General features: G+C 59.2%; 44 protein-coding genes and 1 tRNA gene (1 of these 45 running past the window's edge). 9 read left to right on the top strand and 36 right to left on the bottom strand.

The features are described from left to right. The 4 genes from Q0K02_RS06690 to Q0K02_RS06675 all read left to right on the top strand — a co-directional run. Positions 1–348: the 3' portion of a peptidylprolyl isomerase gene (locus Q0K02_RS06690; protein ID WP_294486439.1), read on the top strand. 159 nt of this gene lie to the left of the window's left edge; only the last 348 of its 507 coding nucleotides appear in the window; its start codon lies off the left edge, out of view; its stop codon occupies positions 346–348. A 107-nt stretch (positions 349–455) separates the two neighbouring features. Beyond that, positions 456–899: a glutaredoxin family protein gene (locus Q0K02_RS06685; protein ID WP_294486437.1), complete on the top strand. Its 444-nt coding sequence runs from the start codon at positions 456–458 to the stop codon at positions 897–899. 50 nt (positions 900–949) lie between these two features. Further along, on the top strand, positions 950–2,587 hold the full coding sequence (locus Q0K02_RS06680) for a hypothetical protein (RefSeq protein WP_294486434.1): 1,638 nt from the start codon (positions 950–952) through the stop codon (positions 2,585–2,587). Then, entirely contained in the window at positions 2,580–4,262 is a 1,683-nt protein-coding gene (locus Q0K02_RS06675) for a hypothetical protein (protein WP_294486431.1), read from the top strand. The genes Q0K02_RS06680 and Q0K02_RS06675 overlap by 8 nt, the downstream gene beginning before the upstream one ends. 612 nt (positions 4,263–4,874) lie before the next feature. Here the strand turns inward: Q0K02_RS06675 and Q0K02_RS06670 are convergent. The 3 genes from Q0K02_RS06670 to Q0K02_RS06660 form a co-directional block, all read right to left on the bottom strand. Then, complete coding sequence (locus Q0K02_RS06670) at positions 4,875–5,366, bottom strand: translation initiation factor IF-2 (RefSeq protein WP_294486428.1); 492 nt, start codon at positions 5,364–5,366, stop codon at positions 4,875–4,877. Further along, positions 5,363–7,456 (bottom strand): TRAP transporter permease, encoded by a 2,094-nt coding sequence (locus Q0K02_RS06665; RefSeq protein WP_294486425.1) that lies wholly within the window; start codon positions 7,454–7,456, stop codon positions 5,363–5,365. Before Q0K02_RS06665 ends, Q0K02_RS06670 begins: the two co-directional genes overlap by 4 nt. Before the next feature lie 116 nt (positions 7,457–7,572). Next, entirely contained in the window at positions 7,573–8,550 is a 978-nt protein-coding gene (locus Q0K02_RS06660; RefSeq protein WP_294486422.1) for a TAXI family TRAP transporter solute-binding subunit, read from the bottom strand. A 256-nt stretch (positions 8,551–8,806) separates the two neighbouring features. Between Q0K02_RS06660 and Q0K02_RS06655 the strand changes: the two genes are divergently transcribed. Beyond that, complete coding sequence (locus Q0K02_RS06655; protein ID WP_294486420.1) at positions 8,807–9,160, top strand: metalloregulator ArsR/SmtB family transcription factor; 354 nt, start codon at positions 8,807–8,809, stop codon at positions 9,158–9,160. Between the two features lie 304 nt (positions 9,161–9,464). On the opposite strand, the gene Q0K02_RS06650 is transcribed toward Q0K02_RS06655, so the two are convergent. Continuing rightward, positions 9,465–10,187, bottom strand: a complete 723-nt coding sequence (locus tag Q0K02_RS06650; RefSeq protein ID WP_294486417.1) for an NAD-dependent protein deacylase — start codon at positions 10,185–10,187, stop codon at positions 9,465–9,467. 412 nt (positions 10,188–10,599) lie between these two features. After that, positions 10,600–13,854, bottom strand: coding sequence for a DEAD/DEAH box helicase (locus Q0K02_RS06645; RefSeq protein WP_294486413.1), 3,255 nt, complete (start codon positions 13,852–13,854; stop codon positions 10,600–10,602). Between the two features lie 308 nt (positions 13,855–14,162). Between Q0K02_RS06645 and Q0K02_RS06640 the strand changes: the two genes are divergently transcribed. Both Q0K02_RS06640 and Q0K02_RS06635 read left to right on the top strand, forming a co-directional pair. Next, a complete protein-coding gene (locus Q0K02_RS06640) occupies positions 14,163–15,731 on the top strand; it encodes a peptide-binding protein (protein ID WP_294486408.1) in 1,569 nt (522 codons plus the stop codon). 9 nt (positions 15,732–15,740) lie between these two features. Then, positions 15,741–18,029, top strand: coding sequence for a bifunctional (p)ppGpp synthetase/guanosine-3',5'-bis(diphosphate) 3'-pyrophosphohydrolase (locus Q0K02_RS06635; RefSeq protein ID WP_294486404.1), 2,289 nt, complete (start codon positions 15,741–15,743; stop codon positions 18,027–18,029). Between the two features lie 633 nt (positions 18,030–18,662). On the opposite strand, the gene Q0K02_RS06630 is transcribed toward Q0K02_RS06635, so the two are convergent. The 13 genes from Q0K02_RS06630 to Q0K02_RS06570 form a co-directional block, all read right to left on the bottom strand. Further along, the gene (locus Q0K02_RS06630) at positions 18,663–19,793 is read right to left on the bottom strand and encodes a metallophosphoesterase (protein ID WP_294486402.1); all 1,131 of its coding nucleotides are present in this window, start codon (positions 19,791–19,793) and stop codon (positions 18,663–18,665) included. 877 nt (positions 19,794–20,670) lie between these two features. Further along, positions 20,671–21,204, bottom strand: coding sequence for a flavodoxin family protein (locus Q0K02_RS06625; protein WP_294486400.1), 534 nt, complete (start codon positions 21,202–21,204; stop codon positions 20,671–20,673). Between the two features lie 370 nt (positions 21,205–21,574). Continuing rightward, positions 21,575–22,771, bottom strand: coding sequence for a hypothetical protein (locus Q0K02_RS06620; RefSeq protein WP_294486398.1), 1,197 nt, complete (start codon positions 22,769–22,771; stop codon positions 21,575–21,577). Positions 22,772–22,854: 83 nt separating this feature from the next. Next, positions 22,855–23,619: an alpha/beta hydrolase-fold protein gene (locus Q0K02_RS06615; RefSeq protein WP_294486396.1), complete on the bottom strand. Its 765-nt coding sequence runs from the start codon at positions 23,617–23,619 to the stop codon at positions 22,855–22,857. A gap of 19 nt (positions 23,620–23,638) precedes the next feature. Next, a complete protein-coding gene (locus Q0K02_RS06610; RefSeq protein ID WP_294486394.1) occupies positions 23,639–24,409 on the bottom strand; it encodes an alpha/beta hydrolase-fold protein in 771 nt (256 codons plus the stop codon). A gap of 393 nt (positions 24,410–24,802) precedes the next feature. Continuing rightward, positions 24,803–24,889: transfer RNA gene (locus tag Q0K02_RS06605), tRNA-Leu, on the bottom strand. Between the two features lie 68 nt (positions 24,890–24,957). Beyond that, the gene (gene nifJ, locus Q0K02_RS06600; protein WP_294486392.1) at positions 24,958–28,476 is read right to left on the bottom strand and encodes a pyruvate:ferredoxin (flavodoxin) oxidoreductase; all 3,519 of its coding nucleotides are present in this window, start codon (positions 28,474–28,476) and stop codon (positions 24,958–24,960) included. Positions 28,477–28,663: 187 nt separating this feature from the next. Then, positions 28,664–29,161 (bottom strand): xanthine phosphoribosyltransferase, encoded by a 498-nt coding sequence (gene gpt / locus Q0K02_RS06595; RefSeq protein WP_294486390.1) that lies wholly within the window; start codon positions 29,159–29,161, stop codon positions 28,664–28,666. A 14-nt stretch (positions 29,162–29,175) separates the two neighbouring features. Continuing rightward, the gene (locus Q0K02_RS06590) at positions 29,176–30,003 is read right to left on the bottom strand and encodes a VacJ family lipoprotein (protein WP_294486388.1); all 828 of its coding nucleotides are present in this window, start codon (positions 30,001–30,003) and stop codon (positions 29,176–29,178) included. Next, positions 30,003–30,632: an ABC transporter substrate-binding protein gene (locus Q0K02_RS06585; protein WP_294486385.1), complete on the bottom strand. Its 630-nt coding sequence runs from the start codon at positions 30,630–30,632 to the stop codon at positions 30,003–30,005. The genes Q0K02_RS06590 and Q0K02_RS06585 overlap by 1 nt, the downstream gene beginning before the upstream one ends. Then, positions 30,632–31,075, bottom strand: coding sequence for an outer membrane lipid asymmetry maintenance protein MlaD (mlaD, locus tag Q0K02_RS06580; RefSeq protein WP_294486382.1), 444 nt, complete (start codon positions 31,073–31,075; stop codon positions 30,632–30,634). The genes Q0K02_RS06585 and mlaD overlap by 1 nt, the downstream gene beginning before the upstream one ends. A 10-nt stretch (positions 31,076–31,085) precedes the next feature. Then, the gene (locus Q0K02_RS06575; RefSeq protein WP_294486377.1) at positions 31,086–31,907 is read right to left on the bottom strand and encodes an ATP-binding cassette domain-containing protein; all 822 of its coding nucleotides are present in this window, start codon (positions 31,905–31,907) and stop codon (positions 31,086–31,088) included. 7 nt (positions 31,908–31,914) lie between these two features. Continuing rightward, entirely contained in the window at positions 31,915–32,688 is a 774-nt protein-coding gene (locus Q0K02_RS06570; protein WP_294486375.1) for an ABC transporter permease, read from the bottom strand. Between the two features lie 164 nt (positions 32,689–32,852). Here Q0K02_RS06570 and Q0K02_RS06565 point away from each other — a divergent pair, with 164 nt between their 5' ends. Further along, a complete protein-coding gene (locus Q0K02_RS06565) occupies positions 32,853–33,113 on the top strand; it encodes a HypC/HybG/HupF family hydrogenase formation chaperone (protein ID WP_294486374.1) in 261 nt (86 codons plus the stop codon). Positions 33,114–33,426: 313 nt separating this feature from the next. On the opposite strand, the gene Q0K02_RS06560 is transcribed toward Q0K02_RS06565, so the two are convergent. After that, a complete protein-coding gene (locus Q0K02_RS06560; RefSeq protein ID WP_294486370.1) occupies positions 33,427–36,687 on the bottom strand; it encodes an AsmA family protein in 3,261 nt (1,086 codons plus the stop codon). A gap of 141 nt (positions 36,688–36,828) precedes the next feature. On the opposite strand from Q0K02_RS06560, the gene Q0K02_RS06555 reads away from it, so the two are divergent. Continuing rightward, complete coding sequence (locus tag Q0K02_RS06555) at positions 36,829–37,740, top strand: hypothetical protein (RefSeq protein ID WP_294486367.1); 912 nt, start codon at positions 36,829–36,831, stop codon at positions 37,738–37,740. 340 nt (positions 37,741–38,080) lie between these two features. Here Q0K02_RS06555 and galE read toward each other — a convergent pair whose 3' ends face one another. From galE to Q0K02_RS06470, 17 genes are all read right to left on the bottom strand, one after another. Then, complete coding sequence (gene galE / locus Q0K02_RS06550; RefSeq protein WP_294486365.1) at positions 38,081–39,097, bottom strand: UDP-glucose 4-epimerase GalE; 1,017 nt, start codon at positions 39,095–39,097, stop codon at positions 38,081–38,083. Positions 39,098–39,148: 51 nt separating this feature from the next. Beyond that, positions 39,149–39,844, bottom strand: coding sequence for a polysaccharide pyruvyl transferase family protein (locus Q0K02_RS06545; protein ID WP_294486479.1), 696 nt, complete (start codon positions 39,842–39,844; stop codon positions 39,149–39,151). Beyond that, on the bottom strand, positions 39,831–41,621 hold the full coding sequence (locus Q0K02_RS06540) for a Coenzyme F420 hydrogenase/dehydrogenase, beta subunit C-terminal domain (RefSeq protein ID WP_294486362.1): 1,791 nt from the start codon (positions 41,619–41,621) through the stop codon (positions 39,831–39,833). The genes Q0K02_RS06545 and Q0K02_RS06540 overlap by 14 nt, the downstream gene beginning before the upstream one ends. 49 nt (positions 41,622–41,670) lie before the next feature. Continuing rightward, positions 41,671–42,732, bottom strand: a complete 1,062-nt coding sequence (locus Q0K02_RS06535; RefSeq protein WP_294486360.1) for a glycosyltransferase — start codon at positions 42,730–42,732, stop codon at positions 41,671–41,673. A 20-nt stretch (positions 42,733–42,752) separates the two neighbouring features. Then, the gene (locus tag Q0K02_RS06530) at positions 42,753–43,742 is read right to left on the bottom strand and encodes a glycosyltransferase (protein WP_294486357.1); all 990 of its coding nucleotides are present in this window, start codon (positions 43,740–43,742) and stop codon (positions 42,753–42,755) included. 120 nt (positions 43,743–43,862) lie between these two features. After that, a complete protein-coding gene (glf, locus tag Q0K02_RS06525; RefSeq protein ID WP_294486354.1) occupies positions 43,863–44,966 on the bottom strand; it encodes a UDP-galactopyranose mutase in 1,104 nt (367 codons plus the stop codon). 454 nt (positions 44,967–45,420) lie between these two features. Beyond that, the gene (locus Q0K02_RS06520) at positions 45,421–46,494 is read right to left on the bottom strand and encodes a glycosyltransferase (RefSeq protein WP_294486352.1); all 1,074 of its coding nucleotides are present in this window, start codon (positions 46,492–46,494) and stop codon (positions 45,421–45,423) included. Between the two features lie 15 nt (positions 46,495–46,509). After that, on the bottom strand, positions 46,510–47,373 hold the full coding sequence (locus Q0K02_RS06515) for a tyrosine-type recombinase/integrase (RefSeq protein ID WP_294486350.1): 864 nt from the start codon (positions 47,371–47,373) through the stop codon (positions 46,510–46,512). A 1,093-nt stretch (positions 47,374–48,466) separates the two neighbouring features. Next, positions 48,467–49,609 (bottom strand): DVU_1551 family NTP transferase, encoded by a 1,143-nt coding sequence (locus tag Q0K02_RS06510; RefSeq protein WP_294486348.1) that lies wholly within the window; start codon positions 49,607–49,609, stop codon positions 48,467–48,469. A gap of 112 nt (positions 49,610–49,721) precedes the next feature. After that, complete coding sequence (locus Q0K02_RS06505; protein WP_294486347.1) at positions 49,722–50,765, bottom strand: XdhC/CoxI family protein; 1,044 nt, start codon at positions 50,763–50,765, stop codon at positions 49,722–49,724. Beyond that, positions 50,734–51,834 (bottom strand): DVU_1553 family AMP-dependent CoA ligase, encoded by a 1,101-nt coding sequence (locus Q0K02_RS06500; protein ID WP_294486345.1) that lies wholly within the window; start codon positions 51,832–51,834, stop codon positions 50,734–50,736. Before Q0K02_RS06500 ends, Q0K02_RS06505 begins: the two co-directional genes overlap by 32 nt. Continuing rightward, positions 51,831–53,207, bottom strand: a complete 1,377-nt coding sequence (gene trsS / locus Q0K02_RS06495) for a radical SAM (seleno)protein TrsS (RefSeq protein ID WP_294486342.1) — start codon at positions 53,205–53,207, stop codon at positions 51,831–51,833. Before trsS ends, Q0K02_RS06500 begins: the two co-directional genes overlap by 4 nt. A gap of 1 nt (position 53,208) precedes the next feature. Beyond that, positions 53,209–53,673, bottom strand: a complete 465-nt coding sequence (locus tag Q0K02_RS06490) for a DVU_1555 family C-GCAxxG-C-C protein (RefSeq protein WP_294486339.1) — start codon at positions 53,671–53,673, stop codon at positions 53,209–53,211. A 121-nt stretch (positions 53,674–53,794) separates the two neighbouring features. Continuing rightward, complete coding sequence (gene trsM / locus Q0K02_RS06485; protein WP_294486336.1) at positions 53,795–54,538, bottom strand: DVU_1556 family methyltransferase; 744 nt, start codon at positions 54,536–54,538, stop codon at positions 53,795–53,797. Next, positions 54,538–54,753, bottom strand: a complete 216-nt coding sequence (locus Q0K02_RS06480) for a DVU_1557 family redox protein (protein WP_294486334.1) — start codon at positions 54,751–54,753, stop codon at positions 54,538–54,540. Before Q0K02_RS06480 ends, trsM begins: the two co-directional genes overlap by 1 nt. Before the next feature lie 29 nt (positions 54,754–54,782). Next, positions 54,783–57,116, bottom strand: a complete 2,334-nt coding sequence (locus Q0K02_RS06475; protein ID WP_294486332.1) for a pyridine nucleotide-disulfide oxidoreductase/dicluster-binding protein — start codon at positions 57,114–57,116, stop codon at positions 54,783–54,785. A gap of 102 nt (positions 57,117–57,218) precedes the next feature. Further along, positions 57,219–57,671: molybdopterin cofactor-binding domain-containing protein (locus tag Q0K02_RS06470; protein ID WP_294486323.1), on the bottom strand; the 453-nt coding region annotated here is incomplete at its 5' end.

Raw genomic sequence — 57,671 nt, 5'->3', positions numbered from 1 at the left:
ATTCAGGGCGGCGGACTCGGCGTGCGCATGGACGAAAAGCCCACCCACGAACCCGTGGTCAACGAAGCGGGCAACGGCCTTTCCAACAAGCGCGGCACGCTGGCCATGGCCCGCACGTCGGAACCGCATTCCGCCGCGGCGCAGTTCTTCATCAACGTGGTGGACAACGAAGAGCTCGATCACAGGGACGACACCCCCGAAGGATTCGGCTACTGCGTGTTCGGCCGCGTGGAAGACGGCATGGACGTGGTGGACAAGATTGCCAAGCTCAAGGTGAAGCCGCAGGGCGAGCACGAGGCCGTGCCTCTGGACATGGTCGTCATCACCCGCGTCAGTCGTTTTGAATAGCCGCCCATTGCGGAGAGCCGGTTTCGCGCCGGCTTTTTTTGTATGTTGCCGCCCCGGAAGGTGCGGTCAGCCGGTCCGCGGCCGCGGATCGAGTTCAGGAGCGTTACGTGGAAGCTGTTTCGGGTTCAGGCGCGTTGCCTCTCATCGTGGCGTGTGTTCTCATAGGCATCTGTCTGCTGGTCTTCTTCGGCAAGGAGAAGAAGAAATCGACGGAAAAGGTACGCCCCTTGTCGGCCACGGGAGTTCCCCGCGGCAAGGAGGAGGATTACCGCTGCGGCGTGGATCCGTGCAGCTGCGGCATGCCGGTGATGTACACCCTGCATACCTGCCGTCACTGCGTTCGCCTCAAGGATTTTCTCGATCAGCGGGGCATTGAGCACAAGCTCATCTACGTGGACGATTTTGAAGACCCGGCCAGAAAGGAAATCATGACCACGCTCCGTTCGCACAATCCCCGCGGCTCGTTCCCCACGCTGGTGGTGCCGGACGGCCGCAGCGTGGTGGGCTTCCGCGAGGAGGCCGTCAAGAAGCTGCTGGGCCTTGCGGACTGACAGGCGGCGACTCATCCCGAGCGCATTTCCAGCAACGTCAGAGGAGCGTTATGAATAAAAAGTACATCGTGGGAGGCCTCATCTTCTGGGCCGGCGTTTCCGGCTACATGGGCCTGCGCATTCTCGAAAGCTACACCGAAGACGCCGTGTTCGCGGCGCTTTCCGCCGTGCCCGCGCAGGCTGCCGAGATCAGGTATTCCTTTCTCAGCAACACCCTTTCGCTGAAGGGCGTGGAATATGAGCTCCCCGACGACAGGATCATGCACAAGGGCACCATCGAAAGCGTGGAAGTGAAGGGCTTCAACCGCAAGTGCGTGTACGTCAGGCCCGACATGCCCGCCTATCATGCCGATGAGCTTCCCGTTGTGGCGGAATCCGTCACCGCCAAAGGCATTGTCGACAGCATTCACGTGGCGCAGACGCGCGTGGAACAGAACATCGACGAAGTGCAGATACGCGGCTGGCGTCAGCGCCTCGGCATGCTGCTCGATCAGCACAGTCAGCATCGCGGCGAGGAATCGTACTTCGAGGAACTGTTCCGTTGCAGCCTGGAAGGCTTCGACGTCGGCAGAATTTCGACCACCATTCTTGCGCCCGACGCCGCACCCGTGAACGTGACCGTGGATTCCGTATCCCTTCCCGACGGCCTGCGCGCCCCGCGCGGCGAGGAGAAGGTGGCGCCCGCGAGCGTGAAAATTTCCGGCATCCGCTTTGCCGGGCATCAGTTCTTCGGCGGCCTTCAGAGTCTGGAACTGAGGGACGTGCGGCTTCCCGAACCCGCGGCGCTGGCTGCATGTCTCCGCCTGAACCGGGACGCCGCTTCCGGGGACGCCCCGTCCGGTGCGCTCGATGCCGGGCGCATCGACGAGATGTTCGCCGTGCTGCAGAAGAACTACGAGAACAAGATTCCGGTGGGACGCGTCGCCCTGCAGGGTGCGTCCTTTACCCGGAACGAATATCCGCCGAATTCTGGCGGCAGAGTCGCCGCGCTTTCCGTCGGCCTGAAAAGCCTGGACTATGCTCTGTCCTGGGCAGACAAGGGCGCGCTCAGGAACACGACGAGGCTTTCCGGCCTGAAGATCAATCTTCCGTACACGCTGCCGGGAGCCAACGTGATTTCCCGCTACGCGCCCGACGGGCTGGTGCTGAACGCGGACGGCGAGAGCCTGACGAGCGACACGGAGCTTTCGGCCCGGTCGCACTACGAGGTGGAAGGCCTCGGAACGCTGGACGGCGACATTTCCCTGACCGGCGACGTGCGCGCTCTGGAACAGGCGCTGCTCAGCGATGAAGAGTCGCCGGAAGAGCTGGACGCGCTCATGCAGAATCTGCGCATGCGGAGCATGCATCTTGTCTATAAGGATTCCGGCCTGGTTCCCCTGGGCGTGGAATTTGTGGCCGCGTGGAAGTTCAGCACGCCGGAAAAGCTGCTGGCGACCTCCGTCGGCATGCTGAAGATGTTCGGGGAATCTCCCGAAAGACCCATGAGGGAACTGTGCCGCGCGCTGGCGGAGCAGCTTTCCCGACCCGGCGAATTTTCCATGACCATTGCTCCCGAAAATCCCATGAACGCCGTGGATTTCATTGAGGTTATGTCAAGGAATCCCGACGCTCTTCCCGTCTCCTTCCGCTCGAAGCCGGGCGACAGGGCGCTGACGGATTATCTGCGAGGGAAAGACCATGAATAAGAAATATGTGATCGGCGGCGTCATCGTGGTGTGTGCCGGCATTGCCGGATGGTTCGGCGTGCGCGCCGTGGAAACGCAGACGGAAAAGGCCGTGGCCGAGGCGCTCGCCGTGGTGCCCGCCGAGGCGCGAGAGATCAAATATTCGCTGCTCGGCAACACGCTTACGCTCAAGGGCGTCACCTACAAGCTCTCCGACGAGGGATTTACGCGCAAAGGATCCATCGACAGCGTGGAAGTGAAGGGATTCAACCGCAAGTACGTCTTTACGAAGTCCGACGCGGCCTACAATCCCGATGCGCTTCCCGTGGTGGCCGAGTCCATCGCCGCCTCCGGCATCGACGACACGGTGACTCTGGGAGAGACCACCGTGGAGCAGAAGGCGGGCAGCGTGCGTCTTACGGGCTGGTATCAGCGGCTCGGCACGCTGCTGAGCCTGCACAGGGAGCACAGGGGAGAGGCGGCGTTCTTTGAGGAACTGTACCGCTGCCGCATCGACGGCATGGAAGCTTCCAACGTTTCCATAAAACTTTCCGAGAAAACGATGTCGCCCGTCAGCCTCAGCGTGGAGAGAATCGCCCTTGTGGAAGGCCTGCGCGCGCCCGAAGCCGGGGAAAAGGTTTCTCCCGTCAGCCTGGGATTTTTCGGACTGCGCGGCTTTGGCAAGGATGTTTCCGGCACGCTGGACACGCTGGAAATCCGGGACATCCGCATGCCCGAGCCGGAGCTGGTGGCGGAATTTCTCAAGGTGAGCAAAAGCATTGACGCCGTCAGCGAGGAAGATCTGTTCGGCGACGTCGGCGAGCAGATCTTTACGGAGATGGATCGCATCATAGGAGCGGCCTACCGGGATCACATGCCCGTCGGACGCATTTTCATGGAAGGCGGCTCCCTGAACTTCCAGGATACGCCGGAAGAAGCGCCTGCGGTCTTTGAAGGCGGCTCCCCGAGCGTTCAGGATGCGCCCGAAGAGAAAGGCGCAGCGCCTGAGGTCTTTGCCGTGACCATGAAGAGCTTCGACTATCGACTGTCCATGACGGATCAGGGCGCGAGCCGTTATGTCACGGATCTTTCCGGCCTGAAGATGACGTTCCCGAAAACGATGGAGGAGGCCGACATCATTTCCCGCTACGCTCCGGACGGCCTCACGCTGAACGCGTCGAGCGACAGCCTGGTGAGCCGGGAAGCGTGTTCCGGCAAGGTTCGGTACGAGGTGGAAGGCCTCGGCTCCCTGGAAGGCGACATGGCGCTGCAGGGCGATCTTCGCGGGCTGGTGAACGCGATTACGTCCGATGACAGGGCCGGGCTCAACGAGTTCATGACCAGCATGAGGCTGAAGAACGTGAACGTGACGTATCGGGATTCCGGCCTGTTGCCCATGAGCGTGGAAATTGGGGCCCGGTGGAGCGATTCGACGGCGGAGCGCGAACTTGCCGAGCTTTCGATGCTGCTCGGAAAGATGGCGAAGGAAAAGGAACGGCCCGTGCGCGAGCTCGGCGAGGCGCTGCTTGTCATGTTTGAAAAGCCCGGCGTGATGCGCATGGTCATTGCTCCGGCGCAGCCCATGAACTTCATGGAGGCGCTGACGCTGGCTTCCCTGAACCCCGATGAGCTGCCGCTGAGCTTCAGCGCGGAGCCGGGGAACAAGGCGCTGAGGGAGTATCTGCCGAAACAGTAAGGTCGACGCAGGCGGGACTGCCGCGCGGCGCAGAAGGGCGACGGAGTCATCCGTCGCCCTTCGTCGTTCATGAGAGGGCGAGCGTTCATGAGGGGGAGCGCAGGACAGGCGCGTTCCCGGGTTTTCACGCTTGTGCGGGGGAAAAAAGGCGTCCGGCGGGGAAATCCTGCGTGGGGAGACTTTCGCCGCTCCGTCTGTTTGCCGAGCCGTCCGTCTGCCTTGTTGCCGGGCCTGCGGAAGGTCGGCGCGAAAGAGAGGACGCCTCGCCCCTGTTTTTCCGTGAGCTCGGAACACGGCGCGGGGGCATCGGCGTCCCCCTCCGGCGGCGATTTTCCGTGCCGGGCGGAAAGACATCCGACGGCGTTCAAGGCGCTTTTCGGGTGGTATTTTGGGAACGCGGCACGGGGAGAGGGGGCTGGGTCTTCCGGTCTGCGCGGAGGCCTGCGTGAGTCCCGGAGGGAGTCCGTGGGGGCAGCCTGCGGTCCTGCGGCCCCTCGGCGACATGAGCAGCCTGCGCGGCAGGCGCGGTCTGTGCCGCCTGGGCGGGCCTGCGGAGCGCATGAAAAAAACTCCCGCCCCGGAGCTTGGCCGCGGGACGGGAGTCGGGGAGTGTCAACTGTTGATGTGTGTTTTCCAGATGTGCTTGACGGGGTGGGTTTCGTTGTAGTGTTCGTGGAAGACCTTGAGGCGTCGCTGGATGCGCAGCGTTCGGCGCATGAGCTCGCTCAGGCTGAAGAACGCGGCGGAAACGAGTATGCACACCACCAGCGTGGCCACGCCGCCGTACAGGTACAGCAGACACACGTCCGGATCGGGGTCGTCCATCTGCCACACGAAGACGAAGAAGCCCAGAATGCCGAGCATCCAGAGCAGATGCGCGCAGCCTTTGATGATGCTTTCCATGGGCACGCGGGCGTAGGGATTCACTTCCACGAGGGCGGTCCATTCGTCGCTGCCGCATTCGGGGCAGCGGCCGAGGTAGTCGGGGAATATGGTCTTGCAGTGCGCGCACTGCAGTTCCTGCTGCACGTTGCCGTCAACGATCTTTTTCATCGCCCTGGGGCGCAGGGAGCGCTTGGCGATGATGCCGGTTCTTCTTTTCATGCCGCTGCCTCCCCGGACGCCGTGCGTGCGCCCGCCTTCTGCCGCAGATACGCGAGAGCCATGAGGGCAAGGCCCGCCAGATAGCCGAAATGCCGCTGTTCCTGAGGCAGGAAGAAGCCCGTGAGCAGGGCGGGATACATGAGAACCACCGAAGAAGCGAGAAGAAGCAGCCGGTCGAGCAGGCTGGTCTTCGTGATGAACCATCCCTGAATCATGGAAGAGAAGCAGACCATGCCGAGCGAGGTCATGCAGAAGATCATGACGGCTTCGGGCAGGCTGTTGATGTTCCAGAGAATGATGTCGTGGTTGAAGATGAACACCAGCGGCAGCAGGGCGGTGCGGATGTCGTAGAAGAAGCCCTGAATGCCCACGGCGATGGGGGAGGCGTTCGCAATGGCGGCTCCGGCGTAGGCGGCAAGGCCGACGGGGGGCGTGTCGTCGGCGAGAATGCCGAAATAGAAGCAGTACAGGTGCGCGGCCATGAGGGGCACGGCGAGCTGCACGCCGTGAATGCTGAAGCCGGAAGCCAGTTCCACGAGCACGGGCGCGGTAAGCGAGGCCATGATGATGTAGTTTGCGGTGGTGGGCAGGCCCATGCCGAGCAGCAGGCTTGCGGCGGCGGTGATGATGAGCAGCAGGAAGATGTTGCCCATGGAAAGCACTTCCACAAACGAGGTGATCTGCTGGCCGAGGCCGAGAGAGACGCATCCCACGATGATGCCTGCCGAAGCCGTGGCCAGGGCCACGCCGGCCATGTTGTTGGCGCCGGCGGCCATGGAGGAGACGGTCAGCTTGAGGCCTTCCTTGAAGGCCTGCCACTTGGAGGTCTTGCGCACCACGGCGATGCACACGGGCTGAAAGATCATGATGACCGCGAGCACGAGAATGGCGCGGAACACGGAAAGCTCGGCGGAGTGCTGCAGGGCGATGAGCTCATAGAGCAGCATGGCCAGAGGAAAGAGAAAATGCAGTCCGCCGCGCAGCACCTCCCAGGTGCGGGGCAGTTCGTCTTTGGAGAGCCCGCGCAGACCGAGCTTGCAGGCTTCCACATGGGTGATCCAGAGCAGGGCGGCGTAGGAGGCGAAGGCCGGAATGGCGGCCGCCTTGGCCACTTCGATGTAGGGTACGTTCACGTATTCGGCAATGATGAAGGCGGCCGCGCCCATGACGGGCGGCGCAAGCTGACCGTTGACCGACGACGCCACTTCGATGGCGGCGGCCTTCACGGCGGGATAGCCCACGCGCTTCATGAGCGGAATGGTGAAGGTGCCGGTGGTGACCACGTTGGCGATGCTGGAGCCGGACACCATGCCGGAGAGGGCGGAGCTGAACACGGCGGCCTTGGCCGCGCCGCCGCGGTATCTGCCGAGACCGCTGATGGCGAGCTGCGTGAAGAAGGTGCCGCCGCCTGCGCGGTCGAGCATGGTGCCGAAGAGCACGAACAGGAAGACCACGGTGGCGGAAACCTGAAGCGGAATGCCGTACACGCCCTGCGTGTCCATGGTTATCTGTGAGATGAATCGGGAGAGCGACGCGCCCTTGAAGGCCAGAAAATCGGGCAGATAGGGCCCGGTGAACACGTACAGAATGAAGACCGTGCAGATGATGGGCAGCGCCGGACCGAGCACGCGGCGGGTGGCTTCGAGCAGCAGAACCACGAGCAGAATGCCCATGAGAATGTCGCGGGCGTTGGGCGCGCCGGGACGGGCGGAGAGTCCGGCGTAATCCAGAAAGATGTAGAGCGCGGCCACGGCAGCCATGATGCCGAGAATGTAGTCCATGACGGTCACTCTGTTCATGGCCAGCAGAATGCGCAGGTCCCATCGCGAGGAGGACGAGGGCTTGAGCAGGGGAATGTTGAAGTAAACGAGGGTGATGGCAAAGGCCAGGTGAATGGCCTTCACAAAGATGGAGTCGATGAGCAGAAAGCTCGCGCTGGCCATCTGGAAGAGCGACCAGCACAGGGCGATGACGAAGGTGATCTTCGCCGTGATGCCCATGGTGTCGCCGCGCATGCCGTGCTCGGCGTGGGCCAGATCTTCCTTGTATTTGTCTCCGGCCGGAGTGGTCTGAATGTGTTTCTGAGGCATGAGAGAGTGTCCCGCAGGTTAGGAAAAACAAAAGACGGCGCGCGGGGGCGAGCCTGGGCAGGCCCCCGCAAAGGCATCCGTCATAACGGTGCAAAGAGCGTGCATGCGCAGCTTTGCTACTTGATCAGGCCGACTTCCTTGAAGTACTTTTCAGCGCCGGGATGGAAGGGAGCGGTGCGGCCTTCCAGCAGGCTTTCCTTGGTGATGGATTCGAGCGCCGGATGCAGCTTCTTGAATTCGTCGAGGTTTTCCACCACTTCCTTGGTGATCGCGTACACGATGTCGTCGGGGGTGTCGGCGGAGGTCACGAAGGTGGCGAGCATGCCGATGGTTTCCACCTTGCCGTCGGAAGCGTTGGAGGCGTCGGGATACTGACTCATGTCGATGAAGGTCCTGGAGTAGTAGGGGCATTCCTTGAGCAGGTTGTCCATGCCGGTGATGGGCACGATGCGGCACTTGCGCTTGCCGGCTGTGGCTTCCTTGATGTTGCCGTTGGGATGTCCCAGCGTGTAGAAGAAGCCGTCGATGCGGCCGTCCTGAAGGGTGTGGGGCGCGTCGGCGGGCTTGAGGCCTTCGCCGCGGAAGTCCTTGCCGGGTTCGAGGCCCACTTCCTTGAAGACCTGGAGGGCGTTGATGCGGTTGCCCGAACCGGGATCGCCGAGATTGATGATTTTGCCCTTGACGTCGGCGAGGCTCTTGATGCCGGAATCCTCGGCGGCCACGAAGGTCACGGCTTCGGGCGCGAGGGCGAACACGAAGCGCAGTTTGGTCACGGGCTTGCCTTCCCAGTCGCCGACGCCCTTGTAGGCCTGATACTGGGTGTCGGCCTGGGCGATGCCGAATTCGAGATCGCCGTTGTTGATGGCGTTGATGTTGAACTTGGAAGCTCCGGTGGATTCCACGCTGGCGCGGATGTTGTACACGTCCTTCTTGGCGTTGATGATCTTGGCGATGGCTCCGCCCGTGGGATAGTACACGCCGGTGATGCCGCCGGTGCCGATGGTGACGAATTTGGCGGCCAGGGCCTCGCCCGCCATCGCGCCGGAAAGAAGCATGGCCGCGCCGAGGGCGACGGCAAAGAATTTTCTGAACATGGGTGCCTCCTGCAACGTTCAATATTGTCAAAAATGGCGAGAAAAAGGTCGCTGTCGACGCTGTTTTCTGTTCCTTGTGCCTGATTGTTGCATGATGTCATCGTTTTTTGCGCAGCGCAATAGGTGAAAAATTCACGAAAATGTGAATATCGCGTCGATATCGCAGAGAAGCAGCAGAGAATTGCAGCGTTGACACTGGGGATTCTTGTTGTGTATTTTGTCAATTACGCAACTAACAGGCATGGGGAGGGGAACTATGGACATGCTGCTGTCGAGGCGTCTGCCGGACAGATCATATATTGAGGCGCAGGCCAGGATATTCAAGGCGCTCGGGCATCCGAGCCGGCTCATGATGGCCGAGGCGCTGACGCGCGGCCCGATGTGCGTGGCGGAACTGCAGCGTCTTGTAGGCGCGGATATGTCCACGATTTCCCGCCACTTGGCCGTATTGAAGGCCGCCGAGATCGTGACGGACGAGAAGCGGGGGCTGCATGTGTACTATGCGCTCAAGCTGTCCTGCCTGGGGCAGTTTCTGACGGCCACGTCGGCCACGCTCGACAAGAAGGCGCAGGCCCGGCAGGCGCGACTGACCGCCATGATGGCTCCCTGAGCCCGGCCGTCGAAAGACGGCGTTTCGGGAACTGTTTTGCTGAAAGGCCAAACAGCAAAAAAGAGGCGCTGCCGTTTTTTGCGTCGGCGTTTGTGCCGAAATGCGGCGAAAAATGTGCAGAGGGGCGCAAAAAAAATTTTTGCAGAGTCGTCTTGCCTGCGGAACTGCGCCGTATTTTTCGATGAGCGCTTTCCAGGCAGGAACGTTCTTCCGCCGAAGCGGCGAAGATAGGGAGGCGGAATTGAGGGGGTTCGGGGGAAATCATTTCCCCCGGCGGGGAGCGGGGCAGAGCCCCGCATCTCTTTTAAATCTCCAGCTCTTCCATTTCCTTTTTCAGGTCGCGGCCTATCCAGGTGGCGTAGCGGTCGAGGTGGGTGGGGTCGCGGTTGATGATGGCGATTTTGCCGCCGGACTGGAGGGTGATTTCGGGCACGGCCGCGGCCGGGTACACGGTGAGGCTGGTGCCGAGCACGAGCATGAGGTCGGCGGCGCGGGCTTCGCGTTCCGCCTCGGTGAGGGCGTATTCGGGCAGTCCTTCGCCGAAGAACACGATGTCCGGCTTCACGATGCCGCCGCATTTGTCGCACACGGGCACTTCGCCGACGCGCACGAGGGGGGCGATTTCTTCAAATGTCCAGCTCTTGCCGCAGCGCAGGCAGTGGTGCAGCAGCGGCGAACCGTGCAGTTCCAGCACCTTTTTCGATCCGGCCTTCTGGTGGAGCAGGTCGATGTTCTGCGTGATGACGGAGTGGATGACGCCTTCCTTTTCCAGACGGGCGAGCGTCTTGTGAACGATGTTGGGCTCCTTTTCCTCCAGATTGTAGAGAAAATCCTTCGAGTGCTCGTAGTAGTAGGTAGGTTCCTTCATGAAGTAGTCGAGGTCGAAGAGCTTGTTGGCGTCGATGTCGGTGCGGGTGTAGAGACCGCCTGCGCCGCGGAAGTCGGGAATGCCGGAAAGGGTGGAAATGCCTGCGCCGGTAAGAACGACGGCGTGTTTGGCGTTGGAAAGCAGTTCGGTAAGCGTCATGTGCGGCTCCCGGATGGTTGCAGGTGAATGAGAACCGGGAACATCCCGGCAAGGTTCCGCAGGCGGAGCGCAGCACGGATGCACGCAGCGCCCAGGAGGCCCGGAGGCGGTGCGTCCGGCGCGACGTCCGGCGAAGAAGCGCGGGGCGCAGAGGCATGCGTCGGATTCGCGGGCGCATGAGTCGAATGCACAGGCGCGGGCGTCGGATGCGCGGACGGACTGCGGGGGGGCATCGGAAGGGCGTTTTCGCTGCTTCGACCGCGAAGCTTGGGGTAGCTCGGCGTTCCGAGGGCGGAATCTTTTCGCTTCTGCGAGGACGATACGTCAGGAGCGGGAAAATTCAAGGGGCGCGGACGCAAAAAAAGCGGCCCGGCGCAAACGCGCGGGGCCGCTTGAGGTCGGCGGGAATCCGCTACACTTCAAAGAGCATTTCGAGGTCTTCTCTCGTGAGTGACTTCCAGGATTCCTGTCCGGGAATGACGGCTTCGGCCACGCCGCGCTTCATTTCCTGGAGTTTCAGAATCTTTTCTTCCACGGTGTTCTGACAGATGAGCTTGTAGGAGAACACCTGACGCGACTGGCCTATTCTGTGGGCGCGGTCGGTGGCCTGGCTTTCCACGGCGGGGTTCCACCACGGATCGTAGTGGATGACGTAGTCGGCGCTCGTGAGGTTGAGGCCCGTGCCGCCCGCCTTCAGGGAAATGAGGAAGATCCTGATGGAAGGCGTGTTGTTGAAGCGGTCCACCTGTTCCAGACGGTCCTTGCTGGAGCCGTCGAGGTAGCAGAAGGGAATGTCCGTCATCTGGAGCCAGGCGCGTATCTGCTGCAGCATCTGCACGAACTGCGAGAATACGAGCACCTTGTGACCTTCTTCCACGATGTCGAGGATCATGTCCTTGAAGGCCTCGAACTTGCCGGACGGCATGTTGGCGTTGAAGCCGGGCATGTCCAGCTTGAGCAGCTTGGGATGGCAGCAGATCTGACGCAGCTTGAGCAGGGCGTCGAGAATGGACATCTGACTCTTGGCCATGCCCTTCTTGTCCACGTCGGCGAGCACCTGTTCACGCAGCTTGCGCGCGAGGGAGGCGTAGAGTTCGGCCTGTTCCTCTTCGAGGGCGCAGTACATGACGTTTTCCACCTTGGGCGGCAGATCCTTGACCACTTCGGCCTTGGTGCGGCGCAGAATGAACGGCTTCACCCGCGAACGCAGATATTCGAGGGTTTCCGCGTCGCCTTCCTTGATGGGCTTGATGACCCCGCGCTGGAAGGCGTGCTGGCTGCCGAGGAAGCCCGGCATGAGGAATTCAAACAGGCTCCACAGTTCAAAGAGGTTGTTTTCAATGGGCGTGCCCGAGAGGCAGAGGCGCATCTTGGCGTTGATCTGCCGCACGGAGCGGGCGGTAATGGTGTTGGGGTTCTTGATGTTCTGGGCTTCGTCGAGAATGATGGAGTTGAACTCGTGCTGTTCGAGTTCCTCCATGTCGCGGCGCAGCAGTGCGTAGGTGGTGATGACGAGATCGGACGTGGCGATCTTGCGGAACAGTCCTTCGCGGCGCGTGCCGTACACGATGACGCGCGAGAGTCCGGGCACGAACTTGGAAGCTTCGCGGTCCCAGTTGGGCAGCACGGAGGTGGGCACCACGATGAGGTTGGGGCCCTGCGAACCGTGGTTGACCATGTGCTGCACGAAGGCGAGCGTCTGAATGGTCTTGCCGAGGCCCATTTCGTCGGCGAGAATGCCGCCGAAGCCGTACTCGTTGAGGAAGTTGAGGTACGAGATGCCCTGAAGCTGATAGGGACGCAGCGAGGCCTGCAGGCCCTTGGGCGTTTCTATCTGCTTGACTTCGTGGAAGTTGCGGATGTTGTCGCGCAGCTTGCTCCAGAAGGAATCCTCCAGCGCGCCGGGCAGGTCTTCGAGCAGGTTGTCGAGCACCGGGGCCTCGTACTGCTTGAACTTCTGCTTGGGCGGCTTGGCCGGATCAAGGCCGAGCACCTTGAGCTTGTGGGCCAGCTTTTCGAGCCAGGATTCGGGCAGGGAGGCGTAGGAGCCGTCCTTGAGCTGCACGTAGCGCTTGCCCTTGAGCCAGGCCTTCCAGATGCGGTCGAGCGGCAGGTTCTGGCCGTCGTAATCCACCGAAATGTCGAGGGAGAACCACTTTTCCTTTTCGTTGCTTTCCACGCTCGCGTTGATGACCGGCGTGGAGGCGCGCACCTTGTAGCGCGAGAGCGTGGCTTCGCCGTACACGCGCCAGTTTTCCAGCAGGGTGGGGTAGGAGTCGAGCAGAAAGGAAATGGCTTCTTCGGGCTCCATGAACCACAGGCGGCTGCTTCTCGGCTGGAAGCGCATGTCGGAAAGCTGCGTGATGAGGGCGTTTTCCTCCACCTGATTGCGGCGAACGAGGAAGGTCTTGCCTTCATAGACGTAGCTGCCCGTCTGGAAATCGGGGTTCGGGCCGGGCAGGGTGAATTCGCCGTGCAGGGTTTCGTAGATGTTCTGCACTTCCAGCGTGAGCAGGCTTCCTTCTTCGTCGAGGAAGAGCTTCGGATTGTACGTGGCAGGCTGGAACACGGGTTCCATGATCTTGAGGAATTCGTCCTGCTCGTAGAGTTCCGAGGCGGGCAGGCGCGTCCACACCCTGTCGAGAAATTCGGGAATGTCTTCCTGCGGAATGACCGGGCCCTTGTGCACCAGCGCCTGAATGACGTGATGGTTCAGGCAGGTCTGCACCGGATAGAAACCCTGATTCCAGCACACCCACAGGGGCATCTGACCGTGGAACGTGGCCCCTTCATGCGCGGGCGCGGGAATGTCGCCGCTCTCGTCGGGCTCTTCGTCGATGATGGAAAACGGCTTCTTGCCTTCGCGCTGAAGCAGCACGTCGAAGCGCAGACCGTCGTCGTCGAGCGAGGGGCGCAGCTTGAGCGCCATGGGAGAGCTCTCGATGCGGCAGGGAATTTCGGTGTCCTTCCAGTAGAGATAGTCTTCCTTGCGTATGGCCCAGAAGAACCACGAAAGCAGCCCGTCGGGGATTTCCACGCGGTGGCCGTAGTAGTCGAGATACTGGGCGATCTGACGGCAGACCACGGGCAGTTCCGGCGAATGTTCGCACCATTCGGGATTGCGCAGAATCTGATCGAGCGTCACTTCCTGACGCACGGAGGAAAGGCCGGTCTTGTTCTGACGGGCGCGGAAGAATTCCACGGACAGGCGTCCCGGTTCCGGGAAGAAGCGGAACAGAAAATAGTGACGCCCCGTTTCGGGCTCGAAGGTGCCGCCGAAGAAGTGACGGAAGCTCTGCCGCCAGTCTTCGCGGGGCGCGGGCGCGGGATCGGCCTTGCCTTCGGAGATGTCCAGAGAGTTGATGAAGTGTATGGCCGTGGCGGCGACGTGACGACAGGGTCCGTTGAAGGCTTCCATGCAGTTGCACATGGAATCGACCCGCTGTTCGGCAAGATTGATGTGGACCACCGGGCTGTAGGCCTCGAAATCTTCCCCCTGAACGGTGCTTTCCACCGTCCATACGTCGTTTTCAAAGCGCAGGGTGAATTTGCTGAGATTGCCTTCCGCTTCAATGGCGCGACCATATTCCGTGATGTACTCGGGAATGGTGTTCTGAATGAAGTTTTCGGCAAGCCCACGGGCGGCGATTTCCTCGCGTCGGTTCATGGCAACAGACCTCAAATGACAGAAAGTATGGACAAAGGCTGACCCTTGTGCGGCACGGTCGGAAGGGAAATCGACGGAAGCGGAAATCCTGAGCAAAAAAAGGCGATACCGACCATTGCCTTCTAGGATTATACGATAATATCCCAGTTTTCAAGAGAAGTGAACTGTGCTAGGCTTTTTTCATGAAAAAAAAGTTATATTTCCCGCCGTGTCCCGGGTTGCTTTTCCCTGTTTCGACGCAATGTTGCTCTGAAACGAGAGGTTCTTTTTCTTCCGCGCTGCGGCTTGCCGCAACGTTTTTGCTCTGCATGACGTTTTTTGTCCGTCTCTGCGGCGCGGCCGAGGAAACTTTTTCTCTCCCGGCGCAGCCCGAGTACGGCGGCAGCATACTCATGGGCAGCATCGGCGAGCCGTCCAACCTCATTCCCTATCTGGCGTCCGATTCCGCTTCGGCCGAGGTGGCGGGCCTGCTTTACACGTCTCCGCTGGAATACGACAAGGATTTCAACATCATAAAATGCGCCGCCGAAGAGTGGGAAGTGCTTGAGGGCGGACTTTTCATGCGCTTTCGCCTCAAGGAAGGGCTGGTCTGGCAGGACGGGCATCCGCTCACGGCCGACGACGTCACCTTCACCTACAAGCTCATGACGGATCCGAAAACGCCCACCGCCTACGCCGCGGACTTCCTCAACGTGAAGGAATACCGCCAGACCGGTCCTCTCTCCTTCGAGGTGCGCTACGACGCGCCCTACGCCCGCGCGGCCATCACCTGGATGCATCCCATTCTGCCCAAGCACATTCTGGAGCACGAAAACATCGCCTCCACGCGCTACGCGAGAAATCCTATCGGCGCCGGGCCGTTCAAGCTCAAGTCGTGGGAGCCGGGCAGCCGCATCGTGCTTGAGGCCAACGACCGCTATTTCAAGGGCCGCCCCTACCTCGACGAGGTGATCTACCGCATCATTCCCGACAGCACCACCATGTTTCTCGAAGCCCGCGCCGGCAAGCTCGATTTCGTGGGGCTTTCGCCGCAGCAGTATCTGCGCCAGACCCAGGGCGAATGGTGGGAAAAAAACTGGCGCAAGTACAAGTATCTCGCTTCCGGCTACACGTATCTCGGACTGAACCAGAAAAGCCCCTTCTTCAAGGACAGAAGGGTGCGGCAGGCCCTTTCCTGCGCCATCGACAGAAAGGGCATCATCAAAGGAGCGCTTCTGGGCATGGGAGAGCCCGCGTTCGGCCCCTACAAGCCCGGAACATGGGTGTACAACACGGCGCTCAAGGCGTATGATTATGACCCTGAGCGTGCGCGCCGCCTGCTTGCCGAGGCGGGGTGGACGATGGGAAAGGACGGAATTCTGGAAAAGGACGGCCTGCCTTTTGAATTCACCATACTGGTGAACCAGGGCAACAACGAGCGCATCAAGGTCGCCGTCATTCTTCAGCAGATGTTCCGGGCCGTCGGCGTGAAGGTCTCCATCCGCACGGTGGAATGGGCCGCCTTCCTGAAGGAGTTCGTCGACACGAGAAAGTTCGACGCCCTGATTCTGGCGTGGAACATTCTTGACGATCCGGACATTTACGACGTGTGGCATTCCTCCGCCGCCGAGGGACACGGGCTCAATTTCGTGGGCTTCCGCAACGAGGAGGTGGACAGACTTCTGGAAAAGGGCCGCGCCCTCGCGGACAGAGGGCAGCGAAAGGCCATTTACGACAGGTTTCAGGAAATACTTCACGAGGAGCAGCCGTACCTTTTTCTTTATGTGCCGTATTCTCTGCCCATGGTTCAGGCGAGGTTCCAGGGCATTCAACCAGCTCCGGCGGGCATTACCTACAATTTTGACCGGTGGTGGGTTCCCAGAGCGCTCCAGCAATAGCAGGTTCTTATGAGTCAGACTTCCATTCTTCAGACGACAGCGGAAGCGGGCGAGACCCGGCAGAAAGACGTTCATCCACAGGAAAACGTTTCCATGGTGGTCTCTCCCGTCACGGGGGCGAGCTCTCCGGCCTCGAAGATTCCTTCGGCCGACAGCATTGTGGAGGAACTCGTCAAGCACTGTCCGGACGCCGACGTGGCCATGGTGCGCCGCGCCTACGACTACGCTTCCGCCGCCCACGCCGGGCAGCTTCGTCTTTCCGGCGATCCGTATATTCTGCATCCTGCCTCGGTGGCGCTCACGCTGGCCAAAATGGGCTTCGACGAGCACACCGTGGCCGCGGGCCTGCTGCACGACACCGTGGAAGACACCGATTCCTCCATCGACGAGCTCGACGAGCTGTTCGGCGAACAGGTGGCCGACATCGTGGACGGCGTGACCAAGATCAACATGATGACCTTCGACACCAAGGAAGAGGCGCAGGCGGAAAACATCCGCAAGATGATCCTTTCCATGGCGCACGACATCCGCGTTCCGGTGGTCAAGCTGGCCGACCGCCTGCACAACATGAGCACGCTGGACTTTCAGAAGCCCTACAAGCAGCAGCGCATCGCCCAGGAAACCATGGACATCTACGCGCCGCTCGCCAACCGTCTCGGTCTGCACCTTTTCAAGCAGAAGCTGGAAGATCTGAGCTTCCGCTATCTGCAGCCCGACGCCTACGCCGAAATCACCAACTGGCTCAAGGACAACCAGATAGTCGAGCGTCAGCTCATTTCCAAGGTCATCGCGAAGATCGAGGCCATCATGACCGAAAACCGCATCAACGGACGCGTTTTCGGCCGCATCAAGCAGACCTACAGCATCTATCGCAAGATGATGGCGCAGAAAACGCCCCTCGACGAGATGCACGACATCATCGCCTTCCGCGTCATCGTGAACGATCTGCGCGACTGCTACGCCATGCTCGGTCTTGTACACGTGCTCTGGAAACCCGTGCCCGGCCGCTTCAAGGACTACATTTCCATGCCCAAGGCCAACGGCTACCAGTCGCTGCACACCACGGTGATCGGGCCGGAAGGCGAGCGCATCGAAATTCAGATACGCACCGAAGAGATGAACAACATGGCCGAACACGGCGTGGCCGCGCACTGGATGTACAAGGAGCGCAATCACGCCATCGCCATGCAGGACATGCCGCAGTTCCAGTGGCTGCGCGATCTCATGGAACGCCAGCGCGACGAGACGGATTCCCGCGAGTTCATGAGCTCGCTGCGCATGGACCTCTTCAACGACGAAATTTACGTGTTCACGCCCAAGGGCGCGGTGAAGCAGCTTCCCAAGGGCGCGACGTCTCTCGATTTCGCCTTCCTCATTCATTCCGACGTGGGCGCGCACTGCGTGGGCGCGAAGATCAACGGCAAGCTCGAACCCTTCGCCACGCCGCTGAAAAACGGCGACATGGTGGAGATCATCACCGACAAGAACCGGCATCCGCACCGCGACTGGCTCAAGATGGTGAAGACCTCCAAGGCCCGAAGCCGCATTCAGCATTACCTGCGCACCGAGGAGCGCGTGGCCGCCGTGGCCCTCGGCAGGGAGCTCTTGGAAAAGGAAGGCCGCAAGATGGACTTCAACGTGACCAAGGCCGCCAAGGACGGACGTTTGCAGCTCGTGGTGCCGGAGTTCTCGCTCAACGTGCTGGACGATCTTTTTGCGGCCGTGGGCACGGGACGTCTTACCCCTCGCAAGGTGCTGCAACGTCTGCTCACCCTGCTTACGCCCAAGCACGAGCTCGTGCAGGAGAGCGCGGCGGCCAAGCCGGAAGGCGCGGCCAAGAAGCCTTCTGACGGCATCACCATCAAGGGCATCGAAGACACGCTCATTCACTTTGCCAAGTGCTGCAAGCCCGTGCCTGGCGATCAGGTGGTGGGCTTCATCAGCCGCGGCCGCGGCGTCATCGTGCATACGGCAAACTGCCCGCATCTCCAGAATCTGGAATCGGAACGTCTCATTTCCGTGACCTGGAACAACGAGGAGAGCAAGCCCTTCCCGGCGGAAATCAGCATTCTCGGTCTCAACGAGAAGGGCCTTCTGGCCAAGATCAGCCTTGTGTTCGTGCAGCAGGACGTCAACATCAACGCGTTGCAGATCAAATCCACGGTGGACGGCCGCTCCCAGATGGACTTCACGGTGGAAGTGCGCGACGCCGTGCATCTCTACCAGACCATCGACAAGCTGCGCGCCATCGATCATGTGCTCGAAGTGCGCCGCGGCACGTCGGTCATGGAAGTCTGATTGTTTATATCCGTGCTAACTCAATGCATAAACCAGACAAGAGAGTTGTATCGTGACGAGGAATGATTTACCCGATATGGTTATTGAAGCGTTAAACGCTCTTGGTGGACAAGGAAAAATTGTTCAAATTTGTAAGTATATTTGGGAACATTATGAAGACGAGCTCCGGAAATCAGGTGATCTCTTTTATTGCTGGCAATACGATATGCGTTGGGCTGGTCAGAAGTTGCGTAATGAAGGTATACTTATGAAATGTGAGGAAGTTCCTCGCGGACTGTGGGTTATAAAGAAGTAACTTCGTTGATTATCCATAGCTTTACTATAAGGCCGGGGAAGTTCTCCGGCTTTTTTTGTGCTCGAACTTCTCTCGAGGGCAGCCGGGACGGGCGAAAAGGTTGAACTGTTCCTTGAAGTTTTCCTTACGTACGCATTGGACGCAGGCGGGATGGCCGATGAACTGTCTGCAAAAGCGGAATCACAGGGCGTTTTCCTTTCTGCAAAGCGAGAAGACGGGACTTTGCCGAAAGGTCTGCGCTGGAGGTCTGCGGACCGCATCACGGCATCATCATGACCGCGGGCGGCATGCGCCTGCGGCGTTTTCATCCGGCAGAGCCGACAGGAGGGCGGCCCTGCTCAGGAATCGGCCTTGCGGTGAAAGACGAATTTCGTGATTTCCGAGGGAACGCCGAGGCGGCAGGAAAAGCCGTTCCACAGGCCCGTGCCCGGATTGACGTAGAGCTGCCCGCCCTGCGGCGTGGAATACAGGCCGTTGACGTAGCCCTCGTTGTACGCGCCGATGAGCGGCGCCAGAAAAAAGATGAGACCGCCGTGCGTGTGCCCGGAGAGCTGAAGAGCCACGCCCGGCGCGGGAATGCCCGAGGTGTGCGGCTTGTGGGAGAGAAGCACGCGCACGCCGTCGGGAGCGCCGGCAAACGCGGCCGCGACGTCCGGGCCCCGGCCGCCGAAGCGTTCTGCCGTGGAGTCGGGCACGCCGCCGAGCACCAGTCCGCCGGGAAGCACGCGATGTTCGTTGTTCAGCATGACGACGCCGAGCTTCTGAAATTCCTGTATCCAGCCGCGTGCGTCGTAGTAGTATTCATGGTTTCCCGTAACCCCGAAGACGCCGTATCTGGGCCGCAGGTCGGCAAGGGGCGTCATTTCGCCCCGCAGGGCGTTCGGCAGACCGTCGATCATGTCGCCGGTGATGGCCACGGCGTCCGGCGAGAGCGCGTTGGTCCTCCGCACCACTTCGGCAAGCCAGGCCTTTTTCTGCACCGGGCCGATGTGCAGGTCGCTGAGCTGCGCCAGCGTAAAACCTTCAAGTTCTGCTGGAAGGTTGGGAACGGCCACGTTCACGGTGCGCACGTCGGGCACGCGCACGGCCTGCCAGGTGCCCCATGTGCCGCAGGAGAGAGACACGAGCATGAGAAGGACGCAGCGCCATCCCGGCGTGAGGGGCAGACGCCACGAGACACCGAACAGGCGGCAGACGCGCAGCACAAGTCCTGCCGCGTCCTTGGCGAGCGCCAGCACAAAGAGCACCAGCAGCGCGGCGTACAGCGCTTCCGCCGTCAACATGACGGGCGCGGGCAGGTCGGGCCGGAAAAAGCCTCCGCCTACTACCTGATAGAAGACGTATTTGAGAGCGGCGGCCATGAGCGCGACGCCCAGGAGGGCCTTGGCGGGCAGTCCCGCCCTCAGAGGAAGGACAAGACTCAGAAAAACATAGACCGCCATGATGACGGAAGGAAGAAGCAGTCGCATGATTGTGACGGTATGAGGGGCGGCCCCGGGGCCGGAAGACGTTGTTGTGGAAAAGCGCGGCGACTCGCCGGACTTGTTGAGAAATTCTGGCCGGATAGTCGCGAAGAGTCAAGAGGGGGCGGCCGCCGCCCGGAAAGTTCACAGAGGGGCGCGCTGCGGGATCGGGCGGAAGAGGCTCTCCGTCATGTTTTCGGAAGGATCACGGCTTTCTTTCGGAAGCACGGCCGGGAATGCTGTGTTTTTCCGTTACGGGAGAACAGCCCAGGCAGAGCTCGGCCCCGCGCGGGGAAGAACGATCGCCGCAGGCACAATTTCCGCGCATCGGTCGGCGAAGGCTCGCGCGGGGAAGAGGGCTTTTTCCATCTGACGGGCGTTGAACAGTTTCCGCTCGTCCCCCGTGTGCGGGAATCCCTGTTATTCAGCAGCGGCAAACGTTGAGCGTGGCAGCGCACCCCACGCGCGGAAATTCTTTGTTCTCGGAGCGTTTCGCTTTTTTGCCGCTGAGCGCATCCCCACCCGCGCGGGAAGGCGAAAAAGCCATCGCCGAGCCAAGGAAAAACATGAGCGTGTCTCCACGCGCACGGGGAGATTCCCGAGCTTGTTTTTTCCGTCCGGGCTATGCTGCTCGTATCTCCACGCGCACGGGAAGATTCCATTCCCCTGGCATGCCGCTTCGTGAGCGCAGGCGCGGCCTCGTACGGAAAAACGCAGCTTTTGTCGTCTCCCGCCGGTCGTTTTCCGATGAGTGCAGCCTTGCGGGGAGGGGAAAACGTGCGGCGGCATGCCGCAGGAAAAAGCAGGTCGTGCGCGGCCCATGCGGCGGAAAAAGGACGGTTCATCCTCTTCCGCCGCGCGGGCGGACTGCTGGGAAAAGCGCTCAGGCGTTGCGTCCCATGTTGAACGCCTCTTCCATGGCGGCGTTGCCGGTCACTTCTCCTTTCTTCCACACGCCGGGAGCGAGAAGCACGCCCTTTTCCTGTACGCCGTCCAGGCAGTCGGTAAAGCCGCGGAAGCCGTCGATGGTGCGTTCCAGCGCCTTTTTGTTGCCGTCGGCGGCGGTGGCGATGAAGTAGAATTCCTTGCCCGAAATTTCGGTGTAGCGGGGCACGGTTCTGTCGATGAGCGTCTTCATCTGCGCGCTCATGGTGTAGAAATACACGGGCGTGGCCATGACGATGACGTCGGCTTCGACAAGTCTGTCGAGAATGGCCGCCATGTCGTCCTTCTGCACGCAGCGGCGGCTTTTTTCGCAGGCTCCGCAGCCCATGCACGGATGCAGATTCTTTTCCCGAAGCGCGATTTTTTCCACCTTGTGCCCGGCTTCGAGCGCGCCTTTCATGAACTGGTCGCAAAGCAGATCGGAATTGCCGCCCTTGCGAGGGCTGGACGAGATAATGACGATGTCTTTCATGATGTTTCCTGTGCGGTTGAAGGCCGAAGGCCGCTTCGAGGCGTCTTTCGTTCCCGAAGCGGAGTCCGCATGCGCCGCAGCGCGGCGACGGACGCCGCTCCCCGACCATCGGAGAGTCGGCACGCTCAGGGTGGGCCTTTTCCCCGCCCCTGTCCATAGCCGATTCTTTCTATTTCTTGCCCGAAACGCTCGCCGACGGTGGAAGGCGTCCGTGCCGAAACGGTGGGCCCGGAGAAAAGATTCCGGGCCGGACAAGGGAGGGCGAAGGCGCCCGCGTCGAAGCGGCAGACAGGAGAAAAGATTTCGGCTCCGGACAGGGGCGTTCCGCAGGCGGCGTGCGTCGTCGGAACGGCTCTGGTCGGAGGTTCGACTAGTTTTTCGGGGCCAGGGCGTCGGCGTAGAAGGCGTTCATGTCTTCCTTGGTGGAGAAGGTGGCGATGAACATCTGATCCGCCATGGCGTCGGCCAGCGCCGGAGGAATGCGCCCGATCATTTTCATGTTTGCGGCGTACTTCTTCTCCAGTTCCTCGCGGGAGAGGCGGAACTCGCATCCGTCGCGGCGTCCGGCAAAGGCGCAGTAGAAGTGTTCGCCCACGGGCAGGGTGGAGCGGTCGAAGGCGATCATGTCCGCCCAGATCTTGTACACGTCGGTGCTGTTCGCGAAGTTCATCATGTCGGGGCTGTAGCCGCCGCTCGGGCGCATGTTCACTTCCAGCGCCACCACGTCGCCTTTCTTCCCCATGCCTGCCTGATCCTGCGTGAGCCGGAAGAATTCAAAGTGCACGAAGCGGCTCTTCACGCCGAAGCTTTTGGCCGTGGCGCGTCCGGCGGCGCGGGTGTCGTCGGGCAGATCCTTGAGAATGTAGTACATGACGTTTTCGGCGTTGTTCACCACGTCCATCAGCGACTTGGGCGTGATGTTGCCGGTCTCGAAGATCGGTTCGCCCTTGGAATTGTAGATGGCGTCGTAGGAATTGATTTCCGCGTGGATGAACTCTTCCATGATGTACGGCACGCCGGATTTCTTTTGCGCAAGAAAGGCGTCGAGGTCGGCCTCGGAGGCAAGCTTGCGCGTGTCGGACGCGCCCACGCCGTTGTCGGGCTTCACCACCACGGGCCAGCCCACGCGGCCGATGAAGTCAAGGCAGCCCTGTCTGTCGTCCACGAGGTGATAGGGCGCCGTGGCAATGCCTGCGCGGCGGTAGAATTCCTTCATGCCCGACTTGAAGCGGATGCTGGGAATGTCCTTGTTCTGGAATCCGCTCGTGATGTTGAAGTCGGTGCGGAGGGCGGCGTCACGTTCCAGCCAGTATTCGTTGTTCGATTCCAGCCAGTCGATGCGGCCGTATTTGTGGATGAAAAAGCCCATGGCCCGGTACACTTCATCGTAATTTTCCAGACTGCTCACCTTGTAGTATTCGCTGAGGCTGGCCCGAAGTTCCGGCAGAAGCTCGTCATAGGGCTGATCGCCTATGCCGAGCACGTTCAGGCCGTCGGCCTTGAGGTGATGGCAGAACTTCCAGTAGTTTGTGGGAAAATTCGGTGAAATGAACACAAAGTTTTTCATGGTGCCTTGATCCTCCTTTCGGCGCCTTCCTTCTGAAACGGATCGGCGACGCGCCGATCCGGCATCCCCCTGCAATTCAGATGTCAGGCTGCGCGTTCGCCGAGCAGCCACGGCAGAAAGTATTCCACCTGCCGATACCACCACGGCCAGTCGTGATTGACGTCGTGTCCCCAGATATCCACCCAGAGATGAATACCCTTTCTTTCAAAAATGTCCTTGAGCTGCCTCGTGGATTCGGGCAGTTCCCACGCTCCCTGGCCCACGCAGATGGCGGCGCGCTGGCTGTTGTACAGAGGAATGTAGGGATGGTCGGACGGGAAATTCGCCATGTAGTCCACGGGAGAATTGCCGTACACCACGTCGTCCATGTAGGAGCCGAAGCCGTAGCTCGCCGTGTAGATGCCCGAAAGCGCCAGCAGCCCGTTGAAGAGATCTGGACGGCGCAGGTACAGGTTGGCCGCATGGAGCGCGCCGAGACTGCATCCGAAGGCGATGAGGCCGGGATGCCCGTCCCAGCCGTTGGCCACGCGCGCCAGATGCTGACCGAAGGGCACGATTTCGTTGAAAAGATGATTCATCCACGCTTCGTGACGGCGGATGCGCCACCACGGATCGCCGCTCTTGTTGGACCACGTTTCCTGATCGATGGTGTCCACGGCAATGACCATGAGTCTGCCGTCTTCTATCCACGGGGCCATGGTGTCGGACATGTGGAAGTCTTCAAAAGAGAAGAAGCGGCCGTCCTGACAGGGAACGAAGAGCATGGGACGGCCGGCGTGACCGTACACCTTGCATTCCATGTCGCGGCCGAGGGCGGGACTGTATTCCTTGAAGTATCTTGTCTGCATGCTGTCCTCCGAGTTGGCGTCAGCCGTCCAGGCCGTACATGAGGGTGTCGATGAAGAAGGGCGTCTGCTTTTCCCAGCTGGCTTCGCTGTGTTCGCCGCCGGGAACCACGCGCGCGGTCAGATGAATGCCGCGGTCGAAGATGGCGTCGGCCACGAGGCGCAGATCGTGCGCCATGCGGCGGTTGCCTCCGAATTCTTCCGAGCCCCAGTCCATGTACACCACGGTGTCGGGTGAGAGCGGGGCCGTGCGGATGAGGTCGGTCAGCTTTTTTCTGTCCGCCCAGATGTGGGGGGAAAGCGCCGCCGCGCGGGAGAAGATTTCGTTGTACTTCGTCACGGCGTAGAGGCTCATGAGGCCGCCCATGGAGCTGCCCGCAATGAAGGTCTGCTCGCGCCAGGGAATGGTGCGCCAGCGCCGGTCGATGGAGGGCTTGAACGTGTTCACGAGCCATTCCATGGTGATGTCGCCCCGGCCGGTGACGCTGCCGAATTCGGGATCGCAGAAGTCGTAGGGAGAATATTCGGAGAGGCGGCCGTTGTCGGGATGATGATTGCATTCCACGGCGGCCACGATGAGGGGCACGTCGAAGAAGTCGAGGTATTCGGAAAGGCCCCAGCTTTTGCCGTGGGTGGCGTGGGAATCGAAGAAGACGTTGTGGCCGTCGAACATGTAGAGCACGGGGAAGCGACGGCGGGGCTGATCCCGGTACATGGTGGGAAGGTAGAGATAGGCCCGGCGTTTTTCCCTGCCGGTGAGTTCGGGGATGGCAATGTTCCAGGTTTTGACCATAAGGCGTCCTTTCCGCGGACGCGGGGCGAGCGCGGATGCCGGCGCGACCGGCGCGTGTTCATGAAATGCGAAGTCCGCGCCTGCGGATGCGGCGGAGAGGGCGGCGGCATGATGCTGTGCGGCCGCGCGCGGACGAAGCGGCGCATCGGCGTCGCGTTTTTCCGCATTTCCCTGAAAAAAGCTCTAGCACAGCGGGCCGCGGATTTCAATTGCGTCTGCCGGAAGCGTTGCGGCGCGCGAAAAAGCCGGAACAAAGACTCCCGGGAAAAGGCGCGCACAAGAGCGCCCGGCCATCAGGCGATGGAAGAGCCCGACGCCCGGTTCTTGTTTTTGTCTGCGGAAGAGAAAAATAAAAAAGCCCGTGAGGATGACCTCACGGACTTTGCGTGCTTCTGGTGCCGAAGAAGAGACTCGAACTCTTACTCCCGAACGGGAACTAGACCCTGAACCTAGCGTGTCTACCAATTTCACCACTTCGGCGCAGGAATGTAGATAGACAATTTGCCGCGGCTTGGCAAGTCTTTTTTTGCGGAAACGAAAAATTTTTTTCAGTTTCCGCGGCGGAGCGCCTCGGCGAGCCGTTCGTAGCGAAGGTAGCGGTGCGCGGCTTCTTTGGCGGCCTTTTCGGCCAGGGCGTCGGCCCGCTCGGGGAAGGTGCGTTTGAGCGAGGCGTAGCGGTTTTCGCCGCTCAGAAACTCTTCGTAGGGCATGTCGGGTCTGGGGCTGTCCAGCACGAGGGGATCGGGTCTGTCGGGATGATAGCGGTAGAGCGGCCAGTAGCCGCTTTCGGCGGCGCGCTTCATTTCCTGCTGCGCATGAGCCATGCCCGCGCGGATGCCGTGGGCCGTGCAGGGCGCATAGGCGATGACCAGGGAAGGCCCGGGATATTCCGAGGCTTCCTTGAGCGCCTTCATGAGCTGCTCGGGCGAAGCTCCCATGGAGACCTGCGCCACATAGATGTTGCCGTAGGCCATGAACATGGCGCCGAGATCCTTCTTGCCGCTCTTCTTGCCCGCGGAGGCGAACTGCGCCACCGCGCCGAGCGGCGTGGCCTTGGACGACTGGCCGCCGGTGTTGGAATACACTTCCGTGTCCACCACGAGCACGTTGATGTCCTCTCCTGTGGCGAGCACGTGATCGAGGCCGCCGAAGCCGATGTCGTAGGCCCAGCCGTCGCCGCCGAACATCCAGAAGTATTTTTTGACCAGCTGATCGGCGTGGGCGAGAATGTCGCGCACTTCGTCGGTCTGCGGCAGTTGTTCAAGTTCTGCTTTAAGATTTTCCGAGGCTTCCTCCGAGCCTTCGTAGCTGTCGAAGAGTTCGAGCCAGCGGCGGACGGCGCAGGCGGCGGGGCCTTCGGGGAGATGTTCCAGCAGACGGCGGACGCGTTCGCGTTCGGCCTCGCGCTGCTGACGCACGGAGAGCAGCATGCCGAGGCTGAATTCCGCATTGTTCTCGAACAGGCAGTTGGACCAGGCCGGGCCCTGACCGCGCGTGTTGACGGCGTAGGGAATGCCGGGCATGGCCGCGCCCCAGGCCTGCGAGCAGCCGGTGGCGTTGGCCCAGTACACGCGGGTGCCGAAAAGCTGGGTAAGGAGCTTGGCGTAGGGCGTTTCGCCGCAGCCTGCGCAGGCCGCCGAAAATTCCAGCAGCGGCCGCCGGAACTGACTGCCGCGCACGGTGAAGGGCGCAAACACGCGCTTGTCTTCAATGCCGAGGGCGTAGTTCCAGAGCCTGCGGTTTTCCTGCACCTCGGCCCGCGGCTTCATGGCAAGCGCCTTGCCCGCGGCGGGGCAGCAGGAAACGCAGCTTCCGCAGCCCGTGCAGTCGGCCACGCTTATCAGAAGGGTGTAGCGGAGCCCTTCGGCTCCCTTGCCCCGGGCCGGAGCGCTCACCAGTCCTTCGGGCGCGCGGGCGGCTTCGTCTTCGGTAAGAAGATACGGACGAATCACCGCATGCGGGCACACGAAGGAGCAGCGGTTGCACTGCACGCACGCTTCGGCTCTCCAGCGGGGAACATGCACGGCAATGTCGCGCTTTTCCCAGGCGGTGAGGCCCATGTCCATCTGTCCGTCTTCGTAGCCGAGGAAGGCGCTCACGGGCAGATCGTCGCCCTTCTGGGCGTTCAGCGGATCAAGCAGACGGGTCACCACGGCGGGCGCGTCGGCGCGCGGGGCGGGCTCGTCGTTGTCGAGCGTCTTCCAGCGTTCGGGCACGGGCGCTTCGCGCACGTTCTTAAATCCCGCGCGGATGGCGGCAATGTTGCGCGCCACCACCTCTTCGCCCTTGGCGAAGTAGGTCTTGCGCACGGCTTCCTCCATGCAGGCTTCGGCCTGTGATTCGGGAATGATGCCGGAAAGATGGAAGAACGCCGCCTGAAGAATGACGTTCACGTGCTGGCCGAGGCCGAGCTCGTGCGCCAGCTTCGTGGCGTCGATGATGAAGAGACGGGCCTTTTTTTCGGCGAGCGTCTTGCGGAAGCGCGCGGGCAGGCGCTCGTCGAGTTCGCTTTCCTTCCAGGTGCAGTTGAGCAGGAAGATGCCGCCTTCCTTGAGTTCTTCGGCCATGTCGTAGAGGCCGACGTAGCTTTGCGCATGGCAGGCCACGATGTTCGGATGACGCACGGCGCGGGAGGCGCGTACCGGCCCCCTGCCGATGCGCAGATGCGAGCGCGTGAGGCCGTAGGATTTCTTGGCGTCGTATTCAAAATAGGCCTGCGCAAAGAGCGGCGTGACGCGGTTGATGATGTCCACGGTGTTCTTGTTCGCGCCCACCGTGCCGTCGGAACCGAGGCCCCAGAACTTGCAGCTCATGAGAATGTTGCCCCGGTCCGTGTCGAGCTCTTCGCCGCGCGGCAGGGAAAGATGGGTCACGTCGTCCACGATGCCGATGGAAAAATGATTCAGCGGCTCGGGGCGGCGCAGATTGTCGAAAACGTCGCGGATCTGGGTGGGATCGGTATCCTTGGAGGAGAGGCCGTAGCGGCCGCCGACGACGAGGGCGGCTCGCCCCGCCCCCATGAGCGCGGAGCACACGTCTTCGTAGAGCGGCTCGCCCGCCGAGCCCATTTCGGCGCAGCGGTCGAGCACTGCGATGCGCCGCACGCGTGCAGGGAGCGCTGCGAGAAGATGACGGGCGGAGAAGGGACGGTACAGACGCACCTGCACGAGGCCGACCTTGCGGCCCGAGGCGCGCAGGGCGTCCACGGTTTCCTCGATGGTGCCGCACACGGAGCCCATGGCCACGATGACGTCTTCGGCCTCAGGATCGCCGTAATACTGGAAGATATGATATTCACGCCCGGTGAGCGCGCTGATCTTTGCCATGCAGGATTCCACGTCGTCCGGCAGGGCGTCGTAGAAGCGGCGGGAGGCTTCCCGCACCTGGAAGAATACGTCGCCGTTCTGCACCGTGCCGCGGATGCGCGGATGTTCCGGATTCAGGGCCTGAGCGCGGAAGGCGTTCAGCGCGTCGCGGTCGAGCAGGGCGGCGAGTTCCTTGTCGTCGATTTCCTCCACCTTGCACAGCTCGTGAGAGGTGCGGAAGCCGTCGAAAAAGTGCAGAAACGGCACTCTCGAATGCACGGCGCAAAGATGGGCCACGGCGGCGAGGTCCATGACTTCCTGCACGCTGGCCGTGGAAAGCATGGCAAAGCCGGTCTGGCGGCAGTTCATGACGTCGGAATGATCGCCGAAAATGGACATGGCATGCGTGCCCACGGTGCGCGTGGCCACGTGCAGCACGCAGGGAAGATGTTCGCCGGCGATGCGGTGCAGCACCGGAATCATGAGCAAAAGTCCCTGCGACGAGGTGAAGGACGTGGCAAGTGCGCCGGTTTGAAGCGCGCCGTGAACGGCGGCGACGGCCCCTGCCTCGGACTGCATTTCCACGAGACGCACGGGCTGACCGAACATGTTGAGGCGTCCGCGGGCGGACCAGAGATCGGTTTTTTCCGCCATGGGGGAGGATGGAGTGATGGGATAGATGGCGGCTATTTCGGTAAATATATAGGCGACATGGGCGGCGGCCGTGTTGCCGTCCATGGTGACCATGCGTTTTGCGGACATGATGACTCTTTTCGTTATGGGCGGCGAGGGGCGGCTGCCCGTCGGAAGAAAAAACGGTTATTGCCCCCGAACGGGGGAATGGGAGCACAGACGACGCGTGCTGTCAATTCCTTTTCCCGGAAAAGTCGGCGTGCGGAAATAAAAAAAGGCCGGTAAAACCGGCCTTTTTTCGATGGGAGACAACGCCTCAGTCGCCTTCCTTGAGATCGATGATGGGCTTGGTGTACTGCACTTCGGAATCCCAGGGGAACAGCACCCATGTGTCCTGACTGAGCTCGGTGACGAAGCTGTCCACGAGGGGGATGCCCGCAGGCTTGGCGTACAGCGTGGCGAAATGCGCCTTGGGCAGCATGTCGCGCAGAATTTTGGCGGTGTGGCCGGTGTCCACGAGGTCGTCGATGACGAGGGTCTCTTCCGAGTTGAAGGAAGGATCGGCGCTCTTGAGCACGGTTTCCTGATCGCCTTCCTCGCGGTAGTTGTAGAGCATGATGCAGGCGGTGTCGATGTGGCGGATGTTGAGCTCGCGGGCGATGATGCCTGCGGGAATGAGTCCGCCGCGGGTGACGGCCACGATTTTGGTGAACTTGCCGCGTTCCAGAAGGCGCCAGGAGAGAGCCTTGGCGTCGCGGTGGAGCTGTTCCCAGGTTACGGGGAAGGTTTTGTGATAACGGTCTGATTTGGCCACGGTAGGTCTCCTGGCTAGTCCTGAGTGTTGGAAGAGAAGGTCATGCGCTGCAGGCGGTTTTTCCGCATGTTGAGGTAGGCGTTGCGCAGGGCCACATAGGGTTCCAGAGCGGATTCGGTAATCTGATCGTAGGGCTTGTAGAGGGCGTCGGCGCCGTTGAAGGCGAAGTACACGCTGCTTGCGGTGCTCACTTCCCAGTCGAGTGCGTAGTACTGCGGCTTCATGAAGGCGTCGCCGGTTTCGCCCACGGCCCCGCGAACGGTGGAAGGCCCGAGGAAGGGAATGATGAAGTACGGCCCGTCGGGTACGCCCCACACTCCGAGCGTGTAGTCGAAGTTTTCGGTTTCGGGGTGATAGGGGTAGAGCGGCTGGCTCTGACTGGCCACGTCGGCAAAGCCGAGGCTGACCATGAAGTTCACCACGGAACGGTCGAATTCCACGCCGGCCTGCGCGAACTCGCCCTGCAGCAGGCTGTTGAGCATGCGCACGGGGAAGGCCACGTTGTGCGCAAAATTGCTGACGCCGTTGCGGATGGGTTCGGGCACGATAAAGGCGTAGCCCTTGTGCAGAGGCTTCACGATGTATTCGAGGAACCAGTCGTTCACGTGGAACCAGAAGCGGTTCCAGCCTTCCAGCGGATCATCCTGAGCGGCGAGGTCTTCGGCACTGTAGTCGTCGTAGTCGTCGAGGCCGCCGAAGTCTTCGCCGGCGTCGGTGGTCTGCGCGACGCTTTCAGCGGCAACCTGCTGCGACGCGGCGGGAGCGTTTTCCTGACGGGAGGCGCAGCCTGTGCCGCAGGCGAGAACCAGGGCCAAAAGGGCGGCGAAAATTGCGGTGCGCATTACTTGGCTTCCTTGGGTTTGTTCTTCTGTTCTTCGGCCTTGACCTTCACGCGTTCAATGAGTTCCTGCGGGGAGTTCTTGGTCAGAATGTCGCGGAACTGATCGCGGTAGTTCTTGATCATGCTGATGCCCTCGATGAGCACGTCGTACACGACCCAGCGATTGTTCTTTTCCAGCATGCGGAAGGCCACGGGGTAGGTCTTCTGATCGGCGAGAAATTCCATCTGCACTTCCACGCGCTTGCCGTTGCCGGCGCTGATTTCGCCGGTGAAGCGGATCTTCTGACCGTTGTATTCATCGAGCGTGTCGATGTAGGTGTTGCGCAGAAGTTCGGTAAAGGCGTCCTTGAACTGCTGTTTCTGCTCGGGCGTGAACTGCCGCCAGGTGGGGCCTACGGTACGGGTGGAGAACTCCTCGAAGTCGAAGAGGTCAAGCACGGCGTCCTCAATCTTCTTGCGGATGACGGGCTTGCCTTCCGGCGTTTTGAAGGCCGGATCGTTGAGCAGGGCGAGTATGCGGTCGGCGCCGGCCTCGGCGGTCTGACGGGCGGTCATGTCCGCGGCGTGGACGGGGAGGGCCGCGGCGAGCACGCAGAGAACCAGGGAGAGAAGGAAGATTTTGATGCGCATTATACACCTCCGAAAACGACTTTGCCGATCAGGGCTTCGAGGTCAAGGGCGGGTTCCGTGTCGGTAATGAGGCTGCCGGGTTCGAGCGGGGTTTCCGAGCCTCCGGGCGTGATGGCGATGTACTTGTCGCCGATGAGGCCGCTGGTCTTCACCGAGGCCATGACGTCTTCGGAGAGCGGCACGCCTTCGTTGATGTGCAGATCGACGTGGGCGGTGTAGTCCTTGGTGTCGAGCCGGATGGCGGACACCCGGCCGATGGACACGCCGGCGATTTCCACGCTGGCTCCGACGCGCAGACCGGCCACGGAAGAGAAGCGCGCGGTCACGGTGTAGCCGCTGTCGCCGAGCACTTCCATGCGGCCGAGCTTGATGGTGAGATAGGCCACGCAGACAAGGCCGATGACCACGAATATTCCAATGACGATGTTCTTTGCAGCTGACATAGGTTCCTCGTTAATCGTCCAGCCATTCGGCCAGCGCCTTGCGTACGGAGCTGTCCAGGGGCGGAGCCGCCATGCGGCGGGATTCTTCAAATTTACGGTCGAGAAAACGGCGCAGATAGGGGTCCTGCGACGCGTGAAGTTCTTCCTTGGAGCCGGAGAAGGCCGCACGTCCGTTTTGCAGCACGAGCACGTGTTCGGCAATGTGTTCCACGCTGCCGAGGTCGTGCGTGACCACCACGGTGGTCATGGAAGGATAGCAGGCCTTCATGTCGAGCAGAAGCTGATCCATCTGCGCGGCCGTGATGGGATCAAGGCCGGAGGTGGGTTCGTCGCAGAAGAGCACGGGCGGCTCCGTGACGATGGCCCGGGCGAGGCCTGCGCGCTTGCGCATGCCGCCGGAAAGCTCGCCCGGATAGTAGGAGCCGAACTTTTCCAGACCCACGAGAGCCAGGGTGCGCAGGGCGGCTTCGCGCAGGGTTTTTCTGGGCAGTTTCGTGTGCTCCACAAGGGGCAGGGCCACGTTTTCGGCGAGGGTGAGGGAGCTGATGAGCGCTCCGTCCTGAAAGAGCACGCCGAAGCGGCGTCGCATCTTGCGGAACTGCGTTTCCGACATGTTGCACACGTCGCGCCCGCCGATGCGTATGGAGCCCGCATAGGGGCGGTTCAGGCCCAGCAGCAGGCGCAGAAGGGTGGTCTTGCCGCAGCCGGATTCGCCGAGGATGGTGGTGATGGTTCCGGCGGGGATGACGGCGGAAAAGTCCTTCAGCACGATGCGGCCGTCGTAGCCGCCGTCGAGATGTTCAAGGGTGATGTCCCAGGCTTGCTGATTCATGCGCGCCTCAGAGAAGGAAGGAGGTGAGAACGTAGTCGGCCATGAGAATGAGCACGCAGCTCATGACCACGGCGGACGTGGTGGCGTTGCCCACGGCTTCCGCGCCCTTGCCGTCGCTTCTTCTGTGGGCGTTGTAGCCCTGGAAGCAGCACACGGTGATGACGATGACGGCAAAGACCACGGCCTTGAGAAAGCAGCCCTGCACGTCGTCCATGGTGACGCTGGATTCGATGCCGGAAAAGTAGCGGCCTTCGTTGAGTCCGAGCAGCACGCAGGCGGACAGGTAGCCGCCGAAGATGCCCACCACCGTGAAAATGGAGGTGAGCAGCGGAAACGTGAACAGGGAGGCCAGAAGGCGCGGGGTGACGAGATAGCCCGTGGGATTGATATCCATGACTTCGAGGGCGTCGATCTGATCGGAAATGCGCATGACGCCGATTTCCGCGGTCATGGCGGAACCGGCTCTCGCGGTGATCATGACGGCGGTGAGCACGGGGGCCATTTCGCGGATGAGGGTGAGGGCGAGCAGGGAGCCGAGCATGCCCTGAGCGCCGAACATGGACATGGCGTAGAAGGCCTGCAGGCCGAGCACCAGACCGGTGAACAGGCCGATGAGCAGGATGACGAACATGGATTTCGCCCCGATGACGTATATCTGCTGGAGAATCTTGCCGAACAGCCGTCGGGAGCCGTATGCCTGCCTGAAGCCTTCAAAGAGGAACAGCGCCATCTCTCCGAGGCGGTTCAGAAGATTCAGGACGGGTGCAAGGATTTCATTCATAGTGTTGTCTTACTCCGGTGGATAAGTAGAGGGACGTTAGCCGATTTCCCGAATTTTGGCAACGCATGCGCCTGTTGTGGGGCCGGACGCTTGCATGATTTTTCCTGCGGGGGTATGAGAGAGGATTGTCATGTCATGATATGAGTTTTTTCAGGAGAATACCTATGTGTCTTGCCGTTCCCGTTCGAGTCGTGGAAGTGCCGGAAGAGGGAAAGGCCCGCGTTCAGGTGGGTCAGGGGGAAAATTATATGGAAATTTCCACCCTTCTTCTGCCGGAGGCTCCCCTGCCCGGCGACTACGTTATTGTGCATGCGGGCTTTGCCCTGCGTTCGCTCGACGCCGCCGAAGCGGAGGAATCGCTCAACATCTTCCGTCAGATTGCGGCTCTCGGGGTGAACGAGGGCCGCGAGCTTGAGCGCCTCTGAGTTTTGACGCCGGCAGGCGTCCGGCGAGCCGCGGCGTTTTTGAAGCTCGGGCAGCCTTTTTTGCCGGGCGGGCCGCAGCGCTCCGGGGCTGATTCTTTGCGTCGGCATGCGCCGCTTCCGTTTTTTCCGATGGGAAAAGTGGGGCGGCGTATTTTTTTGCCTTTTGTCGCCGCGCCCGAGGGCGGACGGAAAAGGGCATGCCGCCTGAACCCGGCAGTTTTTGGGGCTCGCGTGAGGGAAGGGAGAAGAGCCGCCGTGCCGTCTTCATGCCGGAAAAAGGCGCGTCGTCGGAGTCCGCGCGTTTTTCCGGGATTTACTTCATGAACAGCTTGAAGGGCGCGCTCAGCACGCCGCCCACCAGATCAATGACGCCGGAGCCCAGGTTGCCTACCGTGCCGGTTACCGCGCCGAGCAGCTTGTAGGTGATTTTCGGCGAGAAGAGATTGCCGGTGATGGAAAGAGGCATTTCCGGGATGCCCGCCAGCGTGACCGTGGCCTCGGCGTCGATGGTTTCCGTGGCGAGGCTGGCCGTGCCGCCGCCGGTGATGGTGATGGGAGAGCCCTTGATGAGAAAGTCGCGGCAGGAGGCCACGCCGCCGGAAAGGGAAATCGTCATGGACATGGTTTTGAAGTCCGTGCGGGATTCCTTTCGGGTTCTGTCGCCGTGCCCGGATTCGGGCGTCACGATGGCCCCGTTCGAGACGAAAAGCGAGAGCTTGCCGCCGAGCGCGCGTTTCCAGTCCTCCCAGTGCTTCTGCCGCGAGCGCAGGGAGGCGTCGAAGGTGCCGGTGCCGCCGATGAGCGTTTTCTGGCCTCTGTCGCGGCTGAAGTTCATCATGTTCATGTTCCGGCATCGGGTGACGAGGGAAAGGTCCGCGGCGCTCTGATCGGCGGCAAGCGCGGCCTGAAAATGGGCTTCGGCCTGTCCTCCGCCGGGGAAGACCGCCTTGAGCGGCGCGCTCAGCGTGCCGTTTTTCTGGGAAACGGGCAGGGAGACGTCGGCGAGCGTGGTGGAAAAGGCCCGCAGCCTGTCGGCCGAGAGCGTGAGGGACAGGTCGGTGTTCTTCAGGAAGGAGAGCGGCAGCGGCGTGGACGAGGAAGAGGCGCGGCCTTCCGTGGAGCGGTAGTCGTCGATATTGAGGAAGGGGAAGTTCAGCGCTCCGGTGAGGGTAGGCCTTCCCGAAAGCGACTGATGCAGGCTTCCGCTGAAGGAGGTGCCGTCGATGGAGCCGTGCAGCTTGTCGAGGCTGAGCATCTGCGAGCTGACGGTGACGGAGGCTTCGGCCTCGGCCTTGCGGAAGACGCTTTTTCCGGCGGGCGAGGGCAGAGAAACGCCGAAGAGCGCCGCGCATCGGCGAAGCGAAGGCGTGGACAGGGCGAGCTTGCCCGAAAGCGAGAGCCTGCTGGGCACGTCCGAGGCGGAAAGGCTGCCCGTGAGGGTGAAGTCCTGATGGCGGAGCGTGGCGTCTGCGAGGGAAACGGTTCTGCTGTCTGCGCTGTAGCTGCCCTTGCCTGCGAGGGTGAATTTCAGGTCGTCGGCAAGCAGGCTGCTCAGGCTTTTGTCGAGCGTGGCCTGAATCGAAACGGGCTGCCTGCGCATGGCCGTGGGGAGGCCGTTCTTGGTGCTGAACGAGAGCGCGGCCTGTTTGGCCTCGGCGGACACGGACCAGCCTTTCGACGCAAGATCGACGTTCCAGTTGCCGCGAAAGTCCATGACGGGCGGGAGCGTTTTCAGATCCTTGCCGGGAGCGGCAACGGCCTGTGCGCTCACGGCAAGCGAGGCGAAGGGCAGGGCGGAGGCGTTTTTGTCCAGATTGAGTGTGCCCTTTTCCAGACTGGCCTTCACGGTGCCGCCGAGGGTGCTCAGTATGGTCAGGCCCGATCCGCCGACAAAGGAAATGTCCGCCGAGCCTTTTTTCATGAGGCCGGTCAGGGCCGGATACCCGGCGAGGGCGCGGGTAAGTCCGTCCATGGATACGCGGTCGAAGTCGGCCGTCACGCGCACCTTGTCGTCAAGGTACACCTTGGAGGTCGCCTTGCCGCCGTAGAGACCGGCCACCGCAATGTTCAGCATGGGATGCCCGGCAGGCGCGGGCACTACGTGTACGTCGGCTCCGCTCACGCGGAAGTTCATGATGTCCGCGCTGTCTGCGGAAATATGGATGTCGTAGCCCACGTGAGGAGAGCCCTGGGACGCCTCGTCATCGTCGTGCAGGGGAAGCACGGGCGGCGGCAGATGCGACATGTCGGGAAATTCTCCGCGCAGTTCGGGAAAGATGCTGTTGAGATCGGCCTGTCTGGCATGACCGCTGATGAGAATTTCCGGCTTGAGATAGTCGCGGCAGCTTCCCGAGCCTTCCAGCGCTATGCCCAGCACCTGCGCTTTGAGCTTGGACACCGTCACGCCGCGCAGGCTGAGCTCCATGCCGTCGAAGGAGCCGGTGATGCCGTCGAGCGCGCGCTGAAGGCCCGCGGTCATGGCCTGCCCGAAGCCGAACCAGCGGGCAAGGCTGAAGTGGCGGATGTCGGCCCGGCCGTTCAGCACGGGATTGCCGTCGGCAAGGCCGGTCACATGACCGGAAATGATGACGTTGTCGTCGCCCATGCGCACGTCGGCGCCGGTTACGTCCATGCCTTCGGCGACATTCTGCGCGTCGAAGGGCACGGACAGGGAAATGGGCACCGGATGGCCGTTCATGACGAGCGTTGCGGAGGATTGCGCCGTGCCTCTTGCCTTGTAGAGCGACTGTTCCGGGGAGGCGGAAAATTCGCCCGTCAGTGAGAGCTTGAGCGGCTCCGGCATGGGAAAGTAGCGGTAGGGCCCGGCGATTTCGTGACCCATGAGTTTGTCGAGGGCGGCAAGCTGAAGGTTGGAGGAAAACGCGACGTCGCCGCGCCACATTTCCCGATGATTGCGCCGCAGCGACGACAGGGAAAGGCGGGTGTCGGACGCCGAGGCGTCGAGCCCGGCGGAGGTGGTGTAGCGCAGGCTTCCCACGGCAAGGTCCAGATGGCCGGGAAGAAGGCCCGGCATTCTGGCGTCGACGTTGATGCCGGAAACGGCGAGATGTCCCTTGCCTTCGGCTCCGGTGATGCGGCAGGTGCCGTTTTCCACGCTGATGCGCACGCCCGTGATGCCGGGCAGATCGGAAAGCGAGAAGGGCCGGGCGTCTTCGGTCTGAGCTTCGGCCTTTTTTTTGTTGAGAAGCTTCTGAATGAGATCGCTGGAGATGTCGAGCGTGGGGCTCTCCAGAGAAAGCGAGCGGACGATGGGCTTCAGGCGGAGAAGGGAAAGGTAGCCTATCTGAATGCGGGCGCGCCGCACATGAAGTTCCACGTCGTCCACGCTGCCGCGCAGCAGGGCGAGGTCCGAGGCGTGGATGGTGGGCACGGGAAGGAAGGAAAGCGACACTTCGCCGATGCGGCACTGCACGTCGAGTTTTGATTCCAGCATCTGAGACACGGTGGAAGCCAGACGCGACGGCTGAAGCCATGCGAGATAGCCGTACACCGCAAGGGAGAGAAAAACTCCCCACAGCAGCAGAAGAATCGTTCCAGGACGGGGTTTGCGCATATTCCCTCTTGACGGGCCGCGGTACATTTCGTACCGATCTTTCATGCCCGGGCTGCCCGCATAGTAGAAAACTTGCCGTCACTGCACAAGTAGGAAGAGGGCGCCGCCGGTGATTACGTCGGTAGGGCGACAGGAGTACTCATGACATTCTTTACCTGCGCGGCACTTGCCGTGCTTCTTATCGTCGGATTTTCCGGCGCCATGCTTCCTTTTGTTTCCGTGTGGGATCACAGACTCGCCTCCGTCCGCCGCCGCTCGCTCTACGACAAGTGCGCCGGTCAGACGGAATCGTTCACGGCCGCGCTCCAGGTGCTTTTTGCGCTGGCGCTTGTCGCCGATCTGCTGGCCGGGGGATGGATCAACAGGCTCATGACCGGGCCGTGGGGTTTTGTGTGGGAGTGCCTCGTTCTGGCCTCCGCCGTGGCGGCCCTGTGCGCGGTAGCCGTGCTCTTTGTCCGCCGCGCGGGCAAAATGGCCTTCGGAGTGCTTTCCGGCCTTGCCTCCACGCTTTCGGCCTGCCTGCTGTGCATTCTTTCCTGGGGCTTCTGCCTCGGCGCGCTCACGGCGGGAGCCGGCAGCGAGGAAGAGACGGTGCAGGCCTTTCTCGTGCTCATGGCCGGACTTCAGAGTCTGGGCTTTGCGCTGTTTGCGGCCTTCTCCCTGTTCCTCGGTCTGACGGGAGCCTACGCGCTGGCGCTGTGCTGGCACATTCTCTGCCGCAATCGCGACGACTTCGGCAGGGACTATTATTCCTTTGCGTTGTCCATGCGCGCTCGGCAGGCCTTCTGCGCCGGGCTGCTGCTCACCGTGTCCGCGGCGGCCATGTTCTGGCTCACGCCCGTGGTTGACGCCGAACGCGCGCTGGCGCTGCTTCCCTTTGCCGGAGTGTACGCTTCCCATGCGCTTACGGCGGGCATGCTCTGCCTGCCGCTCGCCGCGCTTCTCTGGTACGCCGTGGCCCATGCCGCTCTGCCCATGCAGAAGCGTTCGCTGGCGTTTCTGGCGCTGGTTCTGCTTGTGGCGGGCGTGTATTTCGTGCTCGGCCGCGTGTAGCATGCAAGGCGCCCTTCAGGCAGGGCGCTTGTTTTTTTCACCCCGTACGCCGCTTTGCCTTTTTCGCGCGGCGTGCCTTCTCCCTCTGAGGAAACGTTGAAGGCAGAGCATGCACTCTTTGTAGTGGGAGGGATGGGGATTGCGCGTCCACCAGATCGTGAGTTTTGGAGGCTCCGCGCAGGGCTCTTGCTCGCCAGAGAAACGCTTCACGCGGGCAACGCGCATGAAATGTTTGCTCAAGGCGTGCTTTGAGCGGCGCTTGTCTTATTTCAGTCGCTTCGCAAAATAAAAAAGGCCCCGATGCTCGCGGCATTGGGGCTCTGGGGAGAAAGAACTCGGCTCAGGACTCATAGCCTTTTGGGTTCTGCCTTTGCCAGTTCCATGAATCGCGGCACATGTCGCTGAGGGTGCGGGCGGCGGTCCAGCCGAGCTCGTCGCGTGCTTTGTCGGCATCGGCCCAGAATTCCGCAAGATCTCCGTCGCGGCGGGGGCCGAATTCATATTTCACGGGAACGCCGCTGTTCTCTTCAAAGGCTCGCACTATTTCCAGCACGCTGCAGGGCGTGCCCGTACCAAGATTGAAGATTTCCGTGCCCTTGTGGGCGGCGGTGTATTCCACGGCCTTTACGTGTCCGGCGGCAAGATCCATCACGTGGATGTAGTCGCGGCGGCAGGTGCCGTCGGGGGTGGGGTAGTCGTTGCCGAAAATGGTGAGATGGTCGCGTCGTCCCACGGCCACCTGGGCCACGTAGGGCATGAGATTGTTGGGAATGCCCTGTGGATCTTCCCCCATGCGGCCGGACGGGTGGGCGCCTATGGGATTGAAGTAGCGCAGAAGAACGACGGAAAGTTCGGCATCCGCACGGGCGGCGTCCTCCAGAATCTGTTCCATCATGAACTTCGTCCAGCCGTAGGGGTTGGAACATCTGCCTCGCGGCATGGTTTCCACATAGGGATACGGGTTTTCCTCGCCGTATACGGTGGCCGACGAGGAAAACACGATGTTGTGAACGCCTCTCTCCCGCATGCATTCCAGCAGCGTGAGCGTGGTGTCTATGTTGTTGCGGTAGTACTCGACGGGTTTGCGCACAGATTCCCCCACCGCCTTCAGACCGGCAAAATGTACCACGCAGTCCACGGGGTACTCGCGCATGATGCTGCACACGGCATCATGGTCACGCACGTCCGCTTCATAGGCAACAACGGAACGGCCGCTCACTTCTTCTATTCTTTCAACCGCCTCGGGAGAACTGTTGCTGTAGTTGTCCACAATGACGACATCGTGCCCGGCCAGGATAAGCTCCACGGCCGTGTGCGAACCGATGTAACCTGCACCGCCTGCAAGAAGAATACGCATGAGAACCTCTGAGTAGTGAATGACAGAAGTAATAATAGTATAATATGTCTTCTATTGCTTATTTATTATACATCTTTCTTTTGAATCTTGAAATGCGCCTGTTGAATATCGTATAACTTTGTAATTTCCTTCATTTTTGACGCTTATAATGTTTTCAAGAATGTTATGATCGTCGCGCTTTGGTTTATGGATACTATTTTCAATACTATAATTATTCTTTTCTTCAAGCTTTTTTATGGTTTCTTTGAGAAGTTCAATTTCATGATACAGTTCTTTGTTGACTCGCCAATCAAGCCAGTTCATCCTATTGATAATGCCTCTGTCTCTACGAAAACTGTCGTTGTCAATAGTATTTAATGTAGACTCCACGTATCTTGTTTCTTTATTAAAAGCATTTTTTAGCCATAGTAACGCTTTTTGTTTTTCTCTTTCAAGATTTATTTGAACTTTTTCGTAGTCAATGGGTTCAAATATATCTTTTTTTGTCGAAAGATCATACGGGGCATCAAGCATTCGTGAAGACAGATCCAGAAGCTCCGCTACGGTTTCAAATCGTGTTTTGCCTCGTGATTCATTGGTAAGCGCAAGATATTGCTTCCTGTAAATAATACCGAAGCATGTTCCATGATGGGAATCGGTAAGCAGAAAGTCGCAGTGCTTAATATAATGTAGAAACTCTTCTGCTGTCACACATGGAAGAATTGAACCTGCATGCCAGTTTTTTACAGCATTTTTATATTCTTTTATTCCGAGAAATAGTAATGATTTCGAGATGTTCTCTTTCTGCTATTTCCTGCGCCGCCTTTTCTTTTTCAGGTGAGGGATCAAGAATGTAGCAAAGCAGATACTTGTTGGGGTGATGAGCCTCAACAGAGTCGGTTAACTTGTCATAGTCTTCTTTTCGACAAAGAAAAACGGGATCTATAACCTGCTCTACCTGCATTCCGAAGCATTCCTGGCAGAGTGCTATGCCGCTTTTTTCACGGACGCTTATGGCGTCGAAGCGTGTCAGGTAATCTCGGGCAGTGTCCAGTTCTTCTCTGGAACCGTTGAAATGACTGTGGCCGAATGATGTTGAGAACGCGATTTTCTTTTTGTCCCTGGCCACGAAGTCCAGGAAGAACGAGTAGCCGACCAGCCCGCAGGCTCCGGCCGTCCAGAGCTGATCGGAACCGAGCATGAATGAATCACAGAATGCGTTGAATTCGTTCATTCTGTCGAAATCGCGATTTTTGCCTACCGAAAAATATTTGGAAAGAAAGTCGATGGTCTGCTGAGTCTCTTTTTCCCAGGGAAGTCCGTCGACTTTGCCGATGGGGATAAGCAGCACCTGCTTTCCCATCTCGGCCAGCAGGCTTCCCAGAGCATAATAGGTCAGGGAAGAGCCGTAGTTGGACGCAAACCACCATCCGACCAGGCCGACGTCGAAGCGACGGCCGAGACCGTAGCTGAGAGCGGCATGGTAGCCGAGCTTTTCGAGATGGCTGAAAAAGAAGCGACGACTGCGATGCGCCGGGGTCGGAAAGTTCAGCTGGCCGTTATACTTGCGGATTTCTTCCAGAGGAATGCGTTCGCAGAGCGTCATTTCCGGGCGGAGAAGATCAAAAATGCGCTTGCCCTTCTCGCTGTTCACAAGAACAAGAGACGTGCCTTTTCTGTCATCAAAGTGTGGATTGATCCTGTGCACCTGCCAGCAGTCTGCAAGTGTAAGATCGGCTACTCGTTCTGCTCGTGCGTAAACGCATGTAGAACAGCTTAATCGATTAATTACTCCAGATAAAAATCCTTTATACCATGTTCCTTCGTTCCAAGCAGACTTTTTAATAGATCCATCTTTTAAATATACAACTGTAGGAGAAGACCAATTGAATAATTTTTTATCTCTAAAATCTACTTTTTCTATTTCTTTTCCTTGTGTAAACTCTTTTAAAAATGATTGATATGCTGTAGTAGAGTTTGCACCATGGCATAGAACATCGGATGTGATTAAATTTGTATAGTCTTTGCCAAGATAGTTATACAGTGCAGCAATTTGACATGCACATCCAGTAAAAAGTACTACCCTACCGGAGATAAGATATTTTTTTGCTGTCTGGTAACAAAGTTCAGTATTGCTTTGGACATATTTCGAACCACGGAGCTTTGCCAATTCTTCCTTATTTTCTGCCCATGCGTGATGGATCGTCTGCCAGTCGTCAGAGTATACTGCACCGCAGACGGCGCCCCCTTTGTCCAGGACATAGTCGGCGAGCAGAGAAAACATGCCGCCGGATGAGCTTTTGAGACGTATGTCATCTTTGGCCCATACGGCATAGCTCGGCGGCGTGGGATGCAGCTGCAGGGGATGTTCGACAGGGCAGACGGAAAGGCAGCGTCCGCAGTCTATGCATCTTTCATTGATGTGTGGAAACAAAAATCCTTCACTGTCATAAGTCATGCTGATGGCTTGGCAAGGGCATATGTTGTAACATGCGCCACATCCCGTGCATGTATCATGGGTAATTTTCGCAATGGTGTAGGACATGATGGTCTCCTAGTGAAGAAAAACAGTAATTCGCTAAAATTAAATATTGCTATATGGTAAATAATTTTTTGGTAAAGAGGCGAACGATTTTTTTCCCATGTTCTTTTTTTATGCAGAATATACGTTCAAGGTGCTTGAGATGGGGGGAAGATGACGATATGTTGTGCGTCTGCCAAAATGTAATATCGTACTTTCCGTTACGGATGCATTCAAGTTCAGGGACATAGTCATGGCCAATGTTCCATGTACGCAGGCGCTGGCACATTTCCCATACGACAAGCGCCTTTTCAAAGTCGGCGACATTACGCAAAGCATTGAAGAAATAGGAGACGCATATTTTTTGCAGAGTCTCGTTTCGATTTTGGAGAAGATCGTGCTCCTTCCAGAAATTATATATAAAGTCAAGAAGATATATATGGCATATGGCTTTTCCGGGTTTTTTGGCAAAAGTGTCGGACATAATAGACTGACTATGTCTATAATAAATATAGAGTTTTTCCTTGAGGAAAAAGGCATTCTTCACCAGTGAAAAAAAGTTCCAGTAGAAGACGCTGTCTTCATACAGCATGCCTTTGGGAAACAATACTCCTGTTTCTTTGATTTTTGAGAGCCGAATGACTTTGTTCCAGGCATTGACGTCTGACTCAAGAAGAACTTTATCTGTGATGTAAGTTCTTCCAGAGTACTTTAAATTGTAATAATTAGCATCACTTTGTCCTATATGCTTATATATTTTATAGTCTTCATAAATAATACGAGGCTCAAACCATACGACATCTATGTCGTCGGAAAAACACTCCATGATTTTTTCATAAGCGGACGAAACAAGTTCGTCGTCGCTGTCAATGAAGGAAAGGAAATCACCAGAGGCATGGAAAATGCCGGTATTTCTGGCGGCAGAAAGTCCACCATTTTCCTGAACAATAATTGTTATGCGGGAGTCTTTTGCCGCATATTCTTCCAGTATTTTCTGCGAGTTGTCGGTGGAGCCGTCATTGACGCAAAGAATTTCAAGATTCTTATATGTTTGAGTGATAAGGCTGTCGAGGCACCGCCCCAGGTACCTTTCCGTGTTATAGACAGGAACGATAACTGATATCTTATTGTTCATTGCAGTATTGTTCCTTGAAATTAAAGATTATTATTGAATAATTTTTTAATAATCGGGAAATATGCTATGCAGAATAGCTGTCTTCTTTCTTTTTTTGTAAAATTTTTCCATTTTAGCTGTTTTCTTTTTATGTATTTTTTCAATTCTTTATGCCATACAAGAATGAAAGAATAGCGATCTTCTTTTTTGAGTCTGTTATAATTCCATCTGTAATTTCCAAGTTGAATGGCAGGAATAATATATTTAACTTTTTCATATATCTCTTTATGAGAGTCAAGAAAACTATTTATTTCATTCCATTCATCGCATATGCAGAAAACTTTTCCTTTACTGTTGATTGAAGACTCCGCATTGTCCACACGGTAGTGCAGATAGGCAGTATCCAGCATCATGAATCTTTTTGCCAGACTGTAGACTTTGAAACTGAAAGAGGTATCCTGATAGGAGGCTCCGGGAGTTTCAAGGAATTTAATATTGTTCTCTTCAAGCCATGCCCTGCGGTACAGATTGATCCATATCGTAGGCTGCTGCCAGAAGGGGGCAAGGTCATCATTCAATGGACAAAAAACGGTATTCTTGGGGACCCAGGGAAAGTATCTTTTGATATTGCTGTTGTCCGCCGTATGATATTCATAGTAGCAGCATCGCGCGACATCAAGATTTTGAAACTCTGCGGCACGATACAGTTCTTCATACATTTTCGGCTCGATAAAGTCGTCAGATTCGACGATGCCGATATATTTTCCTTGGGCTTTTGCCATACCCATATTAACGGAGTTTCCATATCCGGTATTTTTTTTGTCAATAATTCTTATTCTGTTATCTTTATTTTGAAAATTATGAAGTATCGAAAGAGTATTATCTTTTGAACCATCATTGATACATATGATTTCTATGTCTTTTAATGTTTGATTACATATGCTTTCAATGCATTGTGAAACATACTTTTCGACATTATAGCACGGAACGACAATTGATACCTTTATGGAGTTTTCTGACATCTTATTCATACCATCCTGTGTTGCTATCCTCTTGAGAGTAATTTAAATTTTAATGCAGGCTATGCGATTGCCTTAATCGAAGCCTGCTTTTCCACATTGCCGCGCGGTATTAGAACGGATACGTCAGGCTTACAGGTTCTCCATGAGCTTGAGGGCACGGGCAACGGCCTTGTCCATGTCGTAATACCGGTAGTCGCCGAGGCGTCCGAGAAAATGGATGTCGGGGTATTCGGCACGGGCGGCGGCAAGGTACTTTTCATACAGAGCCGCGTTTTTCCCCCCGGCAATGGGGTAGCAAGGCTCGTTCACTCCGCGGCGGTAGGCCGAGGGGTACTCGAACGACACCACCGTGCGGGGAGAGACGTCGCGAAGGAAGTACTTGTATTCTCCTATGCGGGTGAAATCGTAGTTTTCCGGGTAGTTGACCACGGCATGGGACTGGAAGAACTCGCGATCGTATTCACGGAACTCGAGCGTGATGCTGCGGTAGGGCAGATCGCCGAAGCACCAGTCCATGAGCTCGTCCACCGGACCGGTGTAGAAAATGCGGCAGTCTCGGCATTCCTGCCTTATGTCGTTCCAGGAGGTGCTGAGCTTCACGGTGATGTTCCTGTGGGCGAGCATCTTTTCCAGCATGGCGGTGTAACCTTTTTGCGGAATGCCCTGCCAGCGGTTCTGAAAATAGCGGTCGTCGCGGCTCACGTAGACGGGCACGCGACCGGTGACTGCAGGATCGAGTTCTTCCGGTTTCACGCCCCACTGCTTTATTGTGTAGAAGAGGAAAACTTTCTGGTAGACGTACTCGGCAAGGAAGTTGAGATCGTCGTCATCGGTTTTGCGCAGTTCGAGAATGGGGACCTTTTTATTGAAGCCGAAACGGACGATGAGCTTGTCTTCGAGGCGTGCGGCCAAGGCTGCCGGGAACACCTGACGCATGGAGTTCAGATTGAAGGGAATGGGCACCAGCCGGCCGTCTATGAGTCCCACCACCGTGTGCATGTACGGATGCCAGTCCGTGAAGCGGGAAACGAAATCCCAGGCGGGCTTCACGTCCGTATGAAAGATGTGCGTGCCGTACTTGTGGATGCAGATGCCGTTTCTGTCGTAATAGTCGTAGCAGTTTCCCCCCGTGTGCGGTTTCTTGTCCACCACAAGCACCTGTTCGCCTTTGTCGGCAAGAACCCGGGCTACGGTTGCGCCGGAAATGCCGGCTCCCACGATGATGTTTTTCACTGTCACTGCTGTTCCCCTTTCCCTTGAGTTTTTTCAGCTTTTTTACCTGTATGCCTGCGGCGCCCTGAACGACTCCAGCCGTCGGTGTCCGGCAGATGTACGTTCCGCCACGGTCGTGTTGAAGCGTCAGACGTCAGGGCTTGTGGTATTCCGGTGTGCAGCGGATCGGCTTCCTTGGAACAGAAGTCCGCTGCGGAAGGCCTGCCGGACGATGATGAAAACGCCGGTCGTGCCCCGACTGGTTTTTCGGGGGATTATTTTCCCCGGGGCATCGTTTTGACGACGGGCCTTGAGCATCGGAATCGTGTCGTCCGGCGATGCATGGTTGATGCAGAGAACTTCTTTGTTCTTCAGCGCCGGGGCAGACACGGCTGAGGGCGTTCCCGGCCGGGAGCGTTCTGTCCGGCTGCAGGGAGTGATGACGGAGAATGGCATACAGCGGGGCATGGCGTTCTCAATGGTTCTGATGTTTTTTCCAGCTGAACAGGATGAAGCCCAGAAGACAGAACACCTTTCTGCCTTGAACGTTGCCGATGTAGAGAATCCGCTGAAGCGGTTTCAGGTGAAGAAGAGAAATATTCCGACCAGGAAACGATCCAATACGCAGTTCGATTTTTCCGTCAAAGATATTCAGCAATGATGAATTTTTTGGTGTTAACTGCCGATCATGAAAATACTTGGCCATGGCGTAGACGAGGCCCACGCGCTCCCAAGGTAAGCAAATTTCCAGAGCAAACTGAAGACGTTGCAAACAGATACGTTCAAATATTGGCTGCTTCTGGGGAAAGAACTTATGTTGCATCCAAAAATCATAAATAGGCTCAAGAATTCTAATTAAGTCAAAAGCCTGTCCCGTTTTCTGATGGAATGCATTGTCCATGATGGAGCCTTCACGTCTGAAATAGCGGTATAGTTTACGGGACTCGAAGCGGACATTTCGATAAAGGATAAAAAAATTCAAGACAAACACATTATCTTCAAAATGAACGCCACCAGGAAAGCGTAGTGTGCAAGCTTCGATTTTTGAACGACGGAATAACTTATCCCATACTGTCATGGACAGCTTGAATAAGTCTTCATCTTGCAAAACCTTTCCACCTTGGAAGGCAACATCAAAATACCCAGATTTAACTGGTATCTGCCTACCATTATCTATGCGTATTTCTTCAGCACTAAAGCAAACAGCGTCTTCTGTACCGACCTCCTCAAGAATCGTAGTCCAAATGTCGGGCAGAACCTCATCATCGCTGTCCACAAAGGCGACCCACGTTCCTCTTGCAGCCTCAAGTCCGGCGTTGCGAGCTGCAGAAACACCACGGTTATCCTGTTCTATAATACAAATGCGTGAATCCTTAGCGGCATACTCGTGAAGTATAGACAAAGATCTGTCCGTAGAGCCATCGTTTATACAGATAATTTCAATATTAAAAAAATTCTGATTAAGCACACTGTCCAGACATCGAGCAATATATTTCTCGACATTGTAGACTGGAATAATAACAGAAATGACAGGATAATGTTTATTCATGGATTTTATAAATTATTATATTGTAGTATCATAAATAGTTTTCAATGTTATTGGCATGTAGTTACCCATAAAACTATACATATAAGTCTGATGAATGCCCATATCCATAAGAAAACCTGCAAAACTGTGCCGGAGATCCTGAATACGAAGTTCCGGCCTTCCCAACCTGGTGCGCAGAATATTCCAGGTATAAAAAACAGAAGTGAGACGCTGCCCGGAAGATGACGCAAAGAGCCACGGCACATCTTTGCGACGGGGAAGTCTGCGAATGAGTCTGATTGATTCAGTGTTCAGGGGAATAAGTCTGCTTTGCCCCGTATAGGTCATCTTTGTGGCAAGAACGGCACGGCGAAGATGCACGTCCTGCCAGCGGGCATAGAGAATTTCTGACTTGCTGGCCCCGGTAAGCAAAAGCAGATGAATGGCCTGCGCACTGGGACGATCGGCATATTCCTCAAGCAGATGAACAAGCTTCAATGCTTCTGCCGGCGTAAGAATTTCAGGAGCTCGTTGTGGCTTGTTCTTGCGCACAACCATATTCTGGAAGGCGGCATCGCTCTTGAGCGCTCCCACCCGCACGGCAAAATTCAAAATATATTTGACGAGCCAGAACAGGCGATAACGCGAACTGGCAGCCAGGCCGTTGGCTTCCAAACTGGAGAGCCATTTCCCGAGTTTTTTTTCGGAAATTTCTGTCAGAGCGCAGTTACCAAGGTATGGCAGGATATGCCGGTTCAGATAGCGCTCGTCGGTCTTCCAGCTCCGCTTATTTTGCTGCACGTAGGGAAGATAACTGCTCCGAACAAACTCCTCGAACAGACACAGCCTGTTGATATCCCTCACACAACTTGTGATGAGGCGATGTTTTCCCCCTGCCATACGCGAATCCTTTAATCGGAGCGTCCAAAAAGTGTACTTTTTGGTTGGCGAGGAACGAATGAAAATCGACGTTATTTTTTTGCTGGAATTTTCGGATGTTCCCTGCTATAGGTCTGGAAAGGAACTGACATTATTATGAGTGTCAAAAAAGTACACTTTTTCGACATGTTATCAAAAAAATATATTGGCTTTTTCAGTGCCCAAAATGCCAGATCTGAAATAAAAAATTCTTCTTTCCGCTTTTCATCATGGTTATGCTCACATTCTTAAAATGTCTTCAGGTCAAATGTAAGTCATATAAAATATATAGATATTACTTTAAAACATTTATGTGGAATTCAAATCTCGTCGGAATTTTTTTAGAGAAAAGCCCAGACTCAGCCGGTATGATAGTTTCAAAAAATTTATGGTTATGTGTAAGCTATCAACACTCCTTGTGATTTGCTAAAAAAGAGGTGTGCTCTGGCAGCTGCGCCCATAAGCAAATCAAACGAAGATTACAATGGGTGATACAAAGAAGTTAGCACATACGAAATCGAGATTTTTGTGCTGTTTGTGCGATATCATACAGTAGGAGAAAATAAGACAAAGATAGCTGAGTATATCAGGCATCACTGTCCGATGATACACGCGGAGCACAGTTGAGGATGTCATACCATGAAAGACTTTTTACGGGCTATCATTGACTGGAATGAAGATAGCAGGTCGTATATGTACATGGTAGAGTGTATCTTGTAATAGTGGCTTGCAGATATATAAGAGGTCATACCGACCATGTCGATAGGACCTCTGCTGAAGTTCTGCTAGGAATTAGAAGAATTTTATATTCGAATGTTGGAAATAGGGTTGGAAAAATAAAAGGAGATATAAGCGTATCTTTTATATCCAATTGAAGTAAATAGAGTGGGTAACGAATTTCAAGCTCTCAACCTTCAGCTTGCAAGATGTGTGTTTTCCTGTTGTAGGCGTAAGCTGTCGAGGCAGGCAGGAGCCTTTTTGCCGTGTACAGCGGGGGGTGTTCTCCGTCGAGGCCTCCGGAAAACGGCGATGTCTCGGAGCGGGGCCGGAGCCCGTCCCTGCTGTCTTGCCGCGGCTACTTTGCGAGCGCCTCGCGGGCGAGTTCTTCAAGGCTGCGGCCGCATTCCTTTTCCATGCGGTCGGCCATGGCCTCGGCGCGCTCCATGCGTCCGGTGATGGCGGCCACGGCTTCCGGGTCCTCGGAGTAGCGGGCCATCTTGCTGTAAAAGCGCTCCCTCAGGGGCACGGCTTCGCTTCCGCGCACGAATTTGTCCGCAAGAAACACCATTTCTCTTTCTGTGAGCGGCTCCGCGTCGGGAACGGTCATGTCGCGGTGATCTTCCACCAGACGCGCCATGGGGTCCATGCCCCATCTGCGAAACAGTGCTCCCGCGGCGGCTTCATGATGCGGCTCGCCCTTGCACACGTCGTGAATCATGCCCCCGGCCCGGGCCAGGGCTTCGCTGAGCGGTCTTTCTCCCCTCGCGCGACGGGCCTCGTTCAGCGTCGAGGCAAAGCGGGCGGCCACGCGGCCGACGGCAAGGCAGTGCTGCACGCCCCGCTCCTGCACGTGACGGACATGCAGGAGTTCTTCCGCCTCCTCGGGCGAGAGAATGTTCTGCCGGGGTGCAAGTTCGCACAGGGCCGCATAATCGCCGGGACTGTCCATGTCGCGGAGAATGAAGGCGTCCGCCACGGGCACCGAAACCGGGCACAGGCTCTCCACAACGGTGCGCAGGCAGCCGTCGTCGCCTGCATTCAGCACGGCGTGCCTGACGGAAGCGGGAAAGAGCGGCGGATGTCCGGCCCGGCCCTGATAGCAGGGAATGAGCGGCGGAGTGTCCGAACCGTCGGCGGCGTCGAGCAGCGTGCGCACGGTCATGCGCCGGACGAGCGGAATGTCCACGGGATGCACGAACACGTGGGTGCATTCCGGCGGCAGGGCGGCCATGCCTGCGCGGATGCTTGAGAACATGCCGCGCTCCGGATGCCTGTTGAGCGTGAACGCCGCGCCGACGGATTCGGCTTCGCGCCGGGTGAGGTCGGCCCGGTTGCCTCCCACCACCAGCGGTTTCACGCCCTCGGACTGATAAAGCGCGCACACGGCGGCAAGCGCGCTGCGTTCGCCGCCCGGCAGGGGCAGGGGAAGCAGCGGTTTGAAGTGGGGCTCCATGCGCGTGGAAAAGCCTGCGGCCAGAATAAGTGCGTAAGCGATCATGGAAAAACTTCAAGTTGAGGTTGAAGAAAACGCCGCATGCGGGACGCAGCGGCGCGCGGCCTGAATTCGGCGGCAGGATGGAAGCTTCCGCCGGATTTGGGTTCATGATCGCTTATTTTTTTCTCCATGTCACGGGGGCGGGAGCGTGGCGGCGCACCGCAATGCACTCGGCCAGAATGCTGACCGCGATTTCTTCGGGCGTTTCCGCACCGATGTCGAGGCCGATGGGCGCGTGAATGCGGGCAAGATCCTGTTCCGTGAAGCCGGATTCGAGCAGTTTGGCGTAAATCTGCTGACGTTTGCGCGTGCTGCCTATCATGCCTATGTAGCCTGCGGGCGTTCTGAGCGCCTGCGCCGCGGCCACGCCGTCGAACAGATGGCCGCGCGTCACGATGACGATGTAGTCGCGGGGCGTGACGTGAAGCGCGTCAAAACAGCGGGCGTACTCCGGCGTGACATGCACCTCGGCATTGGGGAAGCGGCTGCTGTTGGCGTATTCGGGCCTGTCGTCGAGAACATGGACGGCAAATCCGGTGAGTCCGGCAATGGCCGCCGTGGGACGGGAAACGTGCCCGCCGCCCACAATGATCATGCGTTCCGGCGCCTGGCAGCGTTCGCAGAAATACACGGTTTCGCCGCAGGGCACGAGGGCGGCTTCGTCCAGAGGCGCGGCAAGCAGCGTTTTGGCTGCGGCGTTGTCGAGGGGGACTCCGGCGGCGGAGCCGTCGTCGTACAGCAGCGTCCAGGACGTGCGCGTCGAAGCGTAGGGGCGGACGATGCGGCATCCCGCGCCTTTCGCCGCGGCGGCGGCCAGTGAGGCCACGTTTGCAAGTTCTCTGTTTTCTGGCGCAAAAGGCTCAATGAGCACGCGAACCTGTCCGCCGCAGATCATTTCCGAACGCGCGGCGAGCGTGCCGTCCATGGCGATGTCGAGCACCGAGGCTTCCTGCGTTTCGCAGGCCCTGGCGCAGGCCTCGATGACTCTGGCTTCGGCCAGTCCTCCGCCCGTGGTGCCGCCGAGCAGTCCTTTCGGGCCCGCGAGCAGCCGGGATCCTGCGCCGCGGGGAGCGGAGCCCGCCTGAAACACCACGGTGGCCAGAGCGGCGGGGCGTCCCGCCGCGAGCTCAGAACACAGAAGATGCAGCAGTTCTTGCATAAAAACCTCCTTTGCGGACGAGGCGCAGCACCGGCGCTCCGTCGATACGGACATAGCGGCCCTTCAGCGGGGAAAGCCGACGCATGGGACTGCCGCACGGACAGGGGCCGGGCAGCCAGGCTGCGGCGTCGCCGGTGCGGTAGCGGATGAGGGGCATGGCTTCCCTGTTGAGGGTCGTCAGTATGATTTCTCCGGTTTCGCCTTCGGGAACGGGTTTGCCGGACACAGGATCCAGTATTTCCAGAAAAAGATCCAGCTCCCGCAGATGATAGCCGTTTTTCGCCATGCACTGCACACCCCCGCCGAAGCAGGTTTCCGTCATGCCGTAATGGTCGAGCACCACGCAGTCGAGCGCTTCTTCCAGTCCGTCGCGCACGGACAGGTCAAGAATGTCGCCGCTCGACTGAATGCCTTCCACGCATGAGGCGAGGCGGCGGAAGGTATCGTCTCGGGAGGCGTCGAGCAGGGCGTCGAGCTGATGCGGCGCGGCCACAAGACACTGCGGATGCCAGCGGGAAAGATCGTTGCGCAGCGTTTCGGCTGTGGCCTCGGGGTGACCGGCCACCACGTCCACGCCGGAGGGCGTGAGCGCCTGACGGAGCAGATCCGTCACGCCGTCGGGACACTGCGCGCCGGGCAGAAGCACCATGAGGCGCTGCCCTTCATGCACGAGCTGCGCCATGCCCGCGGCGAAAAACGACGCCGTGCGGGCCAGATCGCCTTCCGAAAAGGCGATGCGCTTGGGAGCGTTCGTGGAGCCGGAGGTCTGGAGCGTGACGATGCGCTGCACGTCTCCCTGCGGCACGCAGAGAAATTCCCGGTAGTCGTGCAGATCTTCCGGTGTGGTGAAGGGAAGATTGGCAAGATCGGCCGCCGTGTCGATGTCGAGATTGCAGCCGGCGAGCGTGCGTTTGTACCAGCGGCTGAGGGAAAAGGCGCGGCACAGGGTGCGGCGCAGGGCTTCAAGACGCGCGGCCTCCAGCCTTTCGGGAAGCGGAACGGCCAGATTGCCGCCGCACTCGGCGTCAAGCCAGGCGTCCAGCCGTGAGGGAGAAAGAGGCGGAGTCATGACCGGGCATCCTCCTTCGGCGCGGACCGGTAAAGAGGAATGTTGTCGAAGCTCGTCAGATTGTAGAGGCAGAAGGGAATCATTCTGCCATCGGGAGCCACGACGTGGATGCAGCAGCCGCGCACGCGCTCCACATCCAGACTGAGGGCGTCCTGAAAGGCCATGGCGGAAAGCGTGAAACGCCGCTCTGCTCCCGAACGGGCAAGGAAGCGGGAAAAGGCGTCGTTCAGGGAACTCTCTTTGCGGGGCGAGGCCCAGTGTGCGGCCGTGAAGGCGCGCGAGGCGCGGGAACCTTCGGCGTTGTCCACCACGCGGGGAGATGCGGCCGTCGAGGTTCCGCCGGAACAGCAGGCCGCGCCCACGGGTTCGCCGAGCGAATTGTCGCTGTTTCTGGCATACACGGCGCTAAAGGAGCAGAGCGGATGCTCGCAGGAGGGCGCATGAAAGTGCGAGGCCTTCACCATGCCGCGGCTTTGCTTTTCCAGGCAGACCATGAGTTCCGGCAGCGTGATGCGCGGGGCGTTCCCCATGTCCCACGGGAAGCGCCCGAACGACGACACCGGCTGAAAGTGCAGGCCGCGCACATGACCGCCCCGCGAGAGTGCGAAGCGCAGAAGATCGCCGACCTGCCCGTCGTTGACGCCGCGCACCAGCGTGCATACCAGCACTACGCCGAGCCCGGCCCGGCCGCAGGCCTCGATGGCCGCCTCTTTGAGCGCCAGACAGTCGCGGCCGCGCAGCGTGCGGTACACGGCGTCGTCCACGCCGTCGAACTGCAGATACACGGAATCCAGTCCCGCGGCCCGGAGCGATTCGGCGTATCCCGCTTCCCTGCCGAGGCGCAGACCGTTGGTGTTGACCTGCACGAGCGCAAATCCCTTTTCCTTTGCCATGCGGATGAGCTCGGGAAGATCGTCGCGCTCCGTGGGCTCTCCGCCGGAGAGCTGCACGTTGCAGGGCCCGGACGCCCGGGAAAGCGCGTCCATCTGCCTGCCCACCGCCTCCGGCGACGGAGCCTCGGAAGCCTTTCCCGCGCGGGCGTAGCACACGGGGCAGCCCAGAGAACAGCGCATGGTCACTTCGATGAGGCCCGTGCAGGTGTGCTGAACGTGTTCCGGGCACAGACCGCAGTCATAGGGGCATCCGCGGGAAACGGCGGTGGCGGGATGCGCGGGATAGGCCGGAATGCGCGGATTCTTCCGCCAGTCGGCAAAGGCGGGCGCGCCCTCGATCTGTTTCCAGGCGGGAACCTGAAATTCGCCGTGCTCCGGGCAGCGCTTCCGAAGATAGACGGTGTCGCCTTCAAGGTAATAGCCCGCATCCACAAGGCGCAGACACACGGGGCACAGGCTCTGAGTCTGGGCAAGCAGCATGTCAGTTCCTCACGCCGTCGAGTTCGTAGGATTCGTAGATGTCCAGCAGCTTTTCCCAGCATTCCGCGAGCAGATCGCCGCAGAGTTCCATGGGCGGCATGCCGCCTTCGGGAAGAGGCTCGCCCGCGGCTGCGGCCAGTCCGGCGGACACGTTTTCGCAGCCCGTGCCGCCGTAGGCGCTCACCCGTTCCATGAACCATGTGGCGTATTCGTTGGTCATGGCGTCGATCATGGGATGCGGTTCCTCTTCGTTTTTGCTGGAGAGCCAGCCGAGCACGGCTGCGCCGCCGACAAGCAGTCCGCAGGGGCCTCCCGACTGGCCTATGCCGTGGCACAGGCCGCGCATGGCGCACATGAGCCCGGGATCTTCCGTATCGTCGAGCTGTCTTGCCAGCGCAAGAAGCAGCTGGGAACAGCAATAACCTTTGCGTACATAGGGGAGCAGATCCAATAACAGGGCGTTCATGACGGACTCCTTGAAAACGTTGAAACTCTTGGGTTCGGAAAGGGCTTGCCGGAAGGGCGGGCCCGGAGCTGAGCACTCCGGCGCTCCGAGATGCCGCGGGCGGAAGGCAAGGCTATGAAATTCAGGTCTCTTGCGCGCCCCCTCGTGATGTGTTACGCGCAGGGGCGGCTATCCATAATCCGTAGCCGTAGCGCAGTCCTCCGGGGCGAAGCGAGCCGCAGGCACAGTCGCGGGAGGCGCCGGCCTCGGCTCCGCGCCCTCCGCGCAGAAAGCCGCACACGCTCTCGTCGCCGTACCAGAGCAGCCGGGCGGCGAGTTCCTTCAGACTGGCGGTGTGATCCTCAAAATGGAGCAGGGCAAAGCCGTGTTCCGTCAAGAGGCGCTCCGTTTCCTGCCGCGTGCGCGCGCCCGCAAGGCAGGATGCGCCGGGCGAAGGCGGTGCGGAAGGCTCGCCGCCGCGCACGAAAAGATCGGAAAGCAGCAGCTTTCCTTCCGGCTTCAGAATTTCGGCAAAGCGATGCAGCGCCTGCCCCGCGTCGGGCAGGAGCGAGAGCACGCATTCGCACAGAATGGCGTCGAAGGAGGCGTCGGGGAAGGGCGGATTCTGCGCGTCGGCCTGCACGAAGGGAAAGGGCTCGGTGAGGGAACATTCCCTGTCCAGCCCCGTGCCGTTCAGACCGAGTTCCCGCACAAGCGCCAGGCTGGCCCCGCTTCCGCAACCGACGTCGAGCACCGTGGAACCGGGCGCAAGAGCGCACAGCTCAAGGCCGTGACGGGTGAGCGCTGTTCCGCCCGGACGCCACGCGCCGCCCGCAATGCTCTGAAATACGGAGGATGCGTAGAGGGAAGATGCCGCTGCGCTCATTACTTGTCTTCCAGAAGCGCTTCCACTTCCGCCATTTTGCCTTCCGCCAGCGACTGGGGAATAAGCGTCAGTCCGCAGGAAGGGCAGCGGGGAAGAATGACGTCGAAGGCGCTGTGCATGTAGAGCGCCTGCACCTTGATCTGCTCAAGCGGCACATGGCACTTCGCACATATCCAGTCGCCGTCGTCCGTGGTGAAGTTCGGTTCCAGACTCATGTGAAAACCTCGTTTGCGTTGTCAATGGCTCAGGCGTGTACCTTTTCTTCCATGACGACCTTCGTTGCCGGCTGAATGGCTCCGGCCACCACCATGCGGTGGCACCACGCCTTGACCAGCGTGAATCCGCCGTCGTCGTCCGCCGTGTACTCCACCCAGAAGGTCACGTTGCGCGGCCTCCAGGAGCCGAGAATGTGGCCGTTCTCCCGGTTGAGGAACTTGGCCCCGCTCTCTTCGATGCCCGCAATGGCCGCAACCACGTCCTGACGCAGAATGTAGCGCCGTTCCATGGCTTCGCGCACGTCTTCGGGAATGCGCAGCAGAATCGGTTCCTCGTGGCTTCGAGCGTCGGGCTTCTGTCCGAGAAATTCTTCGAGCGCCGCTTCCTTCAGCGCCGCGCGTCCGGCGCGGCGTGCGGAAAGGCCGGGCGCGGAGGCCTGTACGCCTTCTTCCGCGGTCTGCGGAAGCACATCGAAAAGGTGCCAGCTTTCCGTTTCCGCGGCAAAGCGGTCGTGGCACATGATGCAGGACGTGAGCACGGGAAGGGAAAATTCTCCGGCGCGCTTTTTGGCGAGGGCGTCGGCCACGTCCGGCTGCGCGTTCCATACCAGTCCGCCGTAGCCGCAGCAGGCGCTTTCGTCGCCGGTGCGCGCGGCCTCCTCCACGCGTATGCCCGCCTTGGCGGCAAGGGAGCGCACGGCTCTCTGCCATTCGGCGTCATGCCTCGCACCGCAGGGATCCTGCACGTTCATGACGCGGGGCGCGCGGCTGGAAAAAGGTTCGGTCATGAGCGAGTCGAGCTTCGACCACAGCGAGGTGATCTTCGCCTCGGGAAGCGCCAGCCTGAGCGCCGTCATGCAGGAAGAGCAGGCGGCAAGAATTTCCGGTTTGCCGCAGGACTCCCAGTCGCGGCGGAGCGTCTCGGCGTGCTCGCGGAAAAGGGCCTCCCGTCCGGCCCAGTGCGCGGGAATGCCGCAGCAGGTGCTGTAGAGCGACACGCCGCCGGGCAGATGGTCGCGCAGATGGCGGTACATGGCAAGCACCTGCCCGCCCCGCGAGGCCGCCAGCTGACAGCCGGGGAAAAACAGGCTCGCGGCGTGCCTGCCCTGCGCGGCAAGGGTGGGGTCTTCCAGCAGAAAGGCGCTTTCCGGGCCGCAGGCCTGCGCCATGTCTTCCAGCGCAAATTCGTGGGCTGAGGCCGGCATGACGTCGCGCTCCACGGCGTCGCGCCGGGCGGCAAGGCACAGATCGGCCATGGAGAAGTGCTCGGGACAGATGACTTCGCACTGACCGCACAGAGCGCAGCCGTTCATGATGACGTTGGCCGTGCGGGTGCCGCGTATCACCGAGGCGTTGTTGTAGAGCTTGCGCGCATAGACGCGGGGAAATTCCTTGTACTTCTGGAGGAACGGGCATTCCTTCACGCACTGCATGCAGGAGCAGCGGATGCAGCGGTCGGCTTCGCGCCGGGCTTCTTCTTCCGTGTATGCGTCGCCGGAGGGCAGAACGCGGGAGAGAGGCGTCACGCCGTCGAGCGGCGTGTGCAGGCGGTTTTCCCTGTTTTCGCCTTCGCGGGCAGCCACCAGCGAAACGCCGGTGAGAACGCGTTGCAGCGTGATTCCGGCCCGTCGGCCTTCTCCGGCCTGTGAGGACGCGGAGGCATAGCTCGCCCCCGTGGGGGTGCGGCTGGCCCAGCCTCCGCAGCAGACCTTGTCCTTCCAGAGCAGCGTTGCGGCGTCGATGTTCTCGCGCGCAGGGGAAAACGCGCAGACCGAGGCGTCCACAAACACGGCCCCGAAATCTTCGAGGCAGCGGTCAAGAAGCGCTTCGTCGAGAGCGGCGCGCTCAAAGCTCACATGAAATTTTTCCAGCGCGCGCAGCTCCTCTTCCGCCACGGCGGCGTTGAGGGAAGGAAAGGCGCGGAGGAGCGCTTCGTCTTTTTCGCCTTCGTGATAGACCGTGACCGCAAAGCCCTTGTGCGAAATGTCGAAGGCGGCGACAAGACCCGCCAGCCCTGAGCCGAGCACGGCAAGCTTCTGGCCTTTGGGAGGCCGGATGAGCGGTTTTGTCTGTGCGGAAACGGCGCTCATGCAGAATTTTTCCAGCGCGGATACGGCAAGACCGCCGCCGAGATCGCGCCGCAGGCAGGCGTTTTCGCAGGGATGATCGCACACGGCGGTCATGACGCCGGGCAGAGGCAGATGCCGCTCCAGAAGTTTGCGGGCGTCGCGCACCTTGCCCGCGGCAAGGCATTCAAGAAAGGAACGCACATCCATGTCCAGCGGACAGGCTGTGCGGCAGCGGGGCGCGGCTTCCTGCGTGCAGCGGGCCTCGACGGCGTGAAGTTGGCTTTGTTCCAGCACGGCGTACCTCGAAAAAAGAAAAGACTGCCCGAAGCGGCTCCGGGCAGAAAAAGGGCGGGGCCGGAGAAGCCCGAAAAAGCTCTCCGACCCCGGATGATCAAGTTACTTGGCGGCCTTTTCCTTCAGTCCTGCCAGCACCTTTTCGGGGTAGGCGGGCAGGTGCGTGATGCGGACGCCGCAGGCGTTGTAGATGGCGTTGATGATGGCCGGATGCGGGCCGCACAGCGGAATTTCACCCGTGCCGGAAGCGCCGAACGGACCGTCGGGACGCTTGCTCTGCACGTAGATGATTTCCATGTTGTCCGGGATGTCCTTGGGATAAGGAATGCCGGCGCCGAGCATGGTGCTGTGCTTCTTGATGTCCTCGTAGTCTTCGGACAGCGCAAGGCCGATGCCCTGAGCAAGGCCGCCCCAGATCTGGCCGTCGGTGATGAGCTTGTTCACCACGGTGCCGATGTCGGCGACCATGGTCATCTTTTCCACCTTGGTCTTGCCGGTGGCGAGTTCCACGGCCACTTCGGCCATGAACAGACCGTACATGTAGCAGGCGAAGGG

It is taken from the genome of uncultured Mailhella sp. (genome assembly GCF_944324995.1).
In the GTDB taxonomy this organism is placed as follows: Bacteria; Desulfobacterota; Desulfovibrionia; order Desulfovibrionales; family Desulfovibrionaceae; genus Mailhella.
This window is presented reverse-complemented; position numbering and strand designations above follow the sequence as displayed.

What these genes read in the sequence shown, in the direction of transcription:
- Q0K02_RS06680 (WP_294486434.1), top strand. Translation starts at nt 950, where the DNA reads ATGAATAAAAAGTACATCGTGGGAGGCCTCATCTTCTGGGCCGGCGTT.
- Q0K02_RS06675 (WP_294486431.1), top strand. Translation starts at nt 2,580, where the DNA reads ATGAATAAGAAATATGTGATCGGCGGCGTCATCGTGGTGTGTGCCGGC.
- Q0K02_RS06670 (WP_294486428.1), bottom strand. Translation starts at nt 5,366, where the DNA reads ATGAAAAGAAGAACCGGCATCATCGCCAAGCGCTCCCTGCGCCCCAGG.
- Q0K02_RS06665 (WP_294486425.1), bottom strand. Translation starts at nt 7,456, where the DNA reads ATGCCTCAGAAACACATTCAGACCACTCCGGCCGGAGACAAATACAAG.
- Q0K02_RS06660 (WP_294486422.1), bottom strand. Translation starts at nt 8,550, where the DNA reads ATGTTCAGAAAATTCTTTGCCGTCGCCCTCGGCGCGGCCATGCTTCTT.
- Q0K02_RS06655 (WP_294486420.1), top strand. Translation starts at nt 8,807, where the DNA reads ATGGACATGCTGCTGTCGAGGCGTCTGCCGGACAGATCATATATTGAG.
- Q0K02_RS06650 (WP_294486417.1), bottom strand. Translation starts at nt 10,187, where the DNA reads ATGACGCTTACCGAACTGCTTTCCAACGCCAAACACGCCGTCGTTCTT.
- Q0K02_RS06645 (WP_294486413.1), bottom strand. Translation starts at nt 13,854, where the DNA reads ATGAACCGACGCGAGGAAATCGCCGCCCGTGGGCTTGCCGAAAACTTC.
- Q0K02_RS06640 (WP_294486408.1), top strand. Translation starts at nt 14,163, where the DNA reads ATGACGTTTTTTGTCCGTCTCTGCGGCGCGGCCGAGGAAACTTTTTCT.
- Q0K02_RS06635 (WP_294486404.1), top strand. Translation starts at nt 15,741, where the DNA reads ATGAGTCAGACTTCCATTCTTCAGACGACAGCGGAAGCGGGCGAGACC.
- Q0K02_RS06630 (WP_294486402.1), bottom strand. Translation starts at nt 19,793, where the DNA reads ATGCGACTGCTTCTTCCTTCCGTCATCATGGCGGTCTATGTTTTTCTG.
- Q0K02_RS06625 (WP_294486400.1), bottom strand. Translation starts at nt 21,204, where the DNA reads ATGAAAGACATCGTCATTATCTCGTCCAGCCCTCGCAAGGGCGGCAAT.
- Q0K02_RS06620 (WP_294486398.1), bottom strand. Translation starts at nt 22,771, where the DNA reads ATGAAAAACTTTGTGTTCATTTCACCGAATTTTCCCACAAACTACTGG.
- Q0K02_RS06615 (WP_294486396.1), bottom strand. Translation starts at nt 23,619, where the DNA reads ATGCAGACAAGATACTTCAAGGAATACAGTCCCGCCCTCGGCCGCGAC.
- Q0K02_RS06610 (WP_294486394.1), bottom strand. Translation starts at nt 24,409, where the DNA reads ATGGTCAAAACCTGGAACATTGCCATCCCCGAACTCACCGGCAGGGAA.
- nifJ (WP_294486392.1), bottom strand. Translation starts at nt 28,476, where the DNA reads ATGTCCGCAAAACGCATGGTCACCATGGACGGCAACACGGCCGCCGCC.
- Q0K02_RS06590 (WP_294486388.1), bottom strand. Translation starts at nt 30,003, where the DNA reads ATGCGCACCGCAATTTTCGCCGCCCTTTTGGCCCTGGTTCTCGCCTGC.
- Q0K02_RS06585 (WP_294486385.1), bottom strand. Translation starts at nt 30,632, where the DNA reads ATGCGCATCAAAATCTTCCTTCTCTCCCTGGTTCTCTGCGTGCTCGCC.
- mlaD (WP_294486382.1), bottom strand. Translation starts at nt 31,075, where the DNA reads ATGTCAGCTGCAAAGAACATCGTCATTGGAATATTCGTGGTCATCGGC.
- Q0K02_RS06575 (WP_294486377.1), bottom strand. Translation starts at nt 31,907, where the DNA reads ATGAATCAGCAAGCCTGGGACATCACCCTTGAACATCTCGACGGCGGC.
- Q0K02_RS06570 (WP_294486375.1), bottom strand. Translation starts at nt 32,688, where the DNA reads ATGAATGAAATCCTTGCACCCGTCCTGAATCTTCTGAACCGCCTCGGA.
- Q0K02_RS06565 (WP_294486374.1), top strand. Translation starts at nt 32,853, where the DNA reads ATGTGTCTTGCCGTTCCCGTTCGAGTCGTGGAAGTGCCGGAAGAGGGA.
- Q0K02_RS06560 (WP_294486370.1), bottom strand. Translation starts at nt 36,687, where the DNA reads ATGCGCAAACCCCGTCCTGGAACGATTCTTCTGCTGCTGTGGGGAGTT.
- Q0K02_RS06555 (WP_294486367.1), top strand. Translation starts at nt 36,829, where the DNA reads ATGACATTCTTTACCTGCGCGGCACTTGCCGTGCTTCTTATCGTCGGA.
- galE (WP_294486365.1), bottom strand. Translation starts at nt 39,097, where the DNA reads ATGCGTATTCTTCTTGCAGGCGGTGCAGGTTACATCGGTTCGCACACG.
- Q0K02_RS06540 (WP_294486362.1), bottom strand. Translation starts at nt 41,621, where the DNA reads ATGTCCTACACCATTGCGAAAATTACCCATGATACATGCACGGGATGT.
- Q0K02_RS06535 (WP_294486360.1), bottom strand. Translation starts at nt 42,732, where the DNA reads ATGAACAATAAGATATCAGTTATCGTTCCTGTCTATAACACGGAAAGG.
- Q0K02_RS06530 (WP_294486357.1), bottom strand. Translation starts at nt 43,742, where the DNA reads ATGAATAAGATGTCAGAAAACTCCATAAAGGTATCAATTGTCGTTCCG.
- Q0K02_RS06520 (WP_294486352.1), bottom strand. Translation starts at nt 46,494, where the DNA reads ATGAATAAACATTATCCTGTCATTTCTGTTATTATTCCAGTCTACAAT.
- Q0K02_RS06515 (WP_294486350.1), bottom strand. Translation starts at nt 47,373, where the DNA reads ATGGCAGGGGGAAAACATCGCCTCATCACAAGTTGTGTGAGGGATATC.
- Q0K02_RS06510 (WP_294486348.1), bottom strand. Translation starts at nt 49,609, where the DNA reads ATGATCGCTTACGCACTTATTCTGGCCGCAGGCTTTTCCACGCGCATG.
- Q0K02_RS06505 (WP_294486347.1), bottom strand. Translation starts at nt 50,765, where the DNA reads ATGCAAGAACTGCTGCATCTTCTGTGTTCTGAGCTCGCGGCGGGACGC.
- Q0K02_RS06500 (WP_294486345.1), bottom strand. Translation starts at nt 51,834, where the DNA reads ATGACTCCGCCTCTTTCTCCCTCACGGCTGGACGCCTGGCTTGACGCC.
- trsS (WP_294486342.1), bottom strand. Translation starts at nt 53,207, where the DNA reads ATGCTGCTTGCCCAGACTCAGAGCCTGTGCCCCGTGTGTCTGCGCCTT.
- Q0K02_RS06490 (WP_294486339.1), bottom strand. Translation starts at nt 53,673, where the DNA reads ATGAACGCCCTGTTATTGGATCTGCTCCCCTATGTACGCAAAGGTTAT.
- trsM (WP_294486336.1), bottom strand. Translation starts at nt 54,538, where the DNA reads ATGAGCGCAGCGGCATCTTCCCTCTACGCATCCTCCGTATTTCAGAGC.
- Q0K02_RS06480 (WP_294486334.1), bottom strand. Translation starts at nt 54,753, where the DNA reads ATGAGTCTGGAACCGAACTTCACCACGGACGACGGCGACTGGATATGT.